The organism is Variovorax stachyos (genome assembly GCF_051400855.1).
Taxonomy (GTDB): domain Bacteria; phylum Pseudomonadota; class Gammaproteobacteria; order Burkholderiales; family Burkholderiaceae_C; genus Variovorax.
The window spans coordinates 55,970-111,859 of sequence record NZ_JBLFFN010000015.1; the positions used below are offsets into that span (position 1 = coordinate 55,970).

Here is a 55,890-nt window from a genome sequence, read left to right on the forward strand (position 1 = left end):
CGCTGCGTAGGTGAGCGCGTCCTGCAGGTTGGTGGCGCCCTGGTCGACGATCTGGTCGCGCGTGATCACCGTCACCGCCTGCGGCGTCTCGGCCAACGGCGTGTCGGTCTTGGTCGCGCTGACCGCGTTCTTCGCGCGGTAGCCGATCACCGGCGTGGTCGCGGTCTCGACCTCGGCGTTCGCATCGACACGCACCTCGGGCAAGGCGCCGTCGCTGCCCGTCTGCGCAAACACCGGCGATGAAGCGGAAATGGCCATGTACCCCGCCAGAAGCGACGCGGCCCTGGGCCGCCTGAAAAAGCTGGAAATCAAGTCCTCGTCCCGCGAATGTTGTTGAGAGTGATTCGCATTCTATGGAGGATTGTTCTATTTGGAAACCATTTGCCCACTCTGTTCTGTGGTTCGTGCCGACAGACCCGCTCTAAACAAAGCCCGGGCGGCGCGCGAGATCAAGGGCCTGATCGGCGACTCGGTGGGTGCGCGTCGCCTCGGGCGCCCGGCTGGTCGAGGACGCCGGCCGCACCATGACCGAGATCGTCGCCGCCGTCGAACGCGTGACCGGGCTGATGGCCGAGCTCAATGCCTCCACCTCCGAGCAGGGCGACAGCATCGGGCAGGTGAACCAGGCCATCGCCCGGCTGGACGAGATGACGCAGCAGAACGCCAGCCTGATCGAGCAGTCAGCCGCCGCGTCGCAATCGCTGCGCGAGCAGGCAGCGGGGCTGGACGAGGTGGTGAAGGTGTTCCTGATCACCGGGGATCAGCGTCGTCGAGAGCACCTGCCTGAGCACGATGAAGGCGTCGGGAAAGTCGTTCCCGGGCTCCAGGTTCGCAGCCTGTTGTGCGCGGGCCGGCCTCAATGCACGGTGAGATGCCGGTCAGGGCAGTGATTCGAGCGCGTCCGGGTCAGACTGCAATTGCTCGACCAGGCCGCGCAGCCGAGTGACCATGCATTCAGACCCTTGCGTGCTGATTGACCAAGCTAGGTGGAACCATTTTTCAGGTTGAGGGCCTTGGACTCGGAGGGACCGCTACCTTGAGCACAAATGACGCCGGGCCCCTAAGACGATGTCTCGACCGAGCGACGGAGGTGAAGCGGGCTACTCAGCGCCCTACCCCTCTAGGGAAACCGACATCAATTTGGTAGCGGGGCCTTCTTCTTTTGGGGCGACGATATTGGACGGTTTTTTGGACGTGTCCAATATCCAGTGCTGCTGACAATCAACGAGGAGGCGTACATGGAGGCAATCGAGAATAACTCTTGAGCCTGAATGGTGGTTCACTGCGGTCGTTGTCGCCACAGTCATAAACATCCTCAGCAAGTACGTTCTGAAATGGTGGCAATGCCCCTGCTCACGCCGACTGACCCCGGTGCGGAGTTCAATCCGGCGCCCGGAATACGATGCGCTTTTCTCTGGCGGCGCACATCCTCGCAGCGGCGAGCGTGCACGTTCGACAGGAGGATTGCAGCTGTTTTTACACAACCTTGCGCGCGAGGAACACATCCTCAAGCGGACTGGTATGCGACGAATTCATGCAATCGGGCAGGCGCTGGTGACGCTGGAGTCGTGATCGTCTCCAGGAAGGTCGGCGTCGAGATGACGCGCGAGGAGTTGCTCGCGTTCTACGTAGGCAGGACCGCAAATAGCAGTTCCCGGACGACGTGGTGTTCGTCGAGATACGTTTAGCGACGCCAATTAACAAACCGGCTGAACTCTCTCGTCTTTGCTTAGGCCGTCTCCCTGTCATATGAATCCAGCATGAACTAAATCAACTCCTGCGCCGGTCACAGGTATATCATGCTTTGAGTGCGTATGGCGGGAGGCACAGACAACTGGCCGCGTTGGGCAACCGAACTATGGAACGGACCACGCTGGGCGCACACAGGCAACGCGGATTCGGACATATGAATGGAGTTGGATCATGAAATTCAGCTATTTGACCGCATGCCTTCTCTCAATTGCCTTGGGCGCTTCTTCCACTGCCTTTAGCGCGCCCCCTCTGGGCGGCTCACCCGTTACCAAACACCACACAACGAGGGATTATGCGCAGGGTGCCGTATGCGTCAGCGGGGCATGCTCCGGGTTCATTGCGGAGACGAAAGACGCGAATGGGGTGCTGACCGGGACTGTTGAGGCTTACTATTTAGCTGGACCCACCCTCACCTATTTACATTGCGAAGGGCCGGAGTACGCGAACATTCTTTCCATCAATCCGGGCAACGGCGCAACCACTGTCAACGCCACACTTGATCCGTCCGCGCCGGGCTGCACTGGCACTTATGGGGCAACGCTGCACTTGAGCTTTACCGGCACACCCGATGGAACCTACAGCAGCACTACGAGTGGCGACGGGAAAAGTGAGGTCCCTGGGTCGACCCACAGATACCGATTCAACGAACATGTTTTCAGTGAGGCGTTTACCGGGACGAACGGTTTTATAACTGGCGTCATGCCCGGGACGGCTTTATCCCATCGAATCACGAACATAACAAAGGTAAAGTGACGCCCCTCCCCAGCACCGGGGCAGACCACTCCCGGCGGTTTCGATCGGATAGGACGTCCAAAGGTCTGGGCATTCATGAGGAGCGCGAGCTGCCGCTAACGCCGGGCGACTACAAGGTCACGCCCGGCGAGCGCTGGACGGTGGCGGTGCTCAAAACTGGCGAGACGATCTATTCAGGTATCGGACCAGTCGAGATCATGCGCTCGCCAGCGCCGTTCCAGGCCGCGCGGAGGAAAGAATGGCCGACGACCCCCTCAACGGTTTAGGGAAGATCGTTGAGCTACCTTGAACTCTCTGATCAGCATAGTTTGAATTCAGGGTGGGCTTTTCATCCATCTCTGAATTTTCCTGGTCACGCGAGCCGGTCACGAGCGCCCGGCTGCCTTAGTGAGCAACTGGGTTCGTGCTTCAGAACGCCCAGTTCAGGTTGGCCTGAACCCGTGGTCCTTGAGCCCGTTGCCGAATTAATTTTTTGCAAGGTTGACCAGCGCCGCGCATTCGGGCTTGTTCCAGTACAAGCCATTCGTCACCACGTCGTCGTTGAAGCGGACCATGTATTGACAGGTGATGTACTCAGGGCCCGAGCCGGTGCGGAACTGGAAGATGTAATTCCATTCGCGCACGCCCCAGAGGCCCTCGCTCAGTATCCGAAATCCGAAGGCAGCTACTCGGTTCACATGTCCAGAATCGAGCAGCTCTGGGCCGTCATACGACCGCAGCTCGGACGCGATCCCGATGAGGTTGCCTCGCTGGACCTCAAGCTGCAAGCGATGATCTCTGCGTTCGCAGCTGGTGATCGGCAAGCAGGCAGAAGGGCCGCCATCGTGTTACTCAACAAGGCGAGTCGTATCACAGGCGCCGCAGAATAGCGTTCAAAAGACGCGGCGGCGGCATCCTGCCCGCCCGCCCTACTCCGCGCCTGGCGTCCGTGCAAGCGCCGCTGCCCAGTCCCCGCCTACTCCCTCACTTGGCGTCGCACTATCCCACCAGGTGCAGGCGAGTCGCCGCCTGGCCGATGGGTCGTTGCGGTCCGGCGTCATCGGGCTGGCGGCGGCGGCGGCGGCGGCGAATTCAACCAAGTTGCAAAAATTCAAGGTCTGGTGAAAACCGACAACATCCGCCGGCATGCACCTAGCGCCCCTTGAAAGCGTCAGAATTGCGCTTATGATTAGCACTCGCTGAAGAGGAGTGCTAACAGCGCCCCGCTTCCAGTGGCCCAGGCAGGTGGCCGTTCAGCCGCCGCCCAGAACCGAACCCCGTTTCTTATCCAGGAGATGCAATGAAACTTCGTCCTTTGCACGATCGCGTGATCGTCAAGCGCATTGAAAGCGAAACCAAGACCGCCTCGGGCATCGTGATCCCCGACAACGCCGCCGAGAAGCCGGACCAGGGCGAAGTCCTGGCCGTCGGGCCTGGCAAGAAGAACGACAAGGGCGACCTGATCGCACTGAACATCAAGGTCGGCGACCGCGTGCTCTTCGGCAAGTACAGCGGCCAGACCGTGAAGGTCGAGGGCGACGAGCTGCTGGTCATGAAGGAAGACGACCTGTTTGCGGTCGTCGAGAAGTAATCCACCCCCTTTTTCCTGAATCGGAGATATCTCATGGCAGCAAAAGACGTAGTGTTCGGCGGCGAAGCCCGCGCACGCATGGTCGAAGGCGTGAACATCCTGGCCAACGCGGTCAAGGTGACCCTGGGCCCCAAGGGCCGCAACGTGGTGCTCGAGCGCTCCTTCGGCGCCCCCACCGTGACCAAGGACGGCGTGTCGGTCGCCAAGGAAATCGAACTCAAGGACAAGCTCCAGAACATGGGCGCCCAGCTCGTGAAGGAAGTGGCTTCCAAGACCTCGGACAACGCCGGTGACGGCACCACCACCGCGACCGTGCTGGCCCAGGCCATCGTGCGCGAAGGCTTCAAGTACGTGGCCGCGGGCATGAACCCGATGGACCTGAAGCGCGGCATCGACAAGGCGGTCACCGCCCTGGTCGAAGAGCTGAAGAAGGCTTCGAAGGCCACCACCACCTCGAAGGAAATCGCCCAGGTCGGCTCGATCTCGGCCAACAGCGACGAGACCATCGGCAAGATCATCGCGGACGCGATGGACAAGGTCGGCAAGGAAGGCGTGATCACCGTCGAGGACGGCAAGTCGCTCGAAAGCGAGCTGGAAGTCGTCGAAGGCATGCAGTTCGACCGCGGCTACCTGTCGCCCTACTTCATCAACAACCCCGACAAGCAGAGCGCGATCCTCGAGAACCCGTTCGTGCTGCTGTTCGACAAGAAGATCAGCAACATCCGCGATCTGCTGCCGACGCTGGAGCAAGTCGCCAAGGCCAGCCGTCCGCTGCTGATCATCGCCGAGGAAGTCGAAGGCGAAGCCCTCGCGACCCTGGTGGTGAACACCATCCGCGGCATCCTGAAGGTCGTGGCCGTCAAGGCGCCTGGCTTCGGCGACCGCCGCAAGGCCATGCTGGAAGACATCGCCATCCTGACGGGCGGCAAGGTCATCGCCGAAGAAGTGGGCCTGACCCTCGAGAAGGTGACGCTGGCTGACCTCGGCCAGGCCAAGCGCATCGAAGTGGGCAAGGAAAACACCATCATCATCGATGGCGCAGGTGCCGGTTCCGACATCGAAGCCCGCGTGAAGCAGATTCGCGTGCAGATCGAGGAAGCCACCAGCGACTACGACCGCGAGAAGCTGCAGGAGCGCGTGGCCAAGCTGGCCGGCGGCGTGGCGGTGATCAAGGTTGGCGCTGCCACCGAAGTCGAGATGAAAGAAAAGAAGGCCCGCGTCGAAGACGCCCTGCACGCGACCCGCGCTGCAGTGGAAGAAGGCGTGGTGGCCGGCGGCGGCGTGGCACTGCTGCGCGCCAAGCAAGCCGTGGGCGACAAGCTCAAGGGCGACAACGCCGACCAGGACGCCGGCATCCGCCTGGTGCTCAAGGCCATCGAAGCGCCGCTGCGCGAGATCGTGTTCAACGCCGGTGGCGAAGCCAGCGTGGTGGTGAACGCGGTGCTGGCCGGCAAGGGCAACTACGGCTTCAATGCGCAGAACGACACCTACGGCGACATGCTCGAGCTGGGCATCCTGGACCCGACCAAGGTGACCCGCACCGCGCTGCAGAACGCCGCTTCGGTGGCCTCGCTGCTGCTGACGACCGAAGCCATGATCGCCGAAGCGCCGAAGGACGAAGCGCCTGCCGGCGGCGGCATGCCCGACATGGGCGGCATGGGTGGCATGGGAGGCATGGGCATGTAAGACGGCCCGGCGCTTCAGCCAACAAAAAACCCCGCGGTGCGAACCGCGGGGTTTTTTTATGGGCCGGGCTAAAACGCGCTTTCAGGCAGCAGTCGCAAACGGCGGTGCGCCGTATTCGTTGCTCTCGGGCTGGGTCGGCTGGACCATGAAGTACAGCAGGACCAGGCCCACCACCGGGATCAAGCCCAGCAAGAGCCACCAGCCGCTCTTGCCGATGTCGTGCAGGCGGCGCGCGCCGACCGCCAGCAGCGGCAGCAGGAAGGCGAGGATGACGAGTCCGTAGACGATCTCGTGGATGAAGCCGGCCACGATCGCGACGATCACATAGGCAAGCACGAACCACCAGTACTCGGACCGCGACGCGCGGCCGTTGAAATCCACGTATTTGCTGAAGCAAGTCTTGACGGCTTCTTGAAAATTCATCGACAGCTCCTCTTGATAGTTCCCACGGGAAAACTCCCGCGGCCATCATAAAGGGCGGTTCGCCGGCTTTGATGACGGAGTGCCCGCTAACGCAGCCGCGCCAGCAACCCGGCCGTCGAGGCATCCAGGCCCGTCGCATCGCCGGAGGCGAGGCGCGGCTCGATGTCCTTTGCGAGCACCTTGCCGAGCTCCACGCCCCACTGGTCGAAGCTGTTGATGCCCCACAGCGCACCGCTGGTGAACACGCGGTGCTCGTACATCGCGAGGAAGGCGCCGAGCGCCTCGGGGTTCAGCTGGTCGAAGACGAAGAAGCTGCTCGGCCGGTTGCCCGGGAAATTGCGGTGCCCGCCGGCGTCGTGCTTGCCCACCATGAGCGCCTGCGCTTGCGCGAGCGCGTTGGCCAGCAGTTTGGGATGGTGGCCTTCGAGGTCATGCGCCGGCTCGCGCACCGCGATGAACTCCAACGGGATCACATCCGTGCCCTGGTGCAGCATCTGGAAATAGGCGTGCTGCCCGTTGGTGCCGGGCTCGCCCCACAGCACCGGCGAGGTGCCGAAGGGCAGCGCAGCGCCGCTCGCGTCCACCTGCTTGCCGTTGCTTTCCATCTCGAGCTGCTGCAAGTAGGCGGGCAGGCGCTGCAGCGCGCTGTGGTACGGCGCGATGCTGCGGCTCGCGAAGCGGTGGAAATTGCGATACCAGACATCGATCAGCCCGAGGCGCACCGGCAGGTTCTGCGCCAGCGGGGCGCTGCGGAAGTGCTCGTCCATCGCGTGCGCACCGGCGAGCAGCCGGCGGAAGCCCTCGGCGCCGATAGCCAGCGCGATCGGCAGCCCGATGGAGGACCACAGCGAGTAGCGCCCGCCCACCCAGTCCCAGAAGCCGAAGGTGGTTTTGATGCCGAAGGCATGCGCGGCCTCGACGTTGGTGGTGAGCGCAGCGAAGTGGTGGGCGATGTCGGCATTGCCCGACTGCTCGAACCAACGCTTGGCCGAGTGCGCGTTGGCCATGGTCTCGGCCGTGGTGAAGGTCTTCGAGGCGACGAGGAACAGCGTGTGCTCGGGCGCCAGATCGCGCAGCACCCCGGCCAGTTCGTGCCCGTCGACGTTCGAGACGAAGTGGAAGTGCTTGCCCGGCGCCACGTAGGCCTCGAGAGCGCGCACGGCCATCTGCGGCCCGAGGTCCGAGCCGCCGATGCCGATGTTGACCACGTCGGTGATGGTGTGGTCGGTGCGCACCTGCTCGGCATAGGCCAGCATGGCGTCGAGCGTGGCGTGCACCTGCGCCAGCTCGCCCGCCAGCGCGGGCGGCACTGCGGAAGAAGCGGGCGCGCGCAGCAGCGTGTGGAGCACGGCGCGGTCTTCGGTTGGATTGATGTGCTCACCCGCGAACATGGCATCGCGATGTGCCTCGATGCCGGCTTCGCGAGCCAGCGCCAGCAGCAGCGCTTCGGTCTTCGCATCGATCAGGTTCTTGGACAGGTCGGCGAAGAGGTGCGGCGCCGGCTGGCTGAAGGCGCCGAAGCGCTGCGGATCGGCGGCAAAGGCCTGGCGCAGGTCGAAATTTTGGCCGGCCGCATCGTAGTGCGCCTGCAAGCGGCCCCACGCCGAAGTGCGGTCGCAACGCGTCGGGGTGCTGGTCATTCGATTTCCTCCATCAGCTTCTCGAGCTTTACCGCGTCGGCCGCGAAAGCGCGGATGCCCTCGGCCAGCTTCTCGGTGGCCATCGCGTCCTCGTTGAGAGCGAAGCGGAAGGCCGGCTCGTCGAGGATCAGCTTCGGAATGTCGAGTGCCTGCGCGGCATCCGCGTCGAGCGCATGCTCCAGCGGCGCCTCGCTGCCGGCGAGCTCGGCCAGCAGCTCGGGGCTGATGGTCAGCAGGTCGCAGCCCGCGAGCGCCGCGATCTGGCCCACGTTGCGGAAGCTGGCGCCCATTACCTCGGTCCGGATGTCGTGCTTCTTGTAGTACTCGAAGATCTGGCGCACCGACTGGACGCCCGGGTCGTTGGCGCCGGCGCGGGCCGCTTCGTCCCAGGCGCTGCCGGCCGCCTTCTTGTGCCAGTCGTAGATGCGCCCGACGAAGGGCGAGATCAGCTGCACGCCCGCCGCGCCGCAGGCCACCGCCTGGGCGAAGGAGAACAGCAGCGTGAGGTTGGTGTGGATGCCCTTCTGCTCCAGCTCGCGCGCGGCCTCGATGCCTTCCCAGGTGGCGGCGATCTTGATCAGCAAGCGCTTCTCGGTGTCGATGTCCTCGGCACGGTAGAGCGCGACGATGCGCTCGGCCCGCGCCACGGTGGCAGCGGTGTCGAAGCTCAGCCGGGCATCCACCTCGGTCGAGACCCGGCCGGGAATGAGCGAGAGGATCTCGGTGCCGAAGCGCACCAGCAGGCGGTCGATGACCTCGTCGGTCGCAAGATGACCGTGCTTCTTCACGGCCTCGTCGAGCAGAGGCCGGTACTCGGCCTTTTGCACCGCCTTGAGGATGAGGGAAGGATTGGTGGTCGCATCCTGGGGCTTGAACTGGGCCAGCTGGCGGAAATCGCCGGTATCGGCCACCACGGTGGTCCACTGTCGAAGGGCATCGAGTTGGTTCATGCGGGGCATTATCCCGCCGCAAAACTACAGTTCGTGTGGTCCCCGGCTGACGGGGCCGGCCCCCGGCCAGGGCTACGGTCGGTCTCTTGACCGACTCGGAGCAATGCCCATGTTCTCTCGCCGCCCCCAGTCCGCCGCGCCGCAGCGCGTGGTCTTCGATGACCGCGTGCACAGCGCATCCATCGGCACTCTGGCCACGGCTTTCTGCGTCGGCAGCGTGCTGACGCTGCTGGCATTCACGACCGCCCGCGCCTCGCGAAGCGGGCGCCTGGCCGGGCCGGCGGATGGCGCGCCGTTGATGCGCGCGCCCCTGCAGGTGGTCGCCCCGGTGGACCTGCAGCGCTATGTGGGCCTGTGGCACGAGCAGGCGCGCCTGCCCAACCGCTTTGAGAAACGCTGCGCCGGCCCGGTCACGGCCGAATACACGCTGCTGGAGGACGGCAAGCTGCAGGTGCTCAACCGCTGCATGCTGCCCGACGGGCGCGTCGAGGAATCGGTCGGGGTCGCGCGCGTCGCTCCGGTTGCCGGGCAGCCCGGCGCCGGACGACTCGAGGTGAGCTTCGCGCCCGACTGGATGCGCTGGCTTCCCCTGGCCTGGGGCGACTACTGGATCCTCAAGCTCGACCGGGACTACCAGGTGGCCCTGGTCGGCACGCCGGACCGCAAGTACTTGTGGGTGTTGTCACGCGCACCGCAGCTGGAGGAGGCGGCGCTCGAGGCCGAGCTCGACTACGCGCGCTCGCTGGGCTTCGAGGTCGACAAGGTCGAGCGCACCGGCAGATAGGCCGCCAACTGCGACGGCAGCGCACTCGGCGCATCGCAGTGGATGGCGTCCCAGCCGAGCGCGCGTGCGGCCGCCACGTTGGCCGCCGAGTCGTCGATGAACACGGTGTCGGGGGCTGCCAGGCCATAGCGCGCGGCGAGCAGCTCGTAGATCTCGCGCTGCGGCTTGATCATGCGGACGTCGCCCGAGAAGATCCCGCCGTCGAACCACCGAAAGAATTCATGGCGTTGCTCGAGCACGCGCGCGTAGGGCGCAGGCATGTTGGAGAGGTAGTACAGCCGCAGCGCCTCGCCGGCATCGCGGCGCGTGCGCAGCGATGCGAGCAGCTCGACGGTGACGTCGATCGGCTCCAGGCGCTCGCCCATCGGCGCCAACGTCGTGCTGAGCCGCTCCACGGGCAGCGACAGGCGCAGCGCCATGCGCCCGATGGCGTCTTCCAGGCTGTGGGTGCCGCGGTCGAAGCCCAGCCAGTCCTCGTGATGGAACATCTCGCGCGCCAGCGCGTGCGCCGCCTGCGCGGTGGGCGTGTGCGGCGCGACGACCGCGTGCACCAGCGACACCGGCTCCCAGCTCAGCAGCACGGCGCCGAGATCGAACACAACGTTCTTCATGCCTGCTCGTTCAAAAGAAAAATGGTCCCGGGGGACCGGCCCGCAGCTTAAGCCAAGTCGCCGGCGCGACAGCCTCCGTTACCATTCGCGGACGGGCTTCGAGCGCTGAGCATCACCACGACAACACGGATTTCTCCATGAGTTTTGACCTTGTCCTCTTCGGCGGTACCGGCGACCTTACCTGGCGCAAGCTGATGCCGGCATTGTTCCAGGCCTTTCGTCACGGCAGCCTGCCCGAGGGCGGCCGCATCATCGGGGTGGCGCGCGACGAGCTGTCCGACGACGGCTACCGCGAGCTGATCCAATCGCGCTTCGAGGCGGTCGAAGGCGCCAAGCGGCCGACGCCCGAGGAATTCAAGAAGTTCGCCGCCCTGCTCTACTACCAGCGCATGGACCTGTCCCGGACGGAGGACTACGCGAAGCTCGCCGAGCTGCTCACGCAGCGCGACGCGGGCACGGTCGTCATGTATCTCGCCACCGCCCCGGCCCTCTTCACCCAGGTGGTCGAACAGATCGCCGCGGCGGGGCTCAATGGCCCGAAGACCCGCGTGGTGCTCGAGAAGCCGCTGGGGCACGACCTGGCCTCCAACCGCGCCATCAACCGGGCGGTGTGCAAGGTGCTGGCGGAGCACCAGGTGTTCCGCATCGACCACTACCTGGGCAAGCCGTCGGTGCAGAACCTGTTCGCGATGCGCTTCGGCAATGCGCTGTTCGAGCCGATCTGGCGCCGCGAGCACATCGCCAACATCGAGATCACCATCGCAGAGGACCTGGGTGTCGAGAAGCGCGGCGCCTTCTACGATCAGACCGGCGCGCTGCGCGACATGGTGCAGAACCACGCGCTGCAGCTGGTCTGCGCGATCGGCATGGAGCCTCCGATCAACGCGCATGCCGACGCCATCCGCGACGAGAAGCTGAAGGTGCTGCGCGCGCTCAAGCCGTGGACGGCGGAAGCGATCGAGCTGCACGCGATCCGCGGGCAGTACACCGCCGGCACGGCTTATGGCGAGCGCGTGCCGGGCTACCGCGACGAGCCGGGGGTGGACCCGGAGAGCCGCACCGAGACCTTCGTGGCGCTGCGCACCGAAATCGCCAACTGGCGCTGGGCCGGCGTGCCGCTGTACATCCGCACCGGCAAGCGGCTGGCCTCGCGCGATGCGCACATCGCGGTCAACTTCAAGCCGACGCCGCACGCCATCTTCAGGGCACCCCCCAATGCCTTCAACAAGCTGGTGATCAACCTGCAGCCCAGGGACGGGCTGGAACTGCACATGCTCGCCCAGGCGCAGGACGGTCGCCAGCGCAGCAACAACGGCCATCGCTACGCCGGGCCGCAGTTGGCGCCCGTGCAGCTGGACCTCGACTTCGACAAGCGCTTCGGCTCCGAGCGCGTGGGCGCCTACGAGCGCCTGCTGCTCGACGTGATCGATGGCCGCCTCAACCTCTTCGTGCGCAGCGACGAGCAGGAGGAAGCCTGGCGCTGGGTCGAGCCGCTGATCGACAGCTGGGCCTCGGACGGGTCGCCGCGGCCCTACGCAGCGGGAACGTGGGGCCCGAGCGCATCGAGCGCGATGATTGCGCGCGATGGCTTCGCGTGGAGCGAAGAGCAGTAGATACCGAAGCTCAGCGCGCTTCAGGTGCGGATGGCCGTTGTCAGATCCGCCCTTCCTCGACCGCGTGGCAAGCCACCTGTACGCCGCGCAGCATCTGCAGCGGCGGGCGCTCGGCCTTGCAGCGGGCGTTGGCATGCGGGCAGCGTGGGTGGAAGGTGCAGCCGGTGGGTGGGTTGAGCGGGTTGGGGACCTCGCCCTGCACCGGGATGCGCGCCTCGCCGGCGTGCTTCATCTTCGGGATGGCCTCCAGCAGCATGCGGGTGTAGGGGTGCTGCGGCGCCTCGAAGAGCTTCGCCTTGTCTGCCACCTCCACCAGCCGCCCCAGATACATCACCCCGACCTGGTCGGCGACATGCCGCACGACGGCGAGGTTGTGGGAGATGAACAGGTAGGTCAGGCCGCGCTCGCGCTGCAGGTCCTTCATGATGTTGAGGACCTGGGCCTGCACGCTGACGTCCAGCGCGGAGGTCGGCTCGTCGCACACCAGGAACTCGGGCTGGGTGGCCAGGGCCCGCGCGATGGAGATGCGCTGGCGCTGGCCGCCGGAGAACTGATGAGGGTACTTGACCATGTCCAGCGGGCTCAGGCCGACGGACTGCAGCAGCTCGCCGACGCGGGCCTTGAGTGCGGGGCCTTCCTTCAGGATCTCGTGCTCGCGCAAGGGTTCGCCCACGATGTCCTCCACCAGCCAGCGAGGATTGAGGCTGGCGTACGGATCCTGGAAGATCATCTGGATGCGCCGGCGCAGCTTGCGGCCCTCGGCGCTCTTGAACGCGGCGTGCGCGTCCTGGCCATCGAACTGCATGCCGCCGCCGCTGAGCTCGTACAGGCCCACGAGCAGGCGCGCGACGGTGCTCTTGCCGCACCCGGATTCGCCGACCAGGCCCAGGGTCTTGCCGCGCTCGATGGAAAAGCTCACGCCGTCCACCGCGTGCAGCAGCAGGCGCGGCTTGCGCTCGAGCACGCGGTTGAGCCATGGCGGGGAGACGTCGAAGACCTTGGCCAGGTCCTGCGCAACGACCAACGCGCTCGCTGGAGTACCTTCGCCTTCGGCTGCGGTGCTATGAGCCTTCGGAGCGGCCGGGCGGATCACTGGAGTACCTTCGCCTTCGGCTGCGGTGCTATGAGCCTTCGGAGCGGCCGGGCGGCTCATGCGGCGATCCCGTCGATCGAGGAGCTGCTGCGCGCGTCGTGGAGCCAGCACGCGGCGCGGGTGGCACCGGCATTGAGCAGATCGGGCCGCTCGACCAGGCAGCGATCGAAGACGCGCGGGCAGCGTGGGTTGTAGGCGCAGCCGCGCGGGATGGCGTTCAGGCGCGGCATGGCGCCGTCGATCTGGTTGAGGCGTTCGCGGTCCATCGTCATGTCGGGGATGGCGGCCATCAGGCCCGAGGTGTAGGGATGCGCGGGCTGGTGGATCACCTCCTGCACCGGGCCGATCTCGGCGATACGGCCGGCATACATCACAGCCACGCGGTCGCAGGTCTCGGCGATCACGCCCATGTCGTGGGTGATCAGCATCACCGCGGCGCCGCGCTCCTTGCAGATGCGCTTGAGCAGCCTGATGATCTGCGCCTGAATGGAGACATCGAGCGCGGTGGTCGGCTCGTCCGCCACGATCAGCTTGGGCTCGGCAGCCAGCGCCAGCGCGATCACCACGCGCTGGCGCATGCCGCCGGAAAACTGGTGCGGGTAGTGATCGATGCGCTGCGCGGCGCCGGGAATGCCGGTGTCCTGCAGGAGCCCGATGGCGCGCCGGCGCGCTTCGCCCTCGCTCACGGGCAAGTGCGTTCGGATGGTCTCGGTCAGCTGCCTTCCGATGGTGTAGAGCGGGTTGAGCGAGGTCAGCGGGTCCTGGAAGATGGCCCCGATCTTGCGCCCGCGGATATGGCGCATCGCCTCGTGACCCAGGTTGTCGATGCGCTGCCCTTCCAGCACGATCTGGCCCGCGGCAACGCGCCCGGGCGGCTCCAGCAGGCCGATGATGGCGGCGCCCGTCAGGGACTTGCCCGCGCCGGACTCTCCCACCACGCCGAGGATCTCGCCCGGTGCGATCTCGAAGCTGATGTCGTCCAGCGCACGCAGCGTGCCGCGGCGGTGCGGGAATTCGACCACCAGGTTGCGGACTTGCAGAAGACTCATTCGTTGTGTCCTGTCTTGGCTTCAGCGCAGGCGCGGGTTGAGCGCGTCGCGCAACCAGTCGCCCAGAAGGTTCACGCTCAGTGCGATCAGGACCAGCATCGCCCCGGGGAAGACGGTGATCCACCATTCGCCCGAGAACAGGTAGTCGTTGCCGACGCGGATCAGGGTGCCCAGCGAGGGCGACGTCGGCGGCACGCCGACCCCGAGAAAGGACAGCGTCGCCTCCGTGATGATCGCCGTGGCCACCTGGATCGTGGCCAGCACCAGCACCGGGCCCAGCACGTTGGGCAACACGTGCCGGCGCATGATGCGAAGCGGCGCGACGCCGGTCACGCGGGCGGCCTGCACGTATTCCTTGTTGCGCTCCACCAGCGTCGAGCCGCGTACCGTGCGTGCGTACTGCACCCAGCCGGTGAGCGAGATCGAGATGATCAGCACGCCGAATGCAACCGTGTCGTGCGCGTTGGGGAACAGCGCGCGCCCCACGCCGGCGATCAGCAGCGCGACCAGGATGGGCGGGAAGGACAGCATCACGTCGCACACGCGCATCAGGAAGGCATCCAGCCACCCGCCCCAGAAGCCGGCCAGCAGGCCCAGCAGCACGCCGGCCGCGACCGAAAGCAGCACCGAGACCAGGCCCACGACCAGCGAGATGCGTGCACCGTAGATCAATGCCGAAAGGATGTCGCGGCCCTGGTCGTCGGTGCCCAGCAGGTACTTGGTCGTGCCTTCGGCCTCCCAGGCAGGCGGCAGGCGCGCATCGCCGAGCTCGAGCGCGGCGAGGTCGAACGGATTGTGGGGCGACACCCACCCGGCGAAGACCGAACAGAAGATGCAGACGAAGGCGATCGCCGCCGCGAGCATCGCGACCGGCGAGGAGCGGAAGCTGTGGCCGATGTCGCTGTCGAGCCAACGGGCCAGTGTCTTTTTCATCGGGTTGCCTAAAAAGCGGGCCTGCGTCGCAGGCCCTCGGAGTCATTTGCCGTCGATCGTCAAGGCTTGGCGGGGGCCTTGATGCTCATCCACTTGAAGAACATGAAGTTGTCGGCGAGCTGGGTCAGCTCGACGTTCTTGCTCACGCCCCAGGCCAGCGACTGCTGGTGCAGCGGCAGGTGGCCGATGTCGTCCGCGTGGATCTTGAAGGCTTCCTTGATCAGCTCGTTGCGCTTGGCCTTGTCCGTCTCCACCTGGATCTTCTTGGTCACGTCGTCGAGCTTCGGATTGCAGTAGGCGCCGAGGTTGAACTGCCCGGCGCCCTTGTCGTCCGGGCAGGCCGTCAGCGAGCTCAGCGCGTTGTGCGCGTCGTAGGTGGTCGGCGTCCAGCCCAGCAGATAGAAGCTGGTGTCGCGGCGCAGGATCTTGGGGAAGTAGGTCCCCTTGGTCTCGGTGGCCAGGTTGATCTTGACGCCGATGCGCGCCAGGTTCGCGGCCACGCTCTGGCAGATCTGGCCGTCGTTCACGTAACGGTCGTTCGGGCAGTTCATCGTGACCTCGAAGCCGTTCGGATAGCCGGCATCGGTCAGCAGCTTCTTGGCAGCTTCGACCTCGTAGGGCAGGCGCTTGTCCTGCTCGGCGTTCCAGCCGTTGATGCCCGGGCCCACCAGCAGCGCGGTGGGGCGGGAGGCGCCGCGCATCACAGTGCGGTGGATGCCGTTGATGTCGATGGCCTGGTAGAAGGCCTGCCGCACCCGCTTGTCCTTGAAGGGGTTCTTGCCCTTGACGTTGGAGTACTGCAACTCGTCACGCTTCTGGTCCATGCCGAGGAAGATGGTGCGCAGTTCGGGACCGGCGATCACGCGGGCGCCGGGGCTGGCGTTGATGCGCGCAATGTCCTGCACGGGCACCGGCTCCATCACGTCGACCTCGCCCGAGACCAGCGCTGCGACGCGCGTCGCCGGGTTGGCGATGGGGGTGAAGACGATCTCCTGCGCGTTGCCCTCGATCTTGCCCCAGTAGCTGCCGTTGCGGACGAAGACGGTGCGCACGTTCGGCTGGCGCTCGCGCACGCGGTACGGGCCGGTGCCGTTGGCCTTGAACGAAGCCGTGTTCTCGATGCCCTTGCGGCGATCGACCGGGTTGGTCGCCTGGTTGGCCTCGCACCACTTCTGGCTCATGACCATGATCTGGGTGATCACGTCGGGCAGGATGGGGAACGGCGCCAGGGTCTCGATTTCGACGGCCGAGTCGCCGACCTTGCGCACTTCCTTGATCTCGCTCACATGCGCCTTCATGTCGGAGCCTTCGCCCGCGGCGCGGCGGAAGCTGAACACGACGTCCTCCGGCGTGAGCGGGGTGCCGTCGTGGAACTGGACGCCCTTGCGCAGCTCGAAGCGCCAGACCGTGGGCGAGCTCTGCTTCCAGGACGTAGCCAGCAAAGGAGCCAGGCTGAGGTCCTTGTTGCGCCCGACCAGGGATTCGTAGACGTTCGAGGTTACCGAGAGCTGCAGCGACTCGTTCAGTGAGTGCGGATCGAGCGACAGCGCATCCCCTTGATTGGCGATCCGGAGAGTCTGCGCGCCCGCGGGCAGGCAGAGAGCACCCAACGCGGACATGACGGCCATCGTGGCCAGCTTGTTTCTCAGGTTCATGGAAGCACTCCTCGGGTTGAAAGGGTTTCTCAGGACGTCGCTGATGCAGCCACGCTGGTCGTGGGTCGCGCTGCGGCGTTCAGGGGCATGCCCTGCTCGATCAGGCCCGCGTGCAAGGCGGCGCCGAGCGGCAGGATCTCGTCGTTGAAGTCGTAGCGGCTGTTGTGCAGGAACGCGCCGCCGCGAGCATCCTGGCCGATGCGCAAATAGGCGCCGGCCTTCTTCTGCAGCATGAAGGAAAAGTCCTCGGCGCCCATGCTCGGCTCCATGTTGCGCTCGACGTTGTGCGCACCCACGAGGGATTGCGCTACATCGCCGGCGAACATCGCCTCGGGCGCGGTGTTGATGGTGGCCGGGTAAATGCGCTCGAACTTGACCTGGGCCGTGGCGCCGAAGCCGGCCGCGACGGCGGAGCACAGCTCCACCAGCCGCTGCTCGATCTGCGCCTGCACCCGGACGCTGAAGGTGCGCACCGTGCCCACGAGCGTCGCCTTGCCGGGTACAACGCTCATGGCCCCGAGGTCGCCGGCCTGCACCGCGCAGATGCTGATCACGGCCGCGTCGATGGGCCGCACATTGCGCGAGACGATGGTCTGCACCGCCGTGATGACATGCGCCGAGACCAGCACAGGGTCGACGGTGAGGTAGGCATGCGCGCCGTGGCCGCCCTTGCCCTCGATCTCGATGGTGATGCGGTCGGCGGCTGCCATCATGGCGCCGCGGTTGATGCCCACTGTGCCGGCGGGCAGGCCGGGCCAGTTGTGCATCGCGTACACCGCGCTGACGGGGAAGCGGTCGAACAGACCGTCCTCGATCATTGCTCGCGCGCCGGCGAAGCCCTCCTCGCCCGGCTGGAAGATCAGCACGGCCGTGCCGTCGAAGTCGCGGGTCTCGGCCAGGTAGCGCGCGGCGCCGACCAGCATGGCGGTATGGCCGTCGTGGCCGCAGCCGTGCATCAGGCCCTTCTTCGCGGAGCGCCAGCCGAAGTCGTTGTCCTCGCACATCGGCAGAGCGTCCATGTCGGCGCGCAGGCCGATCATGCGGCCGCTGGCCGTGGAGCGCCCGCGGATCACGCCGACCACGCCGGTCTTGCCGATGCCGGGATGGATCTCGTCGACGCCGCAGGCCCGCAGCGACTCCTGCACGCGGCCGGAGGTGTAGATCTCCTCGAAACCGAGCTCGGGGTGCGCATGCAGGTCGCGCCGGAAGGCGGTGATCTCGGGATGGAAGCGCGCGATGTGCGCAAAGGCCCGTCCCGAGGCCTGGTAGCGGGGGGCGTCCATCGTCAATGCCCTCCCGCCCTGCCGATGCGCAGTCGCGGGTCGACCACGAAGTACAGCAGGTCCACGATCAGGTTGATGACGACGAAGATCAGCGCGATCAGGCACAGGTAGGCGGCCATCACTGGAATGTCGGCGAAAGTGACGGCCTGGATGAAGAGCAGGCCCATGCCGGGCCACTGGAAGACCGACTCGGTGATGATGGCGAAGGCGATCAGCCCACCCAGCTGCAGGCCGGTGATGGTCATCACCGGCACCAGCGTGTTCTTGAGCGCATGCCCGAAATGGATGGCGCGGTCCGACAGGCCGCGGGCGCGCGCGAACTTGATGTAGTCGGTGCGCAGGACCTCCAGCATCTCGGCGCGAACCAGCCGCATGATGAGCGTGAGCTGGAAGATGGCGAGCGTCACCGCCGGCAGCACGATGTGCATCCAGCCGTCGGCGCGCAGCAGCCCGGTGCTCCACCAGCCCAGCTGCACCGTCTCGCCGCGCCCGAAGCTGGGAAACCAGCCGAGCAGCACGGCGAAGACCAGGATCAGCAGGATGCCGATCAGGAAGGTGGGCAGCGAGACGCCCAGCAGCGAGACCGTCATGAACACCTGGCTCATGAAGGTGCCCCGCCGCAGCGCCGTATAGACGCCCATCGGGATGCCGATCGCCAGCGCCAGGAAGGCGGCAACCAGCGACAGCTCGAGGGTTGCAGGGAAGCGCTCGCCGATCAGGCGCGAAACCTTGCTGCCCTGGCGCAGGCTGAGACCGAACTCGCCTTGCGAGGCGTTGACCAGGAAATGCCAGAACTGGACGAAGAAGGGCTTGTCCAGGCCGAGCCCTGCGCGCAGCTCGCGGATCTGCTCGGGCGTCGCATCCTGACCGAGCAGGAACACGACCGGATCGCCCACGTACTGGAACAGGAGGAAGGCGATAAAGGCGACCGCGACCATGACGATCACGGCCTGGATCAGGCGGCGCAGTACGAAAGCAATCATTCAGCAGGGCACGTGTTCAATGATGCTAGCAGAGCAAGCCGCATGCCCAAGAGGTGGTTCCCCGGGGGCGGCCTGCTCGAGCTCGCCAGGAAAGCGGGCGATCGCCAGGATCAGTTCACCTTGATGAGACGCCAGTCGAGCCGGTTGTCGGCACGGTGGACCACGTCGATGTTCTTCTTCATCGCCCAAGGGATGATCTGGTTGTGCAGCGGGATGTGCGCGACGTCGTCGTTCTGCAACTGCAGCGCTTCGGTCAGCAGACGGTCGCGCACCGGGATGTCGGTTTCCGTCTTCACGCGGTCGATGATCTGGTCCATCTTCGGATTGCTGTAGCGCCCGACGTTGTAGTTGCCGTCGCCGCCGCCGCCCACCGAGCGCGTGAGCGACTGCAGGCTGTAAAGGGCGTCGAAGGTCGGGACGCCCCACCCGAGCATGTAGATGCTGGCCTCGTAGCGCTGGATCATCGGGAAGTAGGTCACCAATGGCAGGGTCCGCAGCTTGGCTTTGACGCCGACGCGCGCCCACATGGCGGTCACCGCCTGGCAGATCTCCTCGTCGTTGATGTAGCGGTTGTTCGGGCAGGCGAAATCGACTTCGAAGCCGCCGGGGTAGCCGGCATCTGCGAGCAGCTTCTTGGCGACTTCGGGGTCGTAGGCATGGCGCTTGTGCACCCCTTCTGTCCAGCCGTTGACCTGCGGGGCTACCAGCGCGCCGGTGGGCTGGCTCAAGCCGCGCATGGTGACCCGGGTCAGGCTGGCAATGTCGATCGCCTGGTAGAGGGCCTTGCGCACCCGCTGGTCCTTCAACGGGTTCTTGCCCTTGACGCTGGAGCCGGGCAGCTCGTCACGGAACTGGTCCATGCCGAAGAAGATGGTGCGGTTCTCGATCCCGTCGATGACCTTCAGGTTGCCGCTCTGGCGCAGGCGGCCCAGGTCCTGAGGGCTGGGGTCGAGCACGAAGTCGACCTCGCCGGAGAGCAGTGCGGCGGCACGCGTTGCTTCCTGCTTGATGGGGGCATAGACCACTTCGGTCACGTTGGAATCGTTCTTGCCCCAGTAGTGCGGGTTCTTCACCAGCACCAGGCGCTGGTCCGGCTGCCATTCCTTCACCATGAAGGCGCCGGTGCCCATCGCGTTGCGGTGCGCGTAGCTTTCCTCGGGGGTCTTGATGTCCTTCGGTTCGACGGACTTGTTCTTCTCCGCCCAGGCCTTGCTCATGATGCGCAGCTCGGTCAACTGGTTGAGCAGCACCGGATTGGGGCCCTTGAGCAGGATGTCGACCGTGTCCTCATCGACTTTGACCACCTTGTCGATGCCCTGGGTGTAGACAGCGTAATTGGAGGTCTTGGCCATGGCACGCGTCAGCGAATACACCACGTCTTCTGCCGTGAGCGCGGAGCCGTCGCTGAACTTGACGCCGCTGCGCAACGTGAAGCGCACCTGTGTCGGCGAGACATTCTTCCAACTGCTTGCCAACTGAGCCTCTGGCTTGAAGGTCTTGCTGTTGTAGTAGACCAACGAGTCATAGACGGCCGCATGCACACCATTGCCCAGGGCGTTGTTCTGCGAATGGATGTCGAGCGTGGGAATGTCGCTCGCACTCGACCATTTGAAGGTCTTGGCGTGCAGTGCAGGCGCAACCAGCATGGCAGCCGCGAGGGCAACAGGAAAGAAGACGAGCTTTGAACCCATGGTTAACCTTCAGTCACAGAGTGAAAACGCGGACTATGCAACAGCCACGCCAGCTTTCGAGACGGGAGAACGCTGACCCGAGGGATTTCCCTGTTCGCGAAAGCCCGGAAAAGAAAAAAGCCGCCCGACTTTCGTCGGACGGCTTTCAAGAACTTCCCGTGCGAAGCTGGCTTATGCCAGCCTCAGATCAGAAAGCGTGACGGATACCGAAGTCGTAACCCGTCGAGGTCTTCGGCTGGAAGGCCGAGCCGCCGAAGGAGGTAACGAAGGCCGGGCCGCCGACGGTCAGGTTGGCGCCATTCTTGTTGCGAATGCGAGCCACCGTGGCGTACAGAGCCGTACGCTTCGACAGGTTGTGCACGTAGCCGATCGCGAACTTGTTGGCCTTCGGATCGTCGCCCGTGCCGAAGATGTTGAACGGCAGGTTCAGGTCGTACTTGACGGCCGAGTAGGACGCGCGGATCAGGCCAGGGCCGACCGGCACGGTCACGCCGAGCAGGTAACCCTTCAGGTCGATGTCGGTAGCGGCGGTGGTGAACAGGAAGTTGTCGGTGTCGATTTCGTTCTTGGCCTTCGAGTACTCACCGAAGAGCTTCACGACGCCGAAGTCGTAGGAAGCGCCGAGGTTGAAGGTCTTGACGTTGGTCGTCGTGCCGTCGAAGAAGTCGTCGCCGATGGTGCTCTGGCCGTAGGAGGCAGCCACATCCAGCGGGCCGTTCGCGTAGCCGAAGCGGCCGCCGACATAACGACCGGTGCGCTGGCTGTTCGCCACGTCCGGCGTTGCAACGCCCGGATCGAACTTGTTACGCTCGTGGAAGCCGTACATCACCTGACCATAGAAGCCACCGAGGTTCGGGGGCAGGAAGTAGCCGATGGTGTTGCTGGCGCGAACGTAGTTGCTGCCGCTCACGTTGGTGAAAACGGTCGGAATGCCCGTCGTCGCGCCGCCCAGCCAAGCGCCGAAGCCGGTGTTCGCGGTGCTGATCAGGTTGGTGCCAACGCCGTTGGTGCCGAACGGATCGAACACGGTGTCGTTCCAGAACGTCGGGGTGTAGTCACGACCCAGACGGATTTCACCGAAACCACCCGACAGGCTCACGGTCGAGCGACGAGCGAAGGTGGCGATACCTTGCTGGCCGTCGTCGTTGGAGATCGGGGCTTCGAGCCAGAAGCTGGCAGCCAGGCCACCACCGAGGTCTTCCGTGCCACGGAAGCCAAGACGGCTGGAGTTGTAACCAGAGTTCGCCAGCGCGGTGCGGCTCGCCTTGACGCTATCCACGAAGAAGGGATTGGCCAGCGTCGGGATGCTGATGTTCTCCGACTTGTTCGAGTAGCCGCTGACAGACGCGTCAACCACGCCGAACAGCGTCACGGACGACTGCGCCGAGGCAACACCGGCAACAGCCAGAGCAGCCAAGGCAACTAGAGATTTTTTCATTGCAAGTTTCTCCAAGGTTAAACATAGGGCTCCGGTGCGAAGGGCTCACCGTGACTGGCACTTCTGTGCTCCCACCGGACCCCGGGCCAACCTCCTTTTGGGAAGTTGTCGCTATTGCACCAGAGCCGCTTCGTCTGGGCAAAACAATTCTCCCGAAAACGCGGGGCGCTTCGCCGTTTCGTTGCACTCGTGCAACAAAGCACCACAGCCCACAAGATCCCGCGATATGAAACAAGACCTGCTGCGCAAGTAACTTATTGCGTATGGGTTCCAATCGCGCCATGACGCCCTCGCTCGACGCTTTCCTGGGTACTGCGGATGCGGCCCTGCGTACCTTGTTTGCGAAACCCCATGCCACCCGCGCAGTGCCGCAGCCTGCCAGCCCGGGCATCGAGCTCAGCCTGGCCGAGCGCCGCGAAGCCGGCGCATTGATGCGGGTGAATCATGTCGGGGAGGTCTGTGCGCAGGCCCTGTACACGGCGCAAGCGGCGGTCACGCGGGACCCGAAGTTGCGGGCGCACTTCGACGAGGCCGCGCGCGAGGAGACGGACCACCTCGCCTGGACGCAGCAACGGCTCGAGGAACTGGGCGCGCGCGCCTCGGCGCTGAATCCCCTTTGGTACCTGGGCGCCTTCGGGCTCGGTCTCGTGGCCGGCCGGCTGGGCGATCCCTTGAGCCTTGGATTCGTCGCGGAGACCGAACGGCAGGTCGAGGCTCATCTCGACGGCCACCTCGATCGCCTGCCTGCGGGCGATACAGCCTCGCGCGCCGTGGTCAACCAGATGAAGCTGGACGAGGCGCGCCATGCGGCACATGCCTGGAGCGCCGGCGCGCAGGAATTACCGGCGCCAGCCAAGGCCCTGATGCGCCTGGCGGCCCGGGTGATGACCACCGTCGCCCATCGGATATGAGCGGAGTCCGGTGCGCTCAGGTGTCGATGAGATCGAAGCTGGTCGTGATCTCGGCGGTCTTGGCCAGCATGACGCTCGCCGAGCAGTAGGTATCGTGGCTCAGCGCGATCGCGCGCTCGACGGCGGCGGCCGGAATGCCCTTTCCCGCCACCGTGAAGTGCATGTGGATCTTGGTGAAGACCTTCGGATCTTTCTCTGCTCGCTCGCTGCTCAGCTTGACGCTGACGCGCTCGACCTGATGCCGGCCTCGCTTCAGGATCAGCACCACATCGTAGGCAGTGCAGCCGCCAGTGCCGGCGAGCACCGTTTCCATCGGCCGGGCGGCCAGGTTCCGGCCGCCGTTCTCGGGCTTTGCCGCATCCGGCGCGCCGTCCATCATCAAGACATGGCCGCTGCCGGTCTCGGCGACGAAACCCATGGCCGACAGCGTCCCCGCGCCGCCGGTCCAGCTCACTGTACATTCCATCCTTGCAAGGCTCCAGAGTCACGACGCGCAGCAAGAAAAATCACGCTGACGTCGATTTGTGTTGGAAAAGCGTCACTCGCTTGTTGCAACGCAACAAAGAGTCGATATACTTTATTTCATCGCACACGGAAACGTGTGTACCGGTTGTCTCCTCCACCCTCCCAATTGGTGGATTTAGCCCCGAGCCGCAAGGCCCGGGGCTTTTTTCTTGGACCCGCGGCAGGGGGATGGCGGGCCTATGATCCGGACCCTATGTCCACCCCGCCTGCCCCGCTGTCCCCTGCCGACTACCTGAAGAAGATCCTCACGGCCCGTGTCTACGACGTGGCGGTGGAGTCGGCGCTCGAGCCGGCACAGGCCTTGAGCGCGCGGCTGGGCAACACCGTGCTGCTCAAGCGGGAGGACCAGCAGGCAGTGTTCAGCTTCAAGCTGCGCGGCGCCTACAACAAGATGGCGCATCTCAGCCCCGAACAGCTCGCCAGGGGCGTGATCTGCGCGTCGGCCGGCAACCATGCCCAGGGCGTCGCGCTCAGCGCCCGCAAGCTCGGTGCGCGGGCCGTGGTCGTGATGCCGGTGACCACGCCGCAGCTCAAGATCGATGCCGTGCGCGCGCTCGGCGGAGAAGTGCAGCTGCACGGCGACAGCTACTCCGAAGCCTACGCCTACGCGCTGGAGCAGCAGAAGCTTCACAGGCTCGTCTTCGTGCACCCTTTCGACGACCCGGACGTCATCGCCGGCCAGGGGACGATCGCGATGGAGATCCTGCGCCAGCACCAGGGCCCGCTAGACGCGGTCTTCGTCGCCATCGGGGGCGGCGGATTGATCTCGGGCGTTGCCAACTACATCAAGGCCGTGCGACCCGAGATCAAGGTGATCGGCGTCCAGATGAACGATTCGGACGCGATGCTGCGCTCCGTCGCCGCCCGCGAACGGGTGACGCTGGCCGATGTCGGCCTGTTCTCCGATGGCACCGCGGTCAAGCTGGTCGGCGAGGAGACCTTCCGGATCTCCCGCGAGCTGGTGGACGAGTTCATCACCGTCGATACCGACGCGGTGTGCGCCGGCATCAAGGACGTGTTCATCGACACCCGCAGCATCGTCGAGCCCGCCGGTGCACTGGCAGTGGCGGCGATCAAGCAGTACGTCGAGGCACACGGCACGCAGGGCCAGACCTACGCGGCCATCCTTTGCGGCGCCAACATGAACTTCGATCGGCTGCGCTTCGTGGCCGAGCGCGCGGAGGTGGGCGAGGAGCGCGAGGCCCTGTTCGCCGTCACCATCCCCGAGGAGCGCGGCAGCTTCCGGCGCTTCTGCGAGCTGGTGGGGCAGTTGCCCGGCGCCTCGCGCAGCGTGACCGAGTTCAACTACCGGATCAGCGACGCCAGGGAGGCGCACGTGTTCGTGGGCTTGACCACCCAGACCCGCGGCGAGTCGAAGACCATCACCGAGACCTTCCTGGCCCACGGCTACGGCGTCATCGACCTCACGCACAACGAGCTCGCCAAGGAGCACATCCGCCACATGGTGGGCGGTCGCAGCGGCCTGGCGCATGACGAGCGGCTGCTGAGCTTCGTGTTCCCGGAACGGCCCGGCGCGCTGCTCAAGTTCCTGAGCCTCATGCGGCCCACCTGGAACATCAGCCTCTTCCACTACCGCAACCAGGGCGCCGACTACGGCCGCATCCTGGTCGGGCTGCAGGTCCCGGCGGCCGACCACGCTGTCTTCGACGAGTTCCTGCGGACGCTGGACTATCCGTTCGTGGAGGAAACCGGCAATCCGGTCTATCGGCTGTTCCTGCAGGCCTAGCGCCGGATGCCGCCACGCTCCGGCGGCGCGACCACCGGCTGGGGCGCATCGGACACGGAAGGCGGCGGTCCGTTGACGGCGAGTGGCCGCGCCGGCAGTTGCAGCGTGAAGGCCGGCGTGGCATCGACGCTCGCGCCCAGCGATGCGGCCCGTGCGCTGACCGAATGCAGCACATAGCCATCCGCCACCTTGGCGCCGACGCGGAAGGGCCGCGGGGGCTTGCCATCGACGGCGATCAGCGCCGCGCCCTGCAGGTCGGCGTCAGCGACGACGCCGAGCAATTGGAAACGGCTGGCGGCATCGGGCGTTGCCACGACGTCGGCCTGGCTCGGCACCACGCCCAGCATTTGCGCGACCGCCGCCGGATCCACCGCCACCGCGGCGTTGCTGCTCAAGGCGGGCGGCGCAACCGCATCGGACGGAGACATCAGCCGCAGCCCCCAGAACACGATGCTCGCCGCGGCCAGGGCCCACAAGACGGTGGTCGCAGTGGCCGAGGGCCAGCGGGCGGGGGCGTAGGAAGCTGCCATGAGGCGGGATTATCATTCAGCGCAGGCGCCCACGCGCATTCCTCACCCCTCCTCCCATTTTCATGTCCCTTTTTCAACGCCCTCTCGCGCGGACCCTGCAGCGAGGCTTCACCCTTATCGAGCTGATGGTCGTGCTGGTCATCATCGGCGTGCTCGCGGCATTGATCGTGCCCAACGTGATCGAGCGCGCCGACGACGCGCGCGTGACCGCCGCCCGCACCGACGTCAACAACCTGATGCAGGCACTCAAGCTCTACCGGCTCGACAACCAGCGCTACCCGACGGCCGAGCAGGGCCTGCAGGCGCTGCTCGCGCGCCCCACCACCGGTCCCGCCGCGCCCAACTGGAAGCCCTACATCGAGAAGCTGCCCAATGACCCTTGGGGCCGCCCCTACCAGTACATGAACCCCGGCCTGAAGGGCGAGATCGACGTGTTCTCGCTCGGCCCTGACGGCCAGCCCGGCGGCGAAGGCAAGAATGCCGATATCGGCAGCTGGCAGTAGGCGCGTCGCTTCCCGCTCCGACAGCGCCCACCGCCGGGGGCCCGGCGGCTTCACCCTGATCGAGCTGCTCGTGGTGATCGCCATCATCGCGATCGCCACGGCCGGCGTCGGTCTCGCGTTGCGCAACACCGGCCAGGAAACCCTGGATCGCGAAGCCGAGCGTCTTTCGGCCCTGCTCGAAGCGGCGCGCGCCCAGTCGCGTGCCAGCGGCATCGCGGTTCGATGGCGCACGACGCCGGAGGGACCCACCAGCTTCATCTTCGATGGCCTGCCGCCCGGCACGCTGCCCACGGCCTGGCTTTCCGCCGACATCGTGGCGCAGCCGCTGGCAGGAAACGGCTCGCCCATTGCGGCGCTGCAGCTGGGCCCCGATCCGATCATCGCGGCGCAGCAGGTGCTGCTCACGTCGGAGGGCCCGCCTGCGCGCACCCTGCGCATCGCCACCGATGGCCTGCGGCCCTTTGCGGTGACCACGCCATGAGCCGCACGGCCGCTCCGAAGGCGAATAGCACCGTAGCCGCAGGCGAAGGTGTTCTGATGAGCCGCACGGCCGCTCCGAAGGCGGATAGCACCGTAGCCGCAGGCGAAGGTGCTCCAGTGACCCGCACGGCCGCTCCGAAGGCGAAGCGCGGCCGAAGTCGCGGCTTCACCCTGGTCGAGGTGCTGGTGGCGCTGGGCATCATCGCGATCGCGCTGGCCGCGGGCACGCAGGCCACGAACGCGATCACGCGCAATGCGCAGCGGCAGTCGGACCTGCTACTGGCACAGCTCTGCGCCGAAAACGAGCTCATCAAGGCCCGCCTCGCGCGCCAGATGCCGGCCGTCGGCGATGCCGGCCTGGTCTGCACCCAGGCCAACACCAGCTTCGCCGTCACGATCTCCACAACGCCCACGCTGAATCCGAATTTCCGGCGCGTCGACGTGCAGGTGCGCGACGCAGCCGAGGCGCCGGTGCTGCGGCTTTCTACCGTCGTGGGGCGCTTCTGATGACGACGACGCGCGCCACCCGCGGCTTCACGCTGATCGAACTGCTGGTGGCGATCACCGTCATGGCGCTGCTCGCGCTGGTCAGCTGGCAAGGGCTCGAAGGCATGGCGCGCGCCCAGTCCATCAACCGCGAGCGCAGCGACGCCGTGCTGACGCTGCAGACGGCGCTGTCGCAATGGACCGCCGACCTCGACGCCACGGTCGCCCTGGCGCAGACCCGCGCGATGGACTGGGACGGCCGCACGCTGCGCCTCACCCGCCGCAGCACCGACAGCGCGCTGCCGGTGGTCTACGTGGTGGCATGGACCCTGCGGGCCGATGCCGCGGGCGTCGCCCGCTGGTACCGCTGGCAGTCGCCCGGCCTCACCGGCCGCCCCGAATGGCAGCAGGCCTGGGACCACGCCGCCGCCTGGGGCCAGGACAACAGCAGCAGCAGCAACGAGGTGCGCGGCACCGAGCTCGGCCTGATGCCGCTCGATGCCTGGCAGCTCTTCTACTTCCGCAATGACGTCTGGGGCCCTGCCGTGGGCGCCGCGGCGCTCGGCGCCGGCACGCCATTGCCAGACGGCGTGCGCCTGGTACTGAGCCTTCCGCCCGGCCCGGCGCTCGCCGGCGTGCTTACGCGCGACTGGGTGCGGCCCACCGCCTCGGCACCCAAGTCTTCATGAAGCGGCCTGCTCACCTCTCATCACGACCGCAGCGCGGCGCGGCCTTGCTGACCGCCATGCTCACGGTCACGCTGGTTGCCACCTTCGCCGCGGCGTCGCTCTGGCAGCAATGGCGCGCCGTCGAGGTCGAGGCGGCCGAACGCGGGCGAGTGCAATCGGCCTGGGTGCTGGTGGGCGCGCTCGACTGGTCGCGCCTGATCCTGCGCGAGGACGCCCGCGCCCCTGCCGCTGCCGGCGGCGGCGCGGACCACCTGGCCGAGCCCTGGGCCGTGCCGCTGGAGGAAGCCAAGCTGTCGAGCTTTCTCGCGGCAGACAAGAACATCGCCAGCGACGCGCTGGAGGGCTTGCCCGAAGCCTTTCTCCAGGGCCGCATCGTCGACGCGCAATCCAAGCTCAATGTGATGAACATGGTGCTGAACGGCGCGCCGGTACCGGCAGAGATCGCCGTCTTCACCAAGCTGTTCGAGATGCTCGGGCTTCCCGTGCAGGAGGTGCCGGTACTCGCGGCGCAGCTCAGGCGTGCCCTGCCACCAGCGGCCTCCGCTGGCACAGGCACAGGCACAGGCACGGGCACTGGCACTGGTACGGGTACGGGTACGGGTACGGGTACGGGTACGGGTACAGGAACCGGAACCGGAACTGGAACTGGAACTGGAACTGGAACCGGAACTGGCACAGGAACTGGCGCGCAGCCCACCGCGGACACCTCGGCCTCCGGCCCGCTGCTGCCGCAGCGCACGTCTCAACTGATCTGGCTTGGGCTGTCGCCCTCCACCGTGACGGCGCTGGAACCCTACGTCACCATCCTGCCCGCGCGCACGCCGCTCAACATCAACACCGCCAGCGCCGAGGCGTTGGCGGCCAGCGTGCCCTCTCTCGACCTGGCGAGCGCCAAGCGCGTCGTCGCCCAGCGCGCGACGCGTTACTTCCGAACACAGGAAGACGCCAACAAGGTGCTCGCCCAAGGCTCCGGCCAATTCAACAGCACGCAGCACAGCGTCTCGACCCGCTTCTTCGAGGTGCAAGGCCGGCTCCGGCTGGACAACGCCTGGGTCGAGGAACATTCGCTGCTCCAGCGCGACAACCTCGAGCTGCGAATCATCTGGCGCGAACGTGGCGCGGGCGCCACGTCCATTGCGCCGAAGTCCTGAGCGGAAACTTTTGGTCACGCTTATGGGATTAAATGCACCGCAGCGCCCATGCCATGGGCAGAAAGCGCTATCAACTTTGTAGCATTGGATGTAAGCCGTCCTCCTACAATGGCGACCCCTCTCGATCATGGCCCTCCTGCTCGTCACCGCTCCCCTTCCTCCTGCGCCTGCCGGCGGCGACTACGGCTGGGCGGTATGGTCCAGCGACGGCCGCAAGCTGCGCTCCCAAGGCAGCGCGCCACCGGCCCTGCTGCCGAGCGGCGACGAACTGATCCTGTGTGTGCCGGCTGCCACCCTGTCCTGGCACCAGGTCACCCTGCCGCAAGGGAGCATGAGCAGCGGTGTGCGCCTGCGCTCGGTGCTCAACGGCCTGCTCGAAGACCGGCTGCTCGATGACCCCGAACAGCTGCACTTCGCGCTGCAGCCGGACCCGCGCGCGGGCGTGCCCGTCTGGGTCGCTGCCTGCAACCGGCAGTGGCTGAGCAGCGTGGTGCAGGCCGTCGAGAGCGCGGGCCGCCGTGTCACGCGCATCGTTCCCGAATTCACGCCGCAACCGGCCGGCGCGGCACCGATGATCTTCGCCATCGGCGAGCCCGGCACCGCGCAGCTGGTGGTCTGCGACACCGAAGGCGTGACCCCGCTGCCGCTCGATCCCGCCGGTGCCGCGCTCGTCGGCACGGTGCCCGAAGGCACGGCGATGCTGGCCGAGCCGGCTGTCGCCGAGCTCGCGGAAAGCCTGCTGGGACGGCGCGTGCCGATCGTCCCGCCGCCCGCGCGCTGGCTGCAGGCCAGCCGCTCGCCCTGGGATCTCGCGCAATTCGACCTCGCCTCCACCGGCCGCGCGCGCGCCAGCAAGAAGCTGGTGGCGATCTGGCGTGCGCTGTGGCACGGGCCCGAATGGCGGCTCGCGCGCTGGGGCGCACTGGTGCTGGTGCTGACGCAGCTCATCGGCCTCAACGCGTGGGCCTGGAAAGAGCGCAACGCGCTCGACAACAAGCGGGCGCAAGTGAACAACATCCTCAAGCAGACCTTCCCCTCGGTGCAGCTGGTGGTCGACGCTCCGGTACAGATGGTGCGCGAGGTCGCGACGCTGCAGCAGGCCACGGGCGGCGTGTCGGTGATCGACCTCGAGCCCATGCTCAGCGCGGTCGCCACCAGCCTGCCGTCGGGGCGGGTCCCGAGCGCCATCGACTACACCGCGGGTCAGCTGCGCCTGCGCGGCCTGGGCCTGCAGCCCTCCGAAGCCAATCAGGTGGCGGCGACCCTGTCGGCGCGCGGCTACAACGCGCGCAGCGAGGGCGACCTGCTGCTGGTCCAGGCGGAGGCGCCGCGATGAACTGGCTCGAATCCCTGGAAGCGCGCTGGCAGGCCTGGTGGCTCGAGCTGGAGCCGCGCGAACAGCGCCTGATCGGGGCGGCGGCTGCGCTGGTGCTGCTGGCCCTGCTGTGGTGGGTGGCGCTGGCGCCGGCACTGCGCACGCTGTCCGCGGCGCCTGCCGAGCACGCCAGGCTCGACGCTCAGTTGCAGCAGATGACCACGTTGCAGACCCAGGCCAAGGCCCTGCAGGCCCAGCCGCGCGCGAGCCGCGACGATGCGGTGCGCGCCCTCGAAAGCTCGGTGCGACAAAGCCTCGGGCCCAACGCGCAGCTGCAGCCCGCTGCCTCCGGCGACGGCATCACGGTCGCGGTGCGCACCGTCCCCGCCGACACCCTCGCCCAATGGCTGGCCCAGGCCCGCAGCAATGCGCGCGCCGTCCCGCGCGAAGCACACCTTGCACGTAGCGCGCAAAGCGCGCCGGCCCCCGGCGGCGCTGCTCCGGCGGCGGGCGCCAGGAGCACCGAGCGCCCCGTCGTGCGCTGGGACGGCACGCTGGTCATGGGCCTGCCGCCCCGTTGAGTTCGAATGGCCACCCGACGCACCCCCTCCGCCCGCAGCGCCACCACTGGCCGCGGCTGGGCTCTGCTCGGCGTCCTGCTCGGTGCGCTGCTCGCGTTCTCGCTCTACGCACCGGCGCGCTGGCTCGCCGCCGGCCTGGCGCGCTGGAGCGACGGCCACCTGCAGCTGGTCAACGCGCGCGGCACGGTCTGGAACGGCACCGGCGGCGTGGTGTTCGCCAGCGGCGCCGGCGGGGCCGAAGCGATCTCCCTGCCCGGCACCATCGCCTGGACCCTGCGCCCGCGCTGGGACGGCGTGGCGGCAACGCTGCAGATCCCCTGCTGCGCGCCGCAGCCGCTGCAGTTCAGGGCCCAGCCGCGCCCCAGCGGCCTGCAACTGACCTGGGCGGACGGCCGCTCCCGGTGGCCGGCCGCGCTGCTCAGCGGCTTCGGCGCGCCCTGGAACACGCTCAAGCCCGAAGGCGTGCTCGATCTGTCGATGCAGGCCTTCGTGATGCAGTGGAGCGGCGAGCAGCTCCGGCTGGCCGGACGCGCCACGCTCGACGCCATGGACATCTCTTCCAGCCTGTCGACCCTCAAGCCGATGGGCAGCTACCGCATCACGCTCGAAGGCGGGTCCTCGCCCACCCTGCTGCTGACCACGCGAGAGGGCAGTCTGCAGCTCAATGGCAGCGGCCGCTGGAACGGCCGGGCCCTGCGTTTCGACGGCGAGGCCAGCGCCGCGCCGGGGCGCGAGGACGCGCTGTCGAACTTGTTGAACATCATCGGCCGACGCGAGGGCGCGCGCTCGATCATCACTCTGGGATGACCATGAAATCACCATCCACCAGCGCCATGCGCCTGTGCACCGTCGCCCTCGCGGTGCACCTGCTGGCCGCCGCCTGCATGCCGGCCGCCTTCGCGCAGGAAAGCGCCCCGCCGCCGCGCCGCGGCGAGCCGATCACGCTGAACTTCACCAATGCCGAAATCGAATCGGTGGCGCGCACGATGGCGGTCGTGACCGGGCGCGACGTGGTGGTCGACCCGCGCGTCAAGGGCACGATCAACCTGCAGACCGATCGGCCGATCTCGCCTGCCGCCGCCTTCAACCAGTTCGCCGCAGCGCTGCGCCTGCAGGGCTTCGCCGTGGTGCAGTCCGAGGGGCTCTACAAGGTGGTGCCCGAGGCCGACGCCAAGCTGCAGAGCAATGCGGTCACGACCTCGACCTCCGCCACCGCGAGCCTCTCCGGCAACCAGATCGTCACCCAGGTCTTCAGGCTCAACTACGAGGCGGCCAACAATCTGCTGCCGGTGCTGCGTCCGCTGATCGCGCCCAACAACACGATCAACGTGAACCCGGGCAACAACTCGCTGGTGATCACCGACTATGCGGAGAACATGCGCCGGCTGGCCCGCATCATCGCGGCCCTGGATGTGCCCAACGCCTCCGACGTCGAGGTCATCCCGCTCAAGCACTCGGTGGCGACCGACCTGGTGCCAGTCCTTACGCGCCTGGCCGAGGGCGGCACCGCCACTGCGCCGGGGCAACCCGCGGCCGCGCCCGGCACCACCGATGCCTCCTTCCGCACCACCCTGCTGGCCGAGCCGCGCAGCAACGCGATCATCATGCGTGCCGCCAACCCCGCGCGCTCGCAGCTCATCCGCACGTTGATCGACCGGCTCGACCGCCCACCCATCGACTCCGGCAACGGCGCCGCCGGCAACATCTACGTGGTCTACCTCAAGAACGCCGACGCCGTGCGGATCGCCACCACGCTGCGCGCCGCGCTGACGAGCGCACAGGCGGGTACGCCCGGTGCCCAGGGCCCAGGCGGCACGAGCCCGATCACGGCGGGGGCTCAGCAGCAGCAACAACAGCAGCAGCTCACCCAGATGGCCGGCGCCGGCGGCGGCCTGAGCGCCGCCACCACGCCGGTCAGCACCACCGCCCCGGTCTCCACGGGCGGGCAGATCCAGGCCGATCCGGCCACCAACTCGCTGATCATCAGCGCGCCCGAGCCGCTCTACCGCCAGTTGCGTGCCGTCATCGACCGGCTCGACAGCCGCCGCGCGCAGGTCCTGATCGAAAGCCTGATCGTCGAAGTCAACGCCGACAAGGCGGCCGAGTTCGGCATCCAGTGGCAAGCCGGCCTGGGCAACACCGGCGACCGCAACGTCGGCGTGATCGGTACCAACTCCAGCCTGGGCGGGGCCAACATCATCGACCTGGCGGTCGGCCTGGCCACCGGCAATGCCGCGACCCGGCCCTCCAGCGGCTTCAACTTCGGCATCGGCCACCGCTACGGCGACAACGGCCAGTACGTGCTGGGCTTCCTGGCCCGCTTCCTGGCCAGCAACGGCGAGGGCAACGTGCTGTCCACGCCGAACCTGCTCACGCTGGACAACGAAGAGGCCAAGATCGTGGTGGGCCAGAACGTGCCCTTCGTCACCGGCCAGTACACCAACACCGGCGCCAACACCAACACCGTCAACCCCTTCCAGACCATCGAGCGCAAGGACGTGGGCCTGACGCTGCGCGTGCGCCCGCAGATCAGCGAGACCGGCACCGTCAAGATGCAGATCTTCCAGGAGGTCTCCAGCGTGGTCGCGTCCACCGTCAACAACATCAACGGTCCCACCACCACCAAGCGCTCGATCGAGTCGAACGTGCTGGTCGACGACGGCAACATCATCGTGCTGGGCGGTCTCTTGTCCGACGAGTACTCGAACTCCCAGGAGAAGGTCCCCGGCCTGGGCGACGTTCCAGTGCTCGGCAACCTCTTCAAGAGCGAGGTGCGCAACCGCAGGAAGACCAACCTGATGGTGTTCCTGCGGCCCACGGTCGTGCGCGACCAGCTCTCCGGCGACGCCATCACCGCCGACCGCTACGACGCCTTGCGCGCACTGCAGCAGATCCAGCAGCCATCGACCGACAACCCGATGCTGAACGCGGTGCGCGAATCGGCGGTCCTGCCACCGCTGCCGGCTGTCAGGCAGGGCGACCCTTCGCGCCGCATCGAAGGCACCCAGCTGATCCCGCCGCCGCTGCCGCCGCAGCATGTGCCGCTGCCCGGCGGTGCCCCGCTCAAGGGCGCGCTGCCGCCCACCGCCGACCCCTCCACGGGGCGCGAACTGCCCTGAGGTTAGAGCCATGCGCTATCCCCTGCCTTATGCCTTCGCGCGCACCCAGCAACTGCTGCTGGAAGAATCGGACGACGGCGCCCTCACGCTGTGGATGCCGCAGACGCCGCCCAAGAGCGCACTCAGCGAAGTCGTGCGCAAGTACCCCGTCAAAGCCTTCGAGCCGCTGACGCCCGTCGACCTGGCCCAGCGCATCTCGGCCGCGTATGCGAAAGGCGAATCGAACGCCGCCGCGGTCGTCAGCGAGGTGCAGAGCGACGCCGACCTGTCGCGCATGATGCAGGAGCTGCCCGCGGTCGAGGACCTGCTGGAAAGCGCCGGCGACGCGCCCATCATCCGCATGCTCAACGCGCTGCTCACGCAGGCGGCGCGCGATGGCGCCAGCGACATCCACATCGAGCCGTACGAGCGCACATCGTCCGTGCGCTTCCGCATCGACGGCACGCTGCGCGAGGTGGTGCAGCCCAACCGGGCGCTGCACGCGGCGCTGATCTCGCGGCTGAAGATCATGGCCGACCTCGACATCGCCGAGAAGCGGCTGCCGCAGGACGGGCGCATCAGCCTGCGCATCGGCACTCGCGCGGTGGACGTGCGGGTCTCGACGCTGCCTTCGGCGCACGGCGAACGCGCCGTGCTGCGCCTTCTGGACAAGTCCGAGAGCAAGCTCACGCTGGAGTCGGTCGGCATGCAGGGCGACACGCTCGCGCGTTTCCTGAACCTGATCAACCAGCCGCACGGCATCATCCTGGTCACCGGGCCGACCGGCTCGGGCAAGACCACCACCCTCTACGCCGCGCTCGGCCGCCTCGACTCGGCCCACAGCAACATCATGACCGTGGAGGACCCGATCGAGTACGAGCTCCCCGGCGTCGGCCAGACCCAGGTCAACGCCAAGATCGACCTCACCTTCGCCAAGGCCCTGCGCGCCATCCTGCGGCAGGACCCGGACGTCATCATGATCGGCGAGATCCGCGATTTCGAGACGGCCCAGATCGCGATCCAGGCCTCGCTCACCGGCCACCTGGTGCTGGCCACGCTGCACACCAACGATTCGGTCAGCGCGGTCACGCGGCTGACCGACATGGGGGTGGAGCCTTTCCTGCTGAGCTCGTCGCTGCTGGGCGTGCTGGCGCAGCGGCTGGTGCGCCGCCTCTGCCCGGTGTGCGCCGTGCCCACAGCGGTGGGCGACGAGGCCGGCCCCGTGGGCTGCGACGCCTGCGGCCAGACCGGCTACCAGGGCCGCACCGGCATCTTCGAGCTGCTGGTGGCGGACGACACGATACGCTCGCTGGTGCACAACCGCGCACCCGAGAGCCAGCTCTTCGTGGCGGCCGAGCGCGGCGGGCTGCGCTCGATGCGCGAGGACGGGGAGCGGCTGGTCAAGACCGGCGTGACGTCACGTGCCGAGCTACTGCGGGTGACGCGGGACTGATCCCGCGTCCTTGCCCTCACTCCAGCACAACCAGATTGCGCGTCTGCGGATCGGTCTCCACCGCGCGCACGCGGCCGGCGTTGTCGAACAGCACCTGGAACTCGCTGAAGCTGCTCAGCCACATGCGCCAGATCGGCGCGTCGAGGTTCGGGTTTTCGCTGCTGATCGGGTAACCCACCGCCATGGCGACCTGCTCGCGCGTCATGCCCTTGGTCACGCGCGCCGACTTGATGGCCTCGCGGATCTTGGGCGGAAAGCCCGCGATGCGGGCCGCCGGGTCTTCGGTCACCACATAGCGCTTGGCAAAAGTGCCCAGGTCCAGGTCGCGGCTGTAGTCGTTGCCGATGTCCTGCTTCTTGCCATCGACCAGCACGTTGACGCGCTGGCGCCCATAGCCGGTCACCTGGGCCGGCGTGCCGACCGGGATGATGCGCTTGCCGCTCTCCGCGTAGTTGCTGTCGCTGATCCAGCTCCCGTCGGTGCGCAGGTTGCAGCAGAGAAAGCCGTTGTAGGTCGGACGGTCCTGCGCGGCGGCAGGCAGCGACAGCGCGCCCAGCAGCGCGGCAACGGCAAATGCGGAAGTACGAAGCGGCATGAAGACTCCTCGTTCGAATGTTGTTGAAGCCCGTGTGACGAAAAGGCTGCGCCAAACGTCGACAATGCGGACTCGCGCATTTTGCCGTCAGTCCCCATGCCCGCCTATTCGTTCGAAGCCATAGATCAACAGGGGCAGCCCCGCAAGGGCGTGCTCGAAGCCGACACTGCCCGCAGCGCGCGCGGCGTGCTGCGCGCGCAGGCCCTGATCCCGCTGTCGGTGACGGCAGTCGGCAGCGCCGAGGGCGGCGCGCCCGCCTCGGGCGGCTGGCGCCGCATGCTGGGCGGCAGGCGCATCTTCAATTCCACCACGCTCGCGGTCTGGACCCGGCAGCTCGCCGGGCTCGTGTCTTCGGGCCTGCCGCTCGAACGCGCCCTGACCGCGCTGACCGACGAGGCCGAGACCGAGGAGCAGCGCAACCTGGTCGCCTCGCTGCGGGCCGACGTCAACGCGGGCTCGCCCTTCGGCCGCACGCTGTCGCAGCACCCGCGCGAGTTCTCGCCCATCTACACCGCGGTGATCAGTGCCGGCGAGCAGACCGGCAACCTGGGGCTGGTGCTCGAGCGGCTGGCCGACGACCTGGAGCAGCGCCAGGCCCTGCAGCAGAAGCTGGTCGGCGCTGCGCTCTACCCCGCCATCGTGACCCTGGTCGCCATCGTGATCGTGGTCTTCCTGGTCAGCTACGTGGTCCCGCAGGTGGCCAACGTCTTCGCCGGCACCAAGCGCGCCCTGCCGATCCTGACCGTGATCATGCTGGCGCTCAGCGATTTCGTCCGCAACTACGGCTGGCTGATGCTGGGCGCGATCGTCGTGATGGCCATCGGCGCGCGCATGGCGCTGGCGCGCGCCGCCTTCCGCGAGCGCTTCGATGCCGCCTGGCTCGAGCTGCCGCTCGTGGGCCGCCTCTCGCGCGGCTACAACGCGGCGCGCTTCGCCAGCACCCTGGCCATGCTGGCCACCGCCGGCGTGCCGATCCTGCGCGCGCTGCAGGCTGCGTCCGAGACCCTGGGCAATCGCGCGATGCGCGCAGATGCGCTCGATGCGCTGGTGCTGGTGCGCGAAGGTGCGCCGCTGGCCTCGGCGCTGGCGCAGAAAAAGCGCTTCCCCGGCATCGTCTCCATGTTCGCGCGGCTGGGCGAACAGACCGGCACCCTGCCCCTGATGTTGCAGCGCGCGGCCACGCAGCTGGGCGCCGAGGTGCAGCGCCGGGCCATGCACCTGGCCACCATCCTCGAGCCGCTGCTGATCGTCGCGATGGGCGCGGTGGTGATGCTGATCGTGCTGGCCGTGCTGATGCCCATCATCCAGCTGAACCAGTTCGTCAAGTAGCCAACGATGCCGGTTTCCCTGGACGACAAGCTGGTGGTCGCGATCTCGTCTCGCGCCCTGTTCAACCTGGAAGAAGAGAACCGCCTGTTCGATGCCGGCGACCCCGACGCCTACATGCGGCTGCAGCTCGAACGCCTCGACGTGCCGGCGGCGCCCGGCATCGCCTACTCGATGATCCGCAAGCTGCTGCGCTTCAACGACGACGGCATCCAGCGCGTCGAGGTGGTGATCCTCTCGCGCAACGACCCGGTTTCCGGCATGCGCATCTTCAACTCCGGCGCGGCCGCGGAACTGCGCGTGCAGCGAGGCGTGTTCACGCAGGGGCGGCCTCCCTACCGCTACCTCCGTCCGCTCAACGCCGACATCTTCCTGTCGGCCAACGCATCGGACGTGCGGGAGGCGCTCGCCGCCGGCTTCCCCGCCGCGCATGTCCGCGTCGATGGTGCGCTGGCCAGCGCCCTGCACCCCGACGAAGTGCGGATCGCCTTCGACGGCGATGCCGTCCTCTTCTCGGACGAAGCAGAAAGGGTGTTCCAGATGGAAGGCCTGGATGCCTTCCAGGCGCACGAGACCAGCAAGGCAGCGGTCCCGCTCGGCGCCGGCCCCTTCAAGCCCTTCCTCGTGGCGCTGCACCGGCTGCAGCAGGCCTCGAGCACCGGCATGCGGATCCGCACCGCGCTCGTGACGGCGCGCGGCGCGCCCGCCCACCGGCGCGCGATCCAGACCCTGATGGACTGGAACATCCGCGTCGACGAAGCCATGTTCCTCGGCGGCCTGTCCAAGGGCGAGTTCCTGCGCGAGTTCGAGCCCGATTTCTTCTTCGACGACCAGACCGGCCATGTCGATGCGGCCGCGCGCCATGTGCCGGCCGGGCATGTGTCCAGCGGGATCAGCAACCCGCTCTGACCGGCAGGCACGAGCGGCGTTTCAGAACCGCTTAAGGGAGCGGCCGGCGCTGGCGCTACGATGGCCCGAAAGGCGCTGCTTCCAGCCGCCAACCCGAGCCCCACGCCCATGAACGATCCCGTCCGCTCCACGAGCATGCTCGCCACGCTGCGCCGCATCGGGGCGCTTGCCGCGCCCTACTTTCGTTCAGAAGACCGATGGAAGGCGCGCGGCCTGCTCCTCACGATCATTGTGCTCAACCTCGGCACGGTCTACATGGCGGTGCTCAACAACCAGTGGTTCGGCCGCTTCTACAACGCGCTCGAGAACCGCGACCAGGCCGTGTTCTGGCGCGAGCTGGGCTTCTTCTGCTGGATCGCCTTCGGTGCCATCACGATCGGCATTCTCAAGTTCTACCTGACCCAATTGCTGCAGATCCGCTGGCGCGCGTGGATGACGCGCAGCTATCTCACCCGCTGGATCGCGGACCGTACCTTCTACCGGCTCGAGCTTGCGCGCTACGCGGCCAGCAACGACAACCACTCGCCCGACAACCCCGACCAGCGCATCCAGGAAGACCTGCAGCTGTTCACCGACTACACGGTCACGCTGTCGATGGGGCTGCTCAACGCGGTGGTCACGCTGGTGAGCTTCATCGGCATCCTGTGGGGCCTGAGCGGCGTGGTCGACTTCAAGCTCGGCGGCAGCACCTACGAAGTCGCGGGCTCGATGGTCTGGCTCGCAATCGCCTATTGCGTGGTGGGCACCGTCATCACCCACTACATCGGCCGGCCGCTGATCGGCACCAACTTCAGGCAGCAGCGCTTCGAGGCCGACTTCCGCCATCACCTGGTGCGGGTGCGCGAGTACAGCGAGGCGATCGCACTGGACCGCGGCGAGCGCGTCGAGCATGCCCAGCTGGAGAAGCGCTTCGGCGCCGTGCTGCGCAACTACCTCACCCTGATCCGGCAGCAGAAGAACCTGGTGTCCTTCACGCTCTCGTTCGGCCAGGCCGCCGCGGTGTTCCCCTTCATCATCGCCGCGCCACGCTTCTTCGGGGGCGCCTTTCCTTTGGGGCAGCTGATGCAGATCGTGACGGCCTTCGACAAGGTGCAGACGCAGCTGAGCTGGTTCATCGACAACTACGACCGCGTCGCCGTCTGGCGCGCCACGGCCGACCGTCTCACCAGTTTCGACGATGCCATGCGCGCCCATGCCAAGCCCGATGGCGCGATGGTGCGCGACAGCGCGAGCTCGCTGGCCACCCATGACCTCGACATCGCATTGCCCAACGGCACCCCGCTGCTCGCAAAGGCTGCCCTCAACGTCAAGCCGGGCGAGCACGTGCTGCTGCAGGGCCCCTCGGGCAGCGGCAAGTCGACGCTGTTCCGTTCCTTCGCCGGCATCTGGCCCTTCGCGAGCGGCAAGGTCTCGATGCCCGAGAACGCGATGTTCATTCCGCAGCGGCCTTATGTACCCGACGGCAAGCTGCGCGACGCGCTGGCCTATCCCCAGCCGGCGGGCGACTACAGCGACGCGCAGTTGAAGCAGGCGCTCGAGGATGCCTTGCTGCCCGGGCTCGCCCACCGGCTCGACGACGTCGACGCCTGGAGCCAGAAGCTCTCCGGCGGCGAGCAGCAGCGGCTGGCGATCGCGCGCGTGCTGCTCAAGAAGCCGGCCTGGCTGTTCGCCGACGAGGCGACCAGCGCGCTCGACGCGCAGGCCGAGGAGACGCTCTACAAGCGCCTGGCGGAGGGCGTGCGCGCGGCCGGCGGTGCGATGGTGTCGATCGCGCACCGGGCCTCGGCCGCGGCCTTCCACGACAAGCGCTGGACCCTGGTGCCGCAACCCGAAGGCACGGGCGCGCGCTACCGGCTCGACGCGGCGTAGCGCTCCCAGCCGCGAGCGCGCAGCTCGCAAGCCGGGCAATTGCCGCAGCCGTAGCCCCAGGCATGGCGCCGGCTTCGGTCGCCCAGGTAGCAGGTGTGGGTGTCCTCGATGACCAGGTCGACGAGCGGCTGGCCGCCCAGACGGTGCGCCATGGCCCAGGTCGCGGCCTTGTCGATCCACATCAGCGGGGTCTCGATCACGAAGCGCCGGTCCATGCCCAGCGAGAGCGCGAGCTGCATCGCCTTCATCGTGTCGTCGCGGCAGTCGGGGTAGCCCGAAAAATCGGTCTCGCAGACGCCGGTGACGATCACCTCCAGCCCGCGCCGGTAGGCCAGTGCGCCGGCCAGCGTGAGGAACAGCAGATTGCGCCCCGGCACGAAGGTGTTGGGCAGGCCGTTGGCCTGCATCTCGAAGGCGATGTCCTGCGTCAGGGACGACTCGCTGATCTGCCCCAGCACATCGACCTTGACCAGGTGGTCCTCACCCAGCCGCGGCGCCCACTGCGGGAAGCGCTCGCGCAGATGCGCCAGCACGGTGCCGCGCGCCTCGAGCTCCACGCTGTGGCGCTGGCCGTAGTCGAAGCCGAGGGTCTCGACGCGTTGGTACTTGTCGAGCGCCTCGGCCAGGCAGGTGGTGGAGTCCTGGCCGCCGGAGAAGAGGACGAGTGCGGTGGTGTGCATCGGGTGAGTTGCGTACTCGCTAGCGAGGCTGGCAGGTGCAGAAGGTCAGGGCGCAGGTGGCCCGGTGATATCGGCGTCGGCCTCGAGGCAGCGAATCATGCCAGTGACCTGGGCAGTCCGTCTTCAATGAGCATTGGACGCAGCCAGATCCATTCACAGGCATTTTTCACCCCACATTGCCAGCACCAGCCCGATTGCTGAACCCAGCAACACACCCGCGGCAACCCCGCCCGCCGAAGCGGCATAGGATGCCTCGACGGTCAGGTCGGCCGCCTGTTTCACCACAACACCGGCAACCCCGCCGGCCATGCCGCCAAGGACGCCGCCAGCGACTGCCGCCAAGGCCACGTTGACGTGCCGGGGGCAGTCCTTCTTGACGGCAGCAAATCGTATCGAGCCACCTGAAGGGTCGACAAGTTGCAATGTCGGATTCGGATCTGGATCCGGGTTCAAAAGGAGCGGAGAAGTGACCGTCTCGTCTGGCTGCATCGAAACTTCGCTGTCCAGTTCCCTCATCTCCACACCTGCCCAGTCTTGCTCACTCTCACTCTCGCTGTGCGCGAGGGTACGGGGGGAAAGGGAAAGCGGCGCAAGTCCTACCGGCTTCATGGAGGCTCCTATGCGGACGTGGTAGCCGAACGCAGGCGATCGATGGCCTGCTCGGCGGCGTCTTGCAGGCTGCGGTACTGATCGACGCCCCTCGCCATATCGAATGCAGCGTCGAAAAGCCGGACGGCCTCGTCGGCCCTGCCGAGACCGGCAAGACATTCGCCCAATCGGTAAGTGACGATGCGTGCTCTGTGCTCCTGCAGGCACATTTCGTAGAACACGACGGCCACTTCGAACGCGGCCAATCGCTGAAAGGCACGGCCCGCGCAGAAGGAATAGCGCCTGTCCTTCGGATGATGAATCGCAAGAAACAGTGCCAGCGGCGCCGCGTGGAAGAAGTGCTCTTGATCGCACAGTTGTTGGACGATCTGGAACAACGCATCCTGTTGCTCGCGGGGGATCGGTGCACTGCCCGGCGGGACACGGCCCGCCTCAAGTGCTTTCTTGATCTGCGGGAGGGAATCGACCACTTCGCGCACAAGGGGGTCGATGGCGGGATCGGGGTGGTGAACGAAAGCGGGGAGTGGCATCGAGGATGGTCTGAAGCGTTGTTTGTGCTCGGATGAGCACGCCGACTGTCAGTAACCAAATGCCCCTTCGGGTTCCTCGCATCGCGTGCTGACTGGGTCTTCGGGCATCTGATGCGTCCTCTGGATGAAGATTCCATCTGCCTAAAGGAATCGCTCCAGCAGCTTGCGAGACCCCCGGTCCAGCGCCTTCACATCCGGAATGCGGAACTGCACCCCATGCGCGCTCGCGATCAGCAGTGCGCCGCCCTCGAGCCGGCGGATGTCCTCCTCGGCCTTGAGCACGAACTGGGCGTCGCCGCGGTCGGTGCTCACGGTCCAGGTGCTGGGCACGCCGAAGCTCGACACCTTGTGCAGCTTCAGCAGCGTGGGCGCAAAGTCGCGGGCAGCCAGGTCTTCGGCGAGCAGAGCGCGCACCGGCTCGGGCAGGTTGTCCAGCCGATCGATCCACAGCAGCTCGCGGCCTTCGCTGCCGACCAGCGACAGGCCCTCGTCCGGCGCGCTCAGCGGGAAGGCGCGCACCGGCACCACGCCGACGTGACGGACCCCTTCGGCCTCGATCAGCACCAGGTGGCCGAAGGCATCGCGTTCCAGTTTGAAACTCGCGCTCATCATGCGTCTCCCGCCGGATGTGCCGCATGCCCGCCGAAGCCCGGCGCGACGCCGGCTCGCTCGGCCGCCGAGCCCGGGCTCTCATCCTCGTCGACCTGCCGCAGCTGCGCCTGGTAGAGCCGCCAATAGGCGCCCCGCTTCTGCATCAGCACATCGTGCGGCCCGACCTCGACGATCAGGCCGCGGTCCATCACCACCAGCCGGTCGGCCTTGCGCAAGGTCGAGAGCCGGTGCGCGATGGCGATGGTGGTGCGGCCCTGCACCAGGTTGTCCAGGGCCTTCTGGATTTCCTTCTCGGTCTCGGTGTCCACCGCCGAGGTGGCCTCGTCGAGAATCAGGATGCGTGGATCGATCAGCAGCGCCCGCGCGATGCTGATGCGCTGCCGCTCCCCGCCCGACAGCCCCTGTCCGCGCTCGCCCACCAGCGAGTCGTAGCCGTGCGGCAGGCGCAGGATGAAGTCGTGCGCATGCGCCGCGCGCGCGGCGGCGACGATCTCCTCGCGCGTCGCCTCGGGCTTGCCGTAGGCGATGTTCTGGGCGATGGTGCCGAAGAACAGGAAAGGCTCCTGCAGCACTAGCCCGACGTGGCGGCGGTAGTCGGCCACGGCGAAGCGGCGGATGTCGGTGCCGTCGACCAGGATGGCGCCGTCGGTCACGTCGTAGAAGCGGCAGATCAGGTTGACCAGCGTGCTCTTGCCGGAGCCGCTGTGGCCCACCAGGCCGATCATCTCGCCCGGCTCGATCACCAGGTCGAGGTCGCGGATCACCGCGCGGCTGCCGTAGCGGAAGCCCACGTCGCGCATCTCGATGCGGCCCTGCACGCGCTCGATCTTCACCGGGTCGGCGGGCTCGGGCACGTTGCTCACATGGTCGAGGATGTCGAAGATGCGCTTGGCGCCGGCCGCCGCCTTCTGCGTGACGGAGACGATGCGGCTCATCGAATCCAGCCGCGTGTAGAAGCGCCCGATGTAGGCGATGAAGGCGGTCAGCACGCCCACCGTGATGCGGCCTCGCGCCACCTGCCAGATGCCGAAGCCCCAGACCACCAGCAGGCCGATCTCGGTCAGGAGCGACACGCTGGGTGTGAACAGCGACCAGGTCTTGTTGAGCTTGTCGTTGACCTGCAGGTTGTAGACGTTGGCCGCGCGGAAGCGGTCGGCCTCGCGCTTCTCCTGTGCAAAGGCCTTGACGACGCGGATGCCGGGGATGGTGTCGGCCAGCACGTTGGTCACCTCGCTCCAGACGCGGTCGATCTTCTCGAAGCCGGTGCGCAGCCGGTCGCGCACCACGTGGATCATCCAGGCGATGAAGGGCAATGGCACCAGCGTGACGACCGCCAGCAGCGGGTTGATGGAGACCAGGATGACGGCCGTCATCGCGATCATCAGCACGTCGGTCAGGAAATCGAGCGCGTGCAGCGACAGGAACACGTCGATGCGGTCGGTCTCCGAGCCGATGCGCGCCATCAGGTCGCCGGTGCGCTTGCCGCCGAAGTAATCGAGCGGCAAGGTCAGCAGGTGCTCGTAGGTGGTGGTGCGCAGGTCGGCGCCGATGCGCTCCGAGACCAGCGCCAGCAGGTAGGTCCGGGCCCAGCCCAATGCCCAGCCCGTGAGTGCTGCCAGCAGCAGGAGGCTCAGGAACAGCGCGACCTTCTCCACGGCAATCTGCTGGCCGTTCTGGAACGGGATCAGGATGTCGTCCATCAGCGGGATGGTCAGGTACGGCGGCACCAGCGTGGCCGCGGTCGAGGCCAGGGTCAGCAGGAAGCCGGCGATCAGCTGCTTGCGGTAGGGTCGGGCAAAACGGCCCAGGCGCAGCAGCACCCAGGTGGAGGGCGGGGTCTGCAGCTCCTGCTCGGGCAGGGTGCCCTCGTCGGTTTCGGCCTCTGTCACCGGCGCGACACCGGCAGCCTGCTGGCCGAGGAGCTTCTGCAGCCGCAGCGCCGCAGCCTGGTGTGCCAGGGTGTAACGCCAGCGCGCCAGCCGGCCGCGGCCGTCCAGCAGGTCCAGGGTGCCGATGCCGGCATGGTCGGCCAACTGCAATTCGAGGCCCGGTCGGGCCAGCGGCCACTCGGCCCAGGCCCCCTGTGCATCGCGGGCGAGCAGGCGCCGATCGGTCAGGGCGAGCAGGCCGGAAGCAAACCGAAGTTCGCCATCAAGGTCAACCGGGATCGTCGCCAGCACGTTTTCCGCAGCTCTGAGCCGGCTTTTCAGCGCGTCTGAAGCCCCCTCCTCTTCGCCCTTCGGGGTGCCGACTGGATCGTGATGTTGCATTGTGTTTCTGTGTGTCTGGCCGGCCGAGGGCCGCTTCATGGCGCTCGCCGCGCGCCGATTCTGACCCATGGCCATGGGCGCGCTTGAAGGCGCCGCAGTGCTCGGCCAAAGCACAACGAACGTTTGCATGACCCGTTTCGACGACATCCGCCTCCTGCGCATCAAGTACCTGCGCGGCCCGAACCTCTGGACCTACCGGCCCGTGCTGGAAGTCTGGCTCGATCTGGGAGCGCTGGAGGACTACCCCTCCAACAAGATCTCCGGCTTCACCGAACGCCTGACCACCCTGCTCCCGGCGCTCATCGAACACCACTGCGGCGTCGGCGAGCGCGGCGGCTTCATCCAGCGCCTCACCGAGGGCACCTGGGCCGGCCATGTGCTCGAACACGTGGTGATCGAACTGCTCAACCTGGCGGGCATGCCCACCGGCTTCGGCCAGACCCGCAGCACCTCGCAGCACGGCGTTTACCGGATGGTCTTTCGCGCGCGCGACGAGCAGGTCGCCCGCGTCGCGCTGGCCGAGGGCCACCGCCTGCTGATGGCGACCATCAACAACGCCCCCTTCGATGCCGCCGACGTGCAGCGCGCGGTCGATGCCGTCAAGGCCAAGGTCGAAGATTGCTATCTCGGCCCCAGCACGGCCTGCATCGTCAGCGCCGCCACCGACCGGGGCATCCCGCACATGCGCCTGAACAGCGGCAACCTGGTGCAGCTGGGCTACGGCGCCAATCAGCAGCGCATCTGGACCGCAGAGACCGACTACACCAGCGCAATCGGCGAATCGATCGCCAGCGACAAGGAACTCACCAAGTCGCTGCTGGCCGCCTGCGGCGTGCCGGTGCCCGAAGGCCAGGTGGTCGCCAGCGCCCAGGAGGCCTGGGAAGCCGCCGAGGACATCGGCCTGCCGGTGGTGGTCAAGCCCTCCGACGCCAACCACGGCCGCGGCGTCGCGCTCGAGCTGAACACCCGCGAAGAAGTGGAAGCCGCCTTTGCCGTCGCCGAGCCCGAGGGCAGCGATGTGATGGTCGAGCGCTTCGTCCTCGGTCACGAGCATCGCCTGCTGGTGGTGGGCGGCCAGGTGGTGGCGGCCGCGCGTGGCGAGATCATCACCGTGACGGCCGACGGCCGCTCCACCGTGGCCCAGCTGATCGACAGCCAGCTCAACAGCGACCCGCGGCGCGGCGCCGAGGAGGAGTTCCCGCTCGACGTGCTCGACGTCGCGACCGACGCCAAGCTCCAGCTCGAGCTCAAGCGCCAGGGCCTGGACGCCGCGGCAGTGCCGGCGGCGGGCCGGGTGGTCACCATCCAGCGCAACGGCAACATGGCCTTCGACTGCACCGACCAGGTCCATCCCGAGGTCGCCCATGCCGCCGTGCTGGCGGCGCGGGTGGTGGGCCTGGACATCGCCGGCGTCGACCTGGTGGCGCAGGACATCGCCCGGCCGCTCGCGGCGCAGGGCGGCGCCATCGTCGAGGTGAATGCCGGCCCCGGCCTGCTGATGCACCTGAAGCCCGCCGTAGGCTCGCCGCGGCCGGTGGGTCGCGCGATTTGCGACCACCTGTTCCCCGATGACGCGCCCGGCCGCATCCCGGTCGTGGGCGTGGCCGGTTCGCGGGGCACCGCCGTGCTGGCGCGCCTGGTCGCCTGGCTCGTCGGCCTGGGCGGCCGCCACGCCGGCCTGGCCTGCCGCGACGGCCTGTTCCTCGAGCGCCGCCGCGTCGACGCGCGCGACAGCGCCAACTTCGACGCCGGCCGCCGCCTGCTGATGAACCGCGCCGTGCAGGCCGTGGTGATCGAGAACGGCGCCGGCACCATCCTGCGCGACGGCCTGGCCTACGACCGCTGCGAGGTCGGCATCGTGACCGACCTCGAAGGCGCCGAGGCGCTGGCCGAGTTCGACATCACCGAAAGCGACCAGATGGTCAAGGTGCTGCGCACCCAGGTCGACGTGGTGCTGCCCGAAGGCACGGCCGTACTCAACGCGGCCGACCCGCGCGTCGCCGGCCTGGCGCCGTTGTGCGACGGCGGGGTGATCCTCTATTCGGCCGATCCGCAAGCCGAGGCGCTGCTCAAGCACCAGCAGGCGGGCGGCAAGGCCGTGCTGGTGCGGCAAGACCGCGTGGTGCTGGCCAACGGCAGCAGCGAATCCTTCCTGCCCGGGCTGGGACGGCTGACCATCTGGCGCGCCACCCATGCGGGCGTCGACCTCGAGAGCCTGCTGGCCGCCGTCGCCGCCGCCTGGGCCCTGGGCATTCCGCTCGGCCTGATCGGCGCCGGCGTCGAAGCCTTCGAAGCCGACCTGCAGGCCGCCCTCGCCTCGCTGCAGCTGTCGCAGACCCTTCTTTCGCCCGAGCAACAAATGGCTTGACCGGCAGCGCCCGGTCCCCGAATCGCCCCTTCGCCTCATCGTTATGGACGTCAAACGCATTCGCGCGCTGCGCGGGCCCAATCTCTGGAGCCGCCACACCTGCATCGAGGCCATCGTCACCTGCAGCGGCGACGAGAACGCCGTCGGACGGCTGCCCGGCTTCGAGCGCCGCCTGCGCGCCCTCTTCCCCACCATCGGGGAACTGCACCCGATGGTGCTCGGCCAGCCGCTGGCGCTGGCCCACGTGCTGGAGAACGCGGCCGTCGCGCTGCAGGCCCACGCCGGCTGCGCCGTCAACTTCGGCCATACCGCGCGCACCATCGACGAAGGCGTCTATCAAGTCGCCTTCCAGTACAGCGAGGAAGCCGTCGGCCGGCGCGCGCTGGAGCTTGCCGAGCAGCTGATCGCCGCCGCCCAGGCCGGCGCCGCCTTCGACGCCCACGCCGCCATCACCGAGCTGCGCGACCTCGACGAATCGGAGCGCCTGGGTCCGAGCACCGGCTCGATCGTCGATGCCGCCGTGGCACGCGGCATCCCCTACCGCCGTCTCACCAGCGGCAGCCTGGTGCAGTTCGGCTGGGGCTCGAAGCAGCGCCGCATCCAGGCCGCGGAAGTCGACAGCACCAGCGGCGTGGCCGAGTCGATCGCACAGGACAAGGAGCTCACCAAGCAGCTCCTCAACGCCGCCGGCGTGCCGGTGCCGCGAGGCCGCCCGGTCACCAGCGTCGAGGACGGCTGGGCCGCCGCGCAGGAAATCGGCCTGCCTGTGGTGGTGAAGCCGCAGGACGGCAACCAGGGCAAGGGCGTCACCGTCAACATCGGCACGCGCGAGCAGCTGGCCGCCGCCTACGACTCGGCCGCTGCCTACGGCGAGGTGATGGTCGAGAAGTTCCTGCCGGGCTTCGACTTCCGCCTGCTGGTGGTCGGCGACAGGCTGGTCGCCGCCGCGCGCCGCGACCCGCCGCAGGTTATCGGCGACGGCAGCCATACCGTGCGCCAGCTGGTCGACCTGGTCAACCAGGACCCGCGCCGCGGCGAAGGGCATGCCACCTCGCTGACCAAGATCCGGCTCGACGACATCGCCGTCGGCCGCCTCGAGGCCCAGGGCCTCACGCCCGACAGCGTGCCGGCGCTGGGCCAGCGCGTGGTGCTGCGCAACAACGCCAACCTGTCGACCGGCGGCACCGCCACCGACGTCACCGACACGGTGCACCCCGAAGTCGCGGCACGCGCGGTCGATGCCGCCCAGATGGTGGGCCTGCACATCTGCGGCGTCGACATGGTCTGCGAAAACGTGCTGCGCCCACTGGAGGAACAGCACGGCGGCGTGGTCGAGGTCAACGCCGCGCCCGGCCTGCGCATGCACATCTCGCCCTCCTTCGGCCGCGGCCGCGCGGTCGGCGAGGCGGTCATGGACACCCTGTTCGCCCCCGGCGACGACGGCCGCATCCCGGTGGTGGCGGTGACCGGCACCAACGGCAAGACCACCACCGCGCGCCTGATCAATCACCTGCTCGCCGGCAGCGGCCTGCGCACCGGCATGACCAACACCGACGGCGTGTACGTCGACGGCCGCCAGACCGACAGCGGCGACTGCAGCGGTCCCAAGAGCGCGCGCAACGTCCTGCTGCACCCGGACGTCGATGCCGCCGTGTTCGAGGTGGCGCGCGGCGGCGTGCTGCGCGAGGGGCTCGGCTTCGACCGCTGCCAGGTGGCGGTCGTGACCAACATCGGCAGCGGCGACCACCTCGGCCTCAACTACATCACCACCGTCGAGGACCTGGCGGTGCTCAAGCGCGTGGTCGTGCGCAACGTGGCCCCCGAAGGCTACGCGGTGCTCAACGCGGCCGACCCGAACGTGGCGGCCATGGCCGCGAGCTGCCCCGGCGCCGTGATCTTCTTCGCCCGCGACCGGCAGCACCCGGTGATGGCCACGCATCGGGCCCAGGGCAAGCGCACCGTCTACGTCGACCAGGACATGTTGATCGCGGCGGAGGGTTCGTGGCGCGAGCGCATTCCGCTGCGCGACGTGCAGATCACGCGCAACGGCAGCATCGGCTTCCAGGTCGACAACGTGATGGCCGCCGTCGCTGCCGCCTGGGCCGTCGGCCTGGACTGGGACAGCATCCGCAGCGGCCTGGCGAGCTTCAAGAACGACGCGGCCGGCGTGCCGGGCCGCTTCAACGTGATGGACTACCGCGGCGCCACCGTGATCGCCGACTACGGCCACAACACCGATGCGATGCGGGCCCTGGTGGCGGCGGTCGACACCATGCCCGCGAAGAAGCGTTCGGTGGTGATCAGCGGCGCCGGCGACCGCCGCGACTGCGACATCCGCGACCAGACCGCCATCCTCGGCCAGGCCTTCGACGACGTGATCCTCTATCAGGATGCGGCCCAGCGCGGCCGGGCCGACGGCGAAGTCATGGCGCTGCTGCGCCAGGGCCTCGAGGGCGCCACCCGCACCCGCGCCATCGACGAGATCCGCGGCGAGTTCATCGCCATCGACACCGCGCTCGAGCGGCTGCGGCCCGGCGACCTGTCGCTGATCCTGGTCGACCAGGTCGAGGAAGCGCTCGCTCACCTGGCAAAGCGCATCGCCGAAGCCTGAAGGGGCACGAAGGCCGGCGCGCTTCCGGCCGGCGTGCGGGACCTGTCCCACATGAAGCTGCGGCCCGGCCGCCGGGCGCCGAGCCGCCCCAGTCCCACAGCATCCTGCCTGACGGCGGCAGACACTGCCTGTCCGGCCGGCGCATGCTGCGCCGCCTGCCCCTGAAAGGAGCGCCTTCATGAACAAGACCATTCGTTCGAGCCTCGCCCTCGTGCTTGCCGCAGGCAGCCTCGCGCTGCCATCCCTGGGCGCAGCACAGGGCACCGACCCCGGCTACCAGCGCGAGCGCGCCGTCTGCGACGGCGTTCTGCAGGATCGCAACGCCTGCCTGCGCGAGGCGGGCGCCGCCCGCTACGAAGCCCGGCGCGGCGGACTGACCAGCGCGCCTACCACCAGCTACGAACAGAACGCACTGGCCCGCTGCGCCCTGCAGCCTCCGGCCGATCGGCCCGCTTGCGAAGCCCGCATGCGCGGCACCGGCACGACCTCCGTCGAAGGCAGCGTGCTGGGCGGTGGCCTGATTCGCGAGACCGTGACGCCGATTCCGGTGCCGGTTCAGTGAACCCGTCAAGCGAAAACCTAAGACCTACACCGTCATCAGACTGTCACAAAAGGCTAAGTAGGGCTGGCTATAGTTCCTGGTTCCATTAGGAGGAACCCAGCCCATGAACGCCATCAAGGTCGCCCGCCGCTTCATCGAGACGGACCCGACCAACGAATCGGCCCAGATCCTCGCCCGCCTCGTCCTGGCGCTCGAATCCGAGCGCAGCTTCGAGCTGGTCACGCTGTATCAGCTCGACTACAAGAGCTTCCAGCTGGCGATGGACATCCTCAAGGAATGGCGGCTCGACCGCTACTACGCGAGCAAATCCAAGCTTTTCGACCTGTCCCTGCAAGTCAGCGAGCTCCCGGGCTGAGCACGCCGCCCGCGGGGGTGCCGTCTGAAAAAGACGTGACGGAATTCGAGCTCAAGTTCCAGGTCGATCCGCGCGACCGGGCGGCCGTCGAAGCGGCGGTCGCGAGGGGCCGCTCGACGCGGACACGCCTCCAGGCGCGCTACTACGACACCGCCGACGGCGCACTGGCGGCTCACCGCGTCGTGCTGCGCATCCGCAAGGAAGGGCAGCGCTGGGTGCAGACCGCGAAGGCGCCGGGCGGCAATGCGCTGGAGCGCCACGAACATAACGCCGAGATCGAGCCCGCCGAAGCCGGCGACGGGCCGCTGCCGCGCCTGGAGCGTCACGCCGGCACGCCCGTCGGCGCGCTGATCGACAAGGCGCTGCGCGCCGCCGGGCAGGCGCCGGCCGAGGCGCGGCTGATGCCGCTGCATGCCACCGACATCCGCCGTACCAGCCGCGAGATGCGCACTGGCGATGCCCGGGTCGAGCTCGCCTTCGACCGCGGCGAGGTGCGCGCCGGCGACCGCTCGCATGCCGTGTGCGAGCTCGAGATCGAGCTCAAGAGCGGCAGCCCCCAATCCCTGCTCGAACTCGCGCGCCGCTGGCGATTGCGCTACCGGATCTCGCTGGACACGGTGTCCAAGGCCGCGCGCGGCGAGCGCTTGGCCAAGGGCCTCGAGTACGGCGAGGCGGTCAAGGCCGAGCCGCCTGCGGTGGACGAGGACATGGATGGGCCGCAGCTGTTCCGCGCGGTGATCGGCGCCTGCCTGGCGCAGATCCTGCCCAATGCCAGCGAAGTGGCCGCCGGCAGCCCCGAGCCCGAGCATGTGCACCAATTGCGCGTCGGCATCCGTCGCCTGCGCAGCGCGCTGCGCGAGATGGCCGACTTCGCACCGGCCATCGACCCCGCCTGCGAGCCCGCCCTGGTGGACGCCTTCCGCGCGCTGGGCCGGCAGCGCGATCGCGAGCACCTGCAGCAGATGGTGCAGCCTCGGATCGAAGCGGCCGGCGGCCCGCCGGTGAACTGGCCCGAGCCCGCCGAGCCGGAGCCGGAGCCGACCGCGGTGGTGCGCGGCCAGGCCTTCCAGCTGGCGCTGATCAGCCTGATCGCCGCGTCGCTGCCGCCCGAGGAACAACCCGCCGGCGCGGCCCCGGCCGAGCAGCATGCCGACCCGGCCCGCAAGCCGCTGCGCGCGCGCCTGTCGAAACTCCACCGCCAGGTGGTGCGCGACGGCCGGCGTTTCGACACGCTGGAGCCCGAGGCGCAGCACCGGGTCCGCAAGCGGCTCAAGCGCCTGCGCTACCTGGCCGAGTTCGTGGCGCCCATCTTCGGAAAGAACCGTGCCGCGCGCTACCTGAAGGAACTGCGTCCGGCCCAGGATGCGCTGGGCGAGCACAACGACGCGGCGGTGGCGATCAACGCCTACCGCGAGGCGGCCGGGCAGGACGGCCGGGCCTGGTTCGCGGTTGGCTGGCTCTCGGCGCGACAGGCCCAGGGTGCGCTCGAATGCCGGGCCGCACTGGACAAAATCGCGCAGGCGCGCCGGTTCTGGAAATAGTCGTAGCGGCAGCAGCCGGTGCCTCGCTTGCGATGTAACACTGCTTTACACCGCGGGTCTCTCCACCTATGAAGATCCCAGGAGCCGTCATTCCGGATGACTCCAGCTGGAGGAGACAAGCAATGTGCAAACTGTGCGATCAAGGCAGGCCGCAAGACCATTCCCGCTCACAGGACCATGCTGCGGGCTATTCACGGCGCGACTTCCTGAAGGCTGGAACGGCGGGGACGGCTGCTGCGGCAGCCGGGCTGGGCCTGTTCACCGAGCGCGTTGGGGCAGCGCAGGATGACGATGATTCCCACAAGGACAGCGGCCGACACGGACGACGTTATGTCATTCGAGGCGGCCACGTCATGTCGATGGACCCGAAAGTGGGAGATTTCGTCCAGGCCGATGTGCTGGTCGAAGGCAAGAAGATCATCGCGGTCGGACCGAACCTGCCAGCGGCTGGCGCCGTGATCGACGCCCGCGGCAAGATCGTGATGCCCGGGTTCATCGATACGCACCACCACCAGTTCGAGACCGCGCTGCGCAGTTTCCTGGCCGACGGGCTGCTGTTCAACGACGGCAAGCCGCACGGCGCCATCAACTATTTCGAGCACATCCTCGGGAAGTTCGCTCCGGTCTACCGGCCGCAGGACGTCTACATCAACGAGCTCTTCGGCGGGCTCAGCCAGCTCGACGCGGGTGTCACGACGGTGCACGACATCTCCCAGATCCACCACTCGCCGCAGCACTCCGACGCCGCGATCAAGGGCCTGGCCGACTCGGGGCGGCGCAGCGTGTTCGGCTACTTCGAGAGCGCTGGCAATGTCCCGGGCAACCAGTATCCGGCGGATGCTGCCCGCATCAAGGGGCAGTACTTCAGCTCCGACGACCAGCTCCTGTCCATGACCATGGGGGGCGAGATCTACCTGCCCGGCTTCGCGGTGGCCTGGGCGCTCGGGCGCCAGCTCGGGCTGCAGGTGGTGGCGCACATCGTCGGCAGCTTCGGCATGGCCCCGACCTTCGATGCGCTCGCAGCGTCCAATCAGTTCGGTCCTGACAACCTGTTCATTCACATGACCGGGATGTCCGACATGAGCTGGCAAAAGGTGAAGGAGGCCGGCGCGGGCGTCTCGCTCGCCGTCCCGATCGAGATGAACATGCGCCATGGCATGCCGCCCATTCTCAAGACGCTCTCCCTCGACATCCAGCCCTCGCTGAGCGTGGACGTGGAATGCACCCTGACCGCGGACATGTTCACCCAGATGCGCAGCGCCATGGCGTTGCAGAGGGCCTTCGTCAACCAGATGGCGCTGGAGCAGAACAACCCACCCACCCTGCCGGAACTGCTGACCACGCGCGATGTGCTGCGCTTTGCCACGATGGAGGGCGCGCGCGACCTGCGGCTCGATCGCAAGACCGGATCGCTCACGCCCGGCAAGGAGGCCGACATCATCATCCTCGACGCCGAGGCCATCAACGTGGCGCCGCTCAACGTCGTGCCCGGTGCGGTGGTATCGCTGATGGAGCGCTCCAACGTCGAGACGGTCATCGTCGCGGGCAAGGTGCGCAAGTGGAAGGGCAAGCTGCTCGATGTCGACCTGCGACGGCTGCGCCGCGAGCTGGAAGCCTCGCGCGACTATCTCTTCAGCGCGGCGGGCATTCCGCAGAACCTCTTCCGTCCCAATTGACGCAGCGGCGCCCGAAGTGGGCGCCACTCAATGAAGAGTGCGGCGCCGCCAGTCTTCCATGTCGCAATGCCAGTACTTTCAGCTTCCGACCAATTGACAGTTGAAAGCAGATGAGCCTGCAGCGACTACTTTTCAGAACCCAGGCGGCACCGCAACCTGCGCGCGCCGCGCCGCCCCCGGCGAGACCCCGATGAAGCGCTTGAACGAGCGGCTGAAAGCCGCCTCGGACTGATACCCCAGCTGGCTCGCCAGCTCCACCGGCCGCGCATTCTTCTCCTGCAGCAGCGTGAGCGCCACCTGCATGCGCCAGCGCGCCACGTAGTGCATCGCCGGCTCGCCGACGATGGCCGTGAAACGTGCGGCGAAGGCCGAACGCGACATCGCGGCCTCGGCAGCGAGCGAAGCCACGGTCCATGGCCGCGCCGGTTCGCGGTGGATGAGCGAGATGGCACGGCCGATCTGCCGGTCCTGGAGGGCGCCGAGCCAGCCGGTGCGCGCGGCCGGATCGCGCGTCATCCACGAACGGATGGCCTGGATCACGAGGATGTCGGCCAGCCGGGTGATGATGGTCTCGCCGCCCGGCCGCAAGGCGCTCGCCTCCGCGGCCATGAAGCGCAGCGTGCTGCCCAGCCATTCGGCCTCGGGCGAGCGCTCGGCGTCCATGCGGATCACCGCGGGCAGCAGTTGCACCAGGCGCTGCGCGGCCGGGTGATCGAAGCGCACCGCGCCGCAGACCAGGCTGGTCGCCGCGCCGCCGCCGCCGTGGCGCAGGACCTCGTAGCGCTCGCTGAGCTGCTCACGCGGCAGGTCGAAGAGCCCGGCGGCCTCGGCGCCCGGCTCGCTCACCAGCCGGTGGCCGGCGCCGTGCGGCACCAGCGCGAAGTCGCCCGGCGCAAGCCGCTGCGGCTCCAACCCCTCGGCCTCGAGCCAGCAGGGACCGGAAGTCACGACATGGAACATCAGGCAGTGCGCCATCGGCGGCAACGCGACTCCCCAGGGCGCGCTGAACTCGGAGCGGCAGTAGAAGACGCCGTTCATGCGCAGGAAATGCAGGGCTTCGCCCAGCGGATCAACGGGGGTGAAGGCATCGGCGATCTGCATGCGGCGAGTATGTAGGTCACCTCACCCATCGTCCAGCTGCCTTGGACGAATGAGCATCGATCAGCGACGCTGAGTCATTGATAGGCCTGAACCGGCCGACGATAGTAGACGCCATGTTCAACCCACCCCCGGAGTCCCGATCATGAGCACCACCCCTCTCTTCACCATCATGGGCGCCACCGGCCACACCGGCGGCAAGATCGCCCGGCGCCTGCTGCCCGCAGGGGCCCGGGTCCGTGCCATCGGCCGCAACCCCGAGAAGCTGGCCGCGCTTGCAAGCGACGGCGCCGAGGTGCTGGCCGGCGACAGCCGCGACCCGGCTTTCCTGGCACAAGCGTTTCGTGGGGCCGACGCGGTCTACACCCTGCTGGCGACCGACCGCCAGGCGCCGGACTACGCGGCACGGCAGGACGAGGAGGGCGAGGCCATCGCGCAGGCCGTGCAGGCCAGCGGGGTGCGCCGCGTGGTCGCGCTCAGCAGCCTGGGCGCCGATGTGCCCGAGGGCACCGGGGTCATCGCCGGCCTGCACCGGCAGGAGCAGCGCCTGCGCAAGATCGCCGGCATCGACCTGCTGCTGCTGCGCCCGGTCTCCTTCTTCGAGAACCTCTACGACGCGCTCGGCACCATCAAGCAAGCGGGCATGCTGGCCGACACCGTCGCGCCCGATCTCCCCGTGCCCATGATCGCCGCCGACGACATCGCCGCGGTCGCGGCCCAGGCACTGCTGGCGCGCGACTGGACCGGCGTGGCGGTGCGCGAGCTCCTGGGCCAGCGCGACATCAGCCACCGTGACATCGCCCGCCTGGTCGGCACGGCCATCGGCCGACCCGAGCTGCCCTATGTCCAGTTGTCGGAGGCCGAGATGGGTGAGGCGCTGGTCGGCGCCGGCCTGTCGCCCAG

At 67.6% G+C, this 55,890-nt stretch carries 51 protein-coding genes (2 of these 51 only partly in view); 28 read left to right on the forward strand and 23 right to left on the reverse strand.

Annotated elements, in window-relative coordinates:
- Window positions 1–258: the 5' end (the start) of a TonB-dependent siderophore receptor gene (locus tag ACMGEZ_RS22695; protein WP_436824535.1), read on the reverse strand. Its footprint begins 1,791 nt before the window's first position; 258 of the gene's 2,049 nt are visible here — the first part of the coding sequence; it begins with the start codon at window positions 256–258; the stop codon falls past the left edge of the window.
- Between the two features lie 266 nt (window positions 259–524).
- On the opposite strand from ACMGEZ_RS22695, the gene ACMGEZ_RS22700 reads away from it, so the two are divergent.
- Together ACMGEZ_RS22700 and ACMGEZ_RS22705 are read left to right on the forward strand one after the other, a co-directional pair.
- Window positions 525–890, forward strand: coding sequence for a hypothetical protein (locus tag ACMGEZ_RS22700; protein ID WP_436824536.1), 366 nt, complete (start codon window positions 525–527; stop codon window positions 888–890).
- 1,033 nt (window positions 891–1,923) lie between these two features.
- Entirely contained in the window at window positions 1,924–2,505 is a 582-nt protein-coding gene (locus ACMGEZ_RS22705) for a hypothetical protein (RefSeq protein ID WP_436824537.1), read from the forward strand.
- Between the two features lie 464 nt (window positions 2,506–2,969).
- Here ACMGEZ_RS22705 and ACMGEZ_RS22710 read toward each other — a convergent pair whose 3' ends face one another.
- Complete coding sequence (locus tag ACMGEZ_RS22710; protein ID WP_436824538.1) at window positions 2,970–3,272, reverse strand: hypothetical protein; 303 nt, start codon at window positions 3,270–3,272, stop codon at window positions 2,970–2,972.
- Window positions 3,273–3,784: 512 nt separating this feature from the next.
- Here ACMGEZ_RS22710 and groES point away from each other — a divergent pair.
- Together groES and groL are read left to right on the forward strand one after the other, a co-directional pair.
- Window positions 3,785–4,075 (forward strand): co-chaperone GroES, encoded by a 291-nt coding sequence (groES, locus tag ACMGEZ_RS22715; protein WP_436824539.1) that lies wholly within the window; start codon window positions 3,785–3,787, stop codon window positions 4,073–4,075.
- 33 nt (window positions 4,076–4,108) lie between these two features.
- Entirely contained in the window at window positions 4,109–5,761 is a 1,653-nt protein-coding gene (gene groL / locus ACMGEZ_RS22720; RefSeq protein WP_436824540.1) for a chaperonin GroEL, read from the forward strand.
- A gap of 81 nt (window positions 5,762–5,842) precedes the next feature.
- On the opposite strand, the gene ACMGEZ_RS22725 is transcribed toward groL, so the two are convergent.
- The 3 genes from ACMGEZ_RS22725 to tal form a co-directional block, all read right to left on the reverse strand.
- Window positions 5,843–6,184 carry a DUF805 domain-containing protein gene (locus ACMGEZ_RS22725; protein WP_436824541.1) on the reverse strand — a complete coding sequence of 114 codons (342 nt, stop codon included), beginning with the start codon at window positions 6,182–6,184 and terminating at the stop codon, window positions 5,843–5,845.
- 86 nt (window positions 6,185–6,270) lie between these two features.
- Window positions 6,271–7,824 (reverse strand): glucose-6-phosphate isomerase, encoded by a 1,554-nt coding sequence (gene pgi / locus ACMGEZ_RS22730; RefSeq protein WP_436824542.1) that lies wholly within the window; start codon window positions 7,822–7,824, stop codon window positions 6,271–6,273.
- On the reverse strand, window positions 7,821–8,774 hold the full coding sequence (gene tal / locus ACMGEZ_RS22735; RefSeq protein WP_436824543.1) for a transaldolase: 954 nt from the start codon (window positions 8,772–8,774) through the stop codon (window positions 7,821–7,823). Before tal ends, pgi begins: the two co-directional genes overlap by 4 nt.
- A 109-nt stretch (window positions 8,775–8,883) precedes the next feature.
- On the opposite strand from tal, the gene ACMGEZ_RS22740 reads away from it, so the two are divergent.
- Window positions 8,884–9,558, forward strand: a complete 675-nt coding sequence (locus ACMGEZ_RS22740) for a lipocalin family protein (protein WP_436824544.1) — start codon at window positions 8,884–8,886, stop codon at window positions 9,556–9,558.
- On the opposite strand, the gene ACMGEZ_RS22745 is transcribed toward ACMGEZ_RS22740, so the two are convergent.
- On the reverse strand, window positions 9,504–10,169 hold the full coding sequence (locus ACMGEZ_RS22745) for an HAD-IA family hydrolase (RefSeq protein WP_436824545.1): 666 nt from the start codon (window positions 10,167–10,169) through the stop codon (window positions 9,504–9,506). The genes ACMGEZ_RS22740 and ACMGEZ_RS22745 overlap by 55 nt on opposite strands.
- 137 nt (window positions 10,170–10,306) lie before the next feature.
- Here ACMGEZ_RS22745 and zwf point away from each other — a divergent pair, with 137 nt between their 5' ends.
- Window positions 10,307–11,782, forward strand: a complete 1,476-nt coding sequence (gene zwf, locus ACMGEZ_RS22750; RefSeq protein WP_436824546.1) for a glucose-6-phosphate dehydrogenase — start codon at window positions 10,307–10,309, stop codon at window positions 11,780–11,782.
- Between the two features lie 40 nt (window positions 11,783–11,822).
- Here the strand turns inward: zwf and ACMGEZ_RS22755 are convergent, their stop codons facing one another.
- The 8 genes from ACMGEZ_RS22755 to ACMGEZ_RS22790 form a co-directional block, all read right to left on the reverse strand.
- The gene (locus ACMGEZ_RS22755) at window positions 11,823–12,935 is read right to left on the reverse strand and encodes an ABC transporter ATP-binding protein (protein WP_436824547.1); all 1,113 of its coding nucleotides are present in this window, start codon (window positions 12,933–12,935) and stop codon (window positions 11,823–11,825) included.
- Complete coding sequence (locus tag ACMGEZ_RS22760; RefSeq protein WP_436824548.1) at window positions 12,932–13,924, reverse strand: ABC transporter ATP-binding protein; 993 nt, start codon at window positions 13,922–13,924, stop codon at window positions 12,932–12,934. The genes ACMGEZ_RS22755 and ACMGEZ_RS22760 overlap by 4 nt, the downstream gene beginning before the upstream one ends.
- 21 nt (window positions 13,925–13,945) lie before the next feature.
- Window positions 13,946–14,857 (reverse strand): ABC transporter permease, encoded by a 912-nt coding sequence (locus tag ACMGEZ_RS22765; RefSeq protein ID WP_436824549.1) that lies wholly within the window; start codon window positions 14,855–14,857, stop codon window positions 13,946–13,948.
- Window positions 14,858–14,916: 59 nt separating this feature from the next.
- Window positions 14,917–16,512: an ABC transporter substrate-binding protein gene (locus tag ACMGEZ_RS22770; protein WP_436824550.1), complete on the reverse strand. Its 1,596-nt coding sequence runs from the start codon at window positions 16,510–16,512 to the stop codon at window positions 14,917–14,919.
- Window positions 16,513–16,541: 29 nt separating this feature from the next.
- Window positions 16,542–17,795: a M20 aminoacylase family protein gene (locus ACMGEZ_RS22775; protein WP_436824551.1), complete on the reverse strand. Its 1,254-nt coding sequence runs from the start codon at window positions 17,793–17,795 to the stop codon at window positions 16,542–16,544.
- 2 nt (window positions 17,796–17,797) lie between these two features.
- Window positions 17,798–18,778 (reverse strand): ABC transporter permease, encoded by a 981-nt coding sequence (locus ACMGEZ_RS22780; RefSeq protein ID WP_436824552.1) that lies wholly within the window; start codon window positions 18,776–18,778, stop codon window positions 17,798–17,800.
- Window positions 18,779–18,888: 110 nt separating this feature from the next.
- A complete protein-coding gene (locus tag ACMGEZ_RS22785) occupies window positions 18,889–20,469 on the reverse strand; it encodes an ABC transporter substrate-binding protein (protein ID WP_436824553.1) in 1,581 nt (526 codons plus the stop codon).
- Window positions 20,470–20,656: 187 nt separating this feature from the next.
- The gene (locus ACMGEZ_RS22790) at window positions 20,657–21,907 is read right to left on the reverse strand and encodes a porin (protein WP_436824554.1); all 1,251 of its coding nucleotides are present in this window, start codon (window positions 21,905–21,907) and stop codon (window positions 20,657–20,659) included.
- Window positions 21,908–22,188: 281 nt separating this feature from the next.
- On the opposite strand from ACMGEZ_RS22790, the gene coq7 reads away from it, so the two are divergent.
- A complete protein-coding gene (coq7, locus tag ACMGEZ_RS22795; RefSeq protein ID WP_436824555.1) occupies window positions 22,189–22,818 on the forward strand; it encodes a 2-polyprenyl-3-methyl-6-methoxy-1,4-benzoquinone monooxygenase in 630 nt (209 codons plus the stop codon).
- 16 nt (window positions 22,819–22,834) lie between these two features.
- Here coq7 and ACMGEZ_RS22800 read toward each other — a convergent pair whose 3' ends face one another.
- The gene (locus ACMGEZ_RS22800; RefSeq protein WP_436824556.1) at window positions 22,835–23,284 is read right to left on the reverse strand and encodes an OsmC family protein; all 450 of its coding nucleotides are present in this window, start codon (window positions 23,282–23,284) and stop codon (window positions 22,835–22,837) included.
- Window positions 23,285–23,536: 252 nt separating this feature from the next.
- Here ACMGEZ_RS22800 and ilvA point away from each other — a divergent pair, with 252 nt between their 5' ends.
- On the forward strand, window positions 23,537–25,090 hold the full coding sequence (gene ilvA, locus ACMGEZ_RS22805) for a threonine ammonia-lyase, biosynthetic (RefSeq protein ID WP_436824557.1): 1,554 nt from the start codon (window positions 23,537–23,539) through the stop codon (window positions 25,088–25,090).
- Here the strand turns inward: ilvA and ACMGEZ_RS22810 are convergent.
- Window positions 25,087–25,620, reverse strand: coding sequence for a type II secretion system protein N (locus ACMGEZ_RS22810; protein WP_436824558.1), 534 nt, complete (start codon window positions 25,618–25,620; stop codon window positions 25,087–25,089). The two genes, ilvA and ACMGEZ_RS22810, sit on opposite strands and share 4 nt — an antisense overlap.
- A gap of 62 nt (window positions 25,621–25,682) precedes the next feature.
- On the opposite strand from ACMGEZ_RS22810, the gene gspG reads away from it, so the two are divergent.
- From gspG to gspE, 10 genes are all read left to right on the forward strand, one after another.
- Window positions 25,683–26,123, forward strand: coding sequence for a type II secretion system major pseudopilin GspG (gspG, locus tag ACMGEZ_RS22815; RefSeq protein ID WP_436824559.1), 441 nt, complete (start codon window positions 25,683–25,685; stop codon window positions 26,121–26,123).
- Window positions 26,098–26,604, forward strand: coding sequence for a prepilin-type N-terminal cleavage/methylation domain-containing protein (locus tag ACMGEZ_RS22820; protein WP_436824560.1), 507 nt, complete (start codon window positions 26,098–26,100; stop codon window positions 26,602–26,604). The genes gspG and ACMGEZ_RS22820 overlap by 26 nt, the downstream gene beginning before the upstream one ends.
- Window positions 26,605–26,660: 56 nt before the next feature.
- A complete protein-coding gene (gspI, locus tag ACMGEZ_RS22825; RefSeq protein WP_436824561.1) occupies window positions 26,661–27,110 on the forward strand; it encodes a type II secretion system minor pseudopilin GspI in 450 nt (149 codons plus the stop codon).
- Window positions 27,110–27,778, forward strand: a complete 669-nt coding sequence (locus ACMGEZ_RS22830) for a PulJ/GspJ family protein (RefSeq protein WP_436824562.1) — start codon at window positions 27,110–27,112, stop codon at window positions 27,776–27,778. The genes gspI and ACMGEZ_RS22830 overlap by 1 nt, the downstream gene beginning before the upstream one ends.
- Entirely contained in the window at window positions 27,775–28,929 is a 1,155-nt protein-coding gene (gene gspK / locus ACMGEZ_RS22835) for a type II secretion system minor pseudopilin GspK (RefSeq protein WP_436824563.1), read from the forward strand. The genes ACMGEZ_RS22830 and gspK overlap by 4 nt, the downstream gene beginning before the upstream one ends.
- 127 nt (window positions 28,930–29,056) lie before the next feature.
- Window positions 29,057–30,265 carry a type II secretion system protein GspL gene (gspL, locus tag ACMGEZ_RS22840; RefSeq protein ID WP_436824564.1) on the forward strand — a complete coding sequence of 403 codons (1,209 nt, stop codon included), beginning with the start codon at window positions 29,057–29,059 and terminating at the stop codon, window positions 30,263–30,265.
- Window positions 30,262–30,825 carry a type II secretion system protein M gene (locus tag ACMGEZ_RS22845; protein WP_436824565.1) on the forward strand — a complete coding sequence of 188 codons (564 nt, stop codon included), beginning with the start codon at window positions 30,262–30,264 and terminating at the stop codon, window positions 30,823–30,825. The genes gspL and ACMGEZ_RS22845 overlap by 4 nt, the downstream gene beginning before the upstream one ends.
- Before the next feature lie 6 nt (window positions 30,826–30,831).
- Window positions 30,832–31,632, forward strand: coding sequence for a type II secretion system protein N (gspN, locus tag ACMGEZ_RS22850; RefSeq protein ID WP_436824566.1), 801 nt, complete (start codon window positions 30,832–30,834; stop codon window positions 31,630–31,632).
- A gap of 2 nt (window positions 31,633–31,634) precedes the next feature.
- On the forward strand, window positions 31,635–33,944 hold the full coding sequence (gene gspD, locus ACMGEZ_RS22855) for a type II secretion system secretin GspD (protein WP_436824567.1): 2,310 nt from the start codon (window positions 31,635–31,637) through the stop codon (window positions 33,942–33,944).
- 10 nt (window positions 33,945–33,954) lie between these two features.
- Window positions 33,955–35,376 carry a type II secretion system ATPase GspE gene (gspE, locus tag ACMGEZ_RS22860; protein ID WP_436824568.1) on the forward strand — a complete coding sequence of 474 codons (1,422 nt, stop codon included), beginning with the start codon at window positions 33,955–33,957 and terminating at the stop codon, window positions 35,374–35,376.
- A gap of 16 nt (window positions 35,377–35,392) precedes the next feature.
- On the opposite strand, the gene ACMGEZ_RS22865 is transcribed toward gspE, so the two are convergent.
- Window positions 35,393–35,971 carry a hypothetical protein gene (locus tag ACMGEZ_RS22865; RefSeq protein ID WP_436824569.1) on the reverse strand — a complete coding sequence of 193 codons (579 nt, stop codon included), beginning with the start codon at window positions 35,969–35,971 and terminating at the stop codon, window positions 35,393–35,395.
- 96 nt (window positions 35,972–36,067) lie between these two features.
- Here ACMGEZ_RS22865 and gspF point away from each other — a divergent pair, with 96 nt between their 5' ends.
- The 3 genes from gspF to ACMGEZ_RS22880 all read left to right on the forward strand — a co-directional run bounded on the left by gspF (window position 36,068) and on the right by ACMGEZ_RS22880 (window position 40,075).
- Window positions 36,068–37,300 (forward strand): type II secretion system inner membrane protein GspF, encoded by a 1,233-nt coding sequence (gene gspF, locus ACMGEZ_RS22870; RefSeq protein ID WP_436824570.1) that lies wholly within the window; start codon window positions 36,068–36,070, stop codon window positions 37,298–37,300.
- A gap of 6 nt (window positions 37,301–37,306) precedes the next feature.
- Window positions 37,307–38,206 carry a 5'-nucleotidase gene (locus ACMGEZ_RS22875; RefSeq protein WP_436824571.1) on the forward strand — a complete coding sequence of 300 codons (900 nt, stop codon included), beginning with the start codon at window positions 37,307–37,309 and terminating at the stop codon, window positions 38,204–38,206.
- Window positions 38,207–38,314: 108 nt separating this feature from the next.
- The gene (locus ACMGEZ_RS22880; RefSeq protein ID WP_436824572.1) at window positions 38,315–40,075 is read left to right on the forward strand and encodes an ABC transporter ATP-binding protein/permease; all 1,761 of its coding nucleotides are present in this window, start codon (window positions 38,315–38,317) and stop codon (window positions 40,073–40,075) included.
- Here ACMGEZ_RS22880 and queC read toward each other — a convergent pair.
- The 5 genes from queC to ACMGEZ_RS22905 all read right to left on the reverse strand — a co-directional run bounded on the left by queC (window position 40,054) and on the right by ACMGEZ_RS22905 (window position 44,776).
- A complete protein-coding gene (gene queC, locus ACMGEZ_RS22885; protein WP_436824573.1) occupies window positions 40,054–40,755 on the reverse strand; it encodes a 7-cyano-7-deazaguanine synthase QueC in 702 nt (233 codons plus the stop codon). The genes ACMGEZ_RS22880 and queC overlap by 22 nt on opposite strands.
- Before the next feature lie 153 nt (window positions 40,756–40,908).
- Window positions 40,909–41,364: a hypothetical protein gene (locus ACMGEZ_RS22890; RefSeq protein WP_436824574.1), complete on the reverse strand. Its 456-nt coding sequence runs from the start codon at window positions 41,362–41,364 to the stop codon at window positions 40,909–40,911.
- Between the two features lie 8 nt (window positions 41,365–41,372).
- Window positions 41,373–41,894, reverse strand: a complete 522-nt coding sequence (locus tag ACMGEZ_RS22895) for a hypothetical protein (protein WP_436824575.1) — start codon at window positions 41,892–41,894, stop codon at window positions 41,373–41,375.
- Window positions 41,895–42,035: 141 nt separating this feature from the next.
- The gene (locus ACMGEZ_RS22900; protein WP_436824576.1) at window positions 42,036–42,506 is read right to left on the reverse strand and encodes a cyanophycin metabolism-associated DUF1854 family protein; all 471 of its coding nucleotides are present in this window, start codon (window positions 42,504–42,506) and stop codon (window positions 42,036–42,038) included.
- Complete coding sequence (locus tag ACMGEZ_RS22905) at window positions 42,503–44,776, reverse strand: cyanophycin metabolism-associated ABC transporter (RefSeq protein WP_436824577.1); 2,274 nt, start codon at window positions 44,774–44,776, stop codon at window positions 42,503–42,505. Before ACMGEZ_RS22905 ends, ACMGEZ_RS22900 begins: the two co-directional genes overlap by 4 nt.
- Window positions 44,777–44,903: 127 nt before the next feature.
- Between ACMGEZ_RS22905 and ACMGEZ_RS22910 the strand changes: the two genes are divergently transcribed.
- The 6 genes from ACMGEZ_RS22910 to ACMGEZ_RS22935 all read left to right on the forward strand — a co-directional run bounded on the left by ACMGEZ_RS22910 (window position 44,904) and on the right by ACMGEZ_RS22935 (window position 53,889).
- Window positions 44,904–47,144 carry a cyanophycin synthetase gene (locus ACMGEZ_RS22910; RefSeq protein ID WP_436824578.1) on the forward strand — a complete coding sequence of 747 codons (2,241 nt, stop codon included), beginning with the start codon at window positions 44,904–44,906 and terminating at the stop codon, window positions 47,142–47,144.
- Between the two features lie 43 nt (window positions 47,145–47,187).
- Window positions 47,188–49,755, forward strand: a complete 2,568-nt coding sequence (cphA, locus tag ACMGEZ_RS22915) for a cyanophycin synthetase (RefSeq protein ID WP_436824579.1) — start codon at window positions 47,188–47,190, stop codon at window positions 49,753–49,755.
- Between the two features lie 178 nt (window positions 49,756–49,933).
- Complete coding sequence (locus tag ACMGEZ_RS22920; protein ID WP_436824580.1) at window positions 49,934–50,317, forward strand: hypothetical protein; 384 nt, start codon at window positions 49,934–49,936, stop codon at window positions 50,315–50,317.
- Between the two features lie 103 nt (window positions 50,318–50,420).
- Entirely contained in the window at window positions 50,421–50,672 is a 252-nt protein-coding gene (locus ACMGEZ_RS22925) for a hypothetical protein (RefSeq protein ID WP_436824581.1), read from the forward strand.
- Between the two features lie 35 nt (window positions 50,673–50,707).
- On the forward strand, window positions 50,708–52,213 hold the full coding sequence (locus ACMGEZ_RS22930; protein WP_436824582.1) for a CYTH and CHAD domain-containing protein: 1,506 nt from the start codon (window positions 50,708–50,710) through the stop codon (window positions 52,211–52,213).
- Between the two features lie 122 nt (window positions 52,214–52,335).
- A complete protein-coding gene (locus ACMGEZ_RS22935; protein ID WP_436824583.1) occupies window positions 52,336–53,889 on the forward strand; it encodes an amidohydrolase family protein in 1,554 nt (517 codons plus the stop codon).
- Between the two features lie 132 nt (window positions 53,890–54,021).
- Here the strand turns inward: ACMGEZ_RS22935 and ACMGEZ_RS22940 are convergent, their stop codons facing one another.
- The gene (locus tag ACMGEZ_RS22940; RefSeq protein ID WP_436824584.1) at window positions 54,022–54,990 is read right to left on the reverse strand and encodes an AraC family transcriptional regulator; all 969 of its coding nucleotides are present in this window, start codon (window positions 54,988–54,990) and stop codon (window positions 54,022–54,024) included.
- A 142-nt stretch (window positions 54,991–55,132) separates the two neighbouring features.
- Here ACMGEZ_RS22940 and ACMGEZ_RS22945 point away from each other — a divergent pair, with 142 nt between their 5' ends.
- On the forward strand, window positions 55,133–55,890 hold the 5' portion of the coding sequence (locus ACMGEZ_RS22945; protein WP_436824585.1) for an NAD(P)H-binding protein. 145 nt of this gene lie beyond the right edge of the window; the window shows 758 of its 903 coding nt (coding positions 1–758); the start codon lies at window positions 55,133–55,135; the stop codon falls past the right edge of the window.

Bases quoted from the DNA above. Each gene is read 5' to 3' on its own strand.
- coq7 (WP_436824555.1), top strand. From the start codon at position 22,189: ATGACGCCCTCGCTCGACGCTTTCCTGGGTACTGCGGATGCGGCCCTG.
- ACMGEZ_RS22765 (WP_436824549.1), bottom strand. From the start codon at position 14,857: ATGAAAAAGACACTGGCCCGTTGGCTCGACAGCGACATCGGCCACAGC.
- ACMGEZ_RS22890 (WP_436824574.1), bottom strand. From the start codon at position 41,364: ATGAAGCCGGTAGGACTTGCGCCGCTTTCCCTTTCCCCCCGTACCCTC.
- gspD (WP_436824567.1), top strand. From the start codon at position 31,635: ATGAAATCACCATCCACCAGCGCCATGCGCCTGTGCACCGTCGCCCTC.
- ACMGEZ_RS22910 (WP_436824578.1), top strand. From the start codon at position 44,904: ATGACCCGTTTCGACGACATCCGCCTCCTGCGCATCAAGTACCTGCGC.
- ACMGEZ_RS22800 (WP_436824556.1), bottom strand. From the start codon at position 23,284: ATGGAATGTACAGTGAGCTGGACCGGCGGCGCGGGGACGCTGTCGGCC.
- ACMGEZ_RS22790 (WP_436824554.1), bottom strand. From the start codon at position 21,907: ATGAAAAAATCTCTAGTTGCCTTGGCTGCTCTGGCTGTTGCCGGTGTT.
- ACMGEZ_RS22905 (WP_436824577.1), bottom strand. From the start codon at position 44,776: ATGCAACATCACGATCCAGTCGGCACCCCGAAGGGCGAAGAGGAGGGG.
- cphA (WP_436824579.1), top strand. From the start codon at position 47,188: ATGGACGTCAAACGCATTCGCGCGCTGCGCGGGCCCAATCTCTGGAGC.
- ACMGEZ_RS22755 (WP_436824547.1), bottom strand. From the start codon at position 12,935: ATGAGCCGCCCGGCCGCTCCGAAGGCTCATAGCACCGCAGCCGAAGGC.
- ACMGEZ_RS22810 (WP_436824558.1), bottom strand. From the start codon at position 25,620: ATGGCAGCTTCCTACGCCCCCGCCCGCTGGCCCTCGGCCACTGCGACC.
- ACMGEZ_RS22700 (WP_436824536.1), top strand. From the start codon at position 525: ATGACCGAGATCGTCGCCGCCGTCGAACGCGTGACCGGGCTGATGGCC.
- gspG (WP_436824559.1), top strand. From the start codon at position 25,683: ATGTCCCTTTTTCAACGCCCTCTCGCGCGGACCCTGCAGCGAGGCTTC.
- ACMGEZ_RS22780 (WP_436824552.1), bottom strand. From the start codon at position 18,778: ATGATTGCTTTCGTACTGCGCCGCCTGATCCAGGCCGTGATCGTCATG.
- ACMGEZ_RS22935 (WP_436824583.1), top strand. From the start codon at position 52,336: ATGTGCAAACTGTGCGATCAAGGCAGGCCGCAAGACCATTCCCGCTCA.
- gspE (WP_436824568.1), top strand. From the start codon at position 33,955: ATGCGCTATCCCCTGCCTTATGCCTTCGCGCGCACCCAGCAACTGCTG.
- ACMGEZ_RS22745 (WP_436824545.1), bottom strand. From the start codon at position 10,169: ATGAAGAACGTTGTGTTCGATCTCGGCGCCGTGCTGCTGAGCTGGGAG.
- ACMGEZ_RS22925 (WP_436824581.1), top strand. From the start codon at position 50,421: ATGAACGCCATCAAGGTCGCCCGCCGCTTCATCGAGACGGACCCGACC.
- tal (WP_436824543.1), bottom strand. From the start codon at position 8,774: ATGAACCAACTCGATGCCCTTCGACAGTGGACCACCGTGGTGGCCGAT.
- ACMGEZ_RS22785 (WP_436824553.1), bottom strand. From the start codon at position 20,469: ATGGGTTCAAAGCTCGTCTTCTTTCCTGTTGCCCTCGCGGCTGCCATG.
- ACMGEZ_RS22775 (WP_436824551.1), bottom strand. From the start codon at position 17,795: ATGGACGCCCCCCGCTACCAGGCCTCGGGACGGGCCTTTGCGCACATC.
- ACMGEZ_RS22725 (WP_436824541.1), bottom strand. From the start codon at position 6,184: ATGAATTTTCAAGAAGCCGTCAAGACTTGCTTCAGCAAATACGTGGAT.
- ACMGEZ_RS22770 (WP_436824550.1), bottom strand. From the start codon at position 16,512: ATGAACCTGAGAAACAAGCTGGCCACGATGGCCGTCATGTCCGCGTTG.
- pgi (WP_436824542.1), bottom strand. From the start codon at position 7,824: ATGACCAGCACCCCGACGCGTTGCGACCGCACTTCGGCGTGGGGCCGC.
- ACMGEZ_RS22845 (WP_436824565.1), top strand. From the start codon at position 30,262: ATGAACTGGCTCGAATCCCTGGAAGCGCGCTGGCAGGCCTGGTGGCTC.
- ACMGEZ_RS22900 (WP_436824576.1), bottom strand. From the start codon at position 42,506: ATGATGAGCGCGAGTTTCAAACTGGAACGCGATGCCTTCGGCCACCTG.
- ACMGEZ_RS22880 (WP_436824572.1), top strand. From the start codon at position 38,315: ATGAACGATCCCGTCCGCTCCACGAGCATGCTCGCCACGCTGCGCCGC.
- zwf (WP_436824546.1), top strand. From the start codon at position 10,307: ATGAGTTTTGACCTTGTCCTCTTCGGCGGTACCGGCGACCTTACCTGG.
- queC (WP_436824573.1), bottom strand. From the start codon at position 40,755: ATGCACACCACCGCACTCGTCCTCTTCTCCGGCGGCCAGGACTCCACC.
- ACMGEZ_RS22895 (WP_436824575.1), bottom strand. From the start codon at position 41,894: ATGCCACTCCCCGCTTTCGTTCACCACCCCGATCCCGCCATCGACCCC.
- ACMGEZ_RS22875 (WP_436824571.1), top strand. From the start codon at position 37,307: ATGCCGGTTTCCCTGGACGACAAGCTGGTGGTCGCGATCTCGTCTCGC.
- gspI (WP_436824561.1), top strand. From the start codon at position 26,661: ATGAGCCGCACGGCCGCTCCGAAGGCGGATAGCACCGTAGCCGCAGGC.
- gspL (WP_436824564.1), top strand. From the start codon at position 29,057: ATGGCCCTCCTGCTCGTCACCGCTCCCCTTCCTCCTGCGCCTGCCGGC.
- gspN (WP_436824566.1), top strand. From the start codon at position 30,832: ATGGCCACCCGACGCACCCCCTCCGCCCGCAGCGCCACCACTGGCCGC.
- ACMGEZ_RS22705 (WP_436824537.1), top strand. From the start codon at position 1,924: ATGAAATTCAGCTATTTGACCGCATGCCTTCTCTCAATTGCCTTGGGC.
- gspK (WP_436824563.1), top strand. From the start codon at position 27,775: ATGAAGCGGCCTGCTCACCTCTCATCACGACCGCAGCGCGGCGCGGCC.
- groL (WP_436824540.1), top strand. From the start codon at position 4,109: ATGGCAGCAAAAGACGTAGTGTTCGGCGGCGAAGCCCGCGCACGCATG.
- ACMGEZ_RS22760 (WP_436824548.1), bottom strand. From the start codon at position 13,924: ATGAGTCTTCTGCAAGTCCGCAACCTGGTGGTCGAATTCCCGCACCGC.
- gspF (WP_436824570.1), top strand. From the start codon at position 36,068: ATGCCCGCCTATTCGTTCGAAGCCATAGATCAACAGGGGCAGCCCCGC.
- groES (WP_436824539.1), top strand. From the start codon at position 3,785: ATGAAACTTCGTCCTTTGCACGATCGCGTGATCGTCAAGCGCATTGAA.
- ACMGEZ_RS22920 (WP_436824580.1), top strand. From the start codon at position 49,934: ATGAACAAGACCATTCGTTCGAGCCTCGCCCTCGTGCTTGCCGCAGGC.
- ACMGEZ_RS22865 (WP_436824569.1), bottom strand. From the start codon at position 35,971: ATGCCGCTTCGTACTTCCGCATTTGCCGTTGCCGCGCTGCTGGGCGCG.
- ACMGEZ_RS22830 (WP_436824562.1), top strand. From the start codon at position 27,110: ATGACGACGACGCGCGCCACCCGCGGCTTCACGCTGATCGAACTGCTG.
- ilvA (WP_436824557.1), top strand. From the start codon at position 23,537: ATGTCCACCCCGCCTGCCCCGCTGTCCCCTGCCGACTACCTGAAGAAG.
- ACMGEZ_RS22820 (WP_436824560.1), top strand. From the start codon at position 26,098: ATGCCGATATCGGCAGCTGGCAGTAGGCGCGTCGCTTCCCGCTCCGAC.
- ACMGEZ_RS22940 (WP_436824584.1), bottom strand. From the start codon at position 54,990: ATGCAGATCGCCGATGCCTTCACCCCCGTTGATCCGCTGGGCGAAGCC.
- ACMGEZ_RS22740 (WP_436824544.1), top strand. From the start codon at position 8,884: ATGTTCTCTCGCCGCCCCCAGTCCGCCGCGCCGCAGCGCGTGGTCTTC.